This is a genomic window from Proteiniborus sp. (assembly GCF_040308045.1).
Classification (GTDB): domain Bacteria; phylum Bacillota; class Clostridia; order Tissierellales; family Proteiniboraceae; genus Proteiniborus.
The window spans coordinates 1-57671 of the sequence record NZ_JAWRHZ010000046.1 but is presented as its reverse complement, the minus strand read 5'-3'; the positions used below and the strand labels follow the sequence as shown (position 1 = coordinate 57671).

63 protein-coding genes (1 of these 63 running past the window's edge) are annotated in these 57671 nt (G+C 30.4%); 1 reads left to right on the top strand and 62 read right to left on the bottom strand.

Going from position 1 to position 57671, the window contains the following annotated elements:
* The 44 genes from rpsB to ABV008_RS09530 form a co-directional block, all read right to left on the bottom strand.
* Positions 1-672 carry the 5' portion of a 30S ribosomal protein S2 gene (rpsB, locus tag ABV008_RS09745; RefSeq protein WP_352419630.1) on the bottom strand. Its footprint begins 27 nt before the window's first position, so only the first 672 of its 699 coding nucleotides appear in the window; the start codon lies at positions 670-672; its stop codon lies beyond the left edge, outside the window.
* Between the two features lie 217 nt (positions 673-889).
* Entirely contained in the window at positions 890-1354 is a 465-nt protein-coding gene (locus ABV008_RS09740) for a DUF6115 domain-containing protein (protein ID WP_352419629.1), read from the bottom strand.
* An 11-nt stretch (positions 1355-1365) separates the two neighbouring features.
* On the bottom strand, positions 1366-1686 hold the full coding sequence (locus ABV008_RS09735) for a hypothetical protein (RefSeq protein ID WP_352419628.1): 321 nt from the start codon (positions 1684-1686) through the stop codon (positions 1366-1368).
* A gap of 16 nt (positions 1687-1702) precedes the next feature.
* Entirely contained in the window at positions 1703-3541 is a 1839-nt protein-coding gene (locus ABV008_RS09730) for a FapA family protein (protein WP_352419627.1), read from the bottom strand.
* Positions 3542-3559: 18 nt separating this feature from the next.
* Positions 3560-4297: a FliA/WhiG family RNA polymerase sigma factor gene (locus ABV008_RS09725; RefSeq protein ID WP_352419643.1), complete on the bottom strand. Its 738-nt coding sequence runs from the start codon at positions 4295-4297 to the stop codon at positions 3560-3562.
* Positions 4298-4340: 43 nt separating this feature from the next.
* Positions 4341-4826 carry a chemotaxis protein CheD gene (locus tag ABV008_RS09720; RefSeq protein ID WP_352419626.1) on the bottom strand — a complete coding sequence of 162 codons (486 nt, stop codon included), beginning with the start codon at positions 4824-4826 and terminating at the stop codon, positions 4341-4343.
* A complete protein-coding gene (locus ABV008_RS09715; protein WP_352419625.1) occupies positions 4823-5434 on the bottom strand; it encodes a chemotaxis protein CheC in 612 nt (203 codons plus the stop codon). The genes ABV008_RS09720 and ABV008_RS09715 overlap by 4 nt, the downstream gene beginning before the upstream one ends.
* Positions 5435-5446: 12 nt before the next feature.
* Positions 5447-5902, bottom strand: a complete 456-nt coding sequence (locus ABV008_RS09710; protein WP_352419624.1) for a chemotaxis protein CheW — start codon at positions 5900-5902, stop codon at positions 5447-5449.
* 16 nt (positions 5903-5918) lie between these two features.
* Entirely contained in the window at positions 5919-7943 is a 2025-nt protein-coding gene (locus ABV008_RS09705) for a chemotaxis protein CheW (protein WP_352419623.1), read from the bottom strand.
* Positions 7944-7946: 3 nt separating this feature from the next.
* A complete protein-coding gene (locus ABV008_RS09700) occupies positions 7947-8999 on the bottom strand; it encodes a protein-glutamate methylesterase/protein-glutamine glutaminase (RefSeq protein ID WP_352419622.1) in 1053 nt (350 codons plus the stop codon).
* Entirely contained in the window at positions 9000-9662 is a 663-nt protein-coding gene (locus tag ABV008_RS09695) for a flagellar brake protein (protein WP_352419621.1), read from the bottom strand.
* 49 nt (positions 9663-9711) lie between these two features.
* Positions 9712-10614, bottom strand: a complete 903-nt coding sequence (locus ABV008_RS09690; protein WP_352419620.1) for a MinD/ParA family protein — start codon at positions 10612-10614, stop codon at positions 9712-9714.
* On the bottom strand, positions 10607-11749 hold the full coding sequence (gene flhF, locus ABV008_RS09685) for a flagellar biosynthesis GTPase FlhF (RefSeq protein ID WP_352419619.1): 1143 nt from the start codon (positions 11747-11749) through the stop codon (positions 10607-10609). Before flhF ends, ABV008_RS09690 begins: the two co-directional genes overlap by 8 nt.
* A complete protein-coding gene (gene flhA / locus ABV008_RS09680; RefSeq protein ID WP_352419618.1) occupies positions 11749-13782 on the bottom strand; it encodes a flagellar biosynthesis protein FlhA in 2034 nt (677 codons plus the stop codon). The genes flhF and flhA overlap by 1 nt, the downstream gene beginning before the upstream one ends.
* 12 nt (positions 13783-13794) lie before the next feature.
* Positions 13795-14880, bottom strand: coding sequence for a flagellar biosynthesis protein FlhB (gene flhB, locus ABV008_RS09675; RefSeq protein ID WP_352419617.1), 1086 nt, complete (start codon positions 14878-14880; stop codon positions 13795-13797).
* A 5-nt stretch (positions 14881-14885) separates the two neighbouring features.
* On the bottom strand, positions 14886-15668 hold the full coding sequence (fliR, locus tag ABV008_RS09670; RefSeq protein WP_352419616.1) for a flagellar biosynthetic protein FliR: 783 nt from the start codon (positions 15666-15668) through the stop codon (positions 14886-14888).
* 14 nt (positions 15669-15682) lie between these two features.
* A complete protein-coding gene (fliQ, locus tag ABV008_RS09665) occupies positions 15683-15952 on the bottom strand; it encodes a flagellar biosynthesis protein FliQ (RefSeq protein ID WP_352419615.1) in 270 nt (89 codons plus the stop codon).
* 11 nt (positions 15953-15963) lie between these two features.
* Positions 15964-16725, bottom strand: a complete 762-nt coding sequence (gene fliP, locus ABV008_RS09660; protein ID WP_352419614.1) for a flagellar type III secretion system pore protein FliP — start codon at positions 16723-16725, stop codon at positions 15964-15966.
* Between the two features lie 63 nt (positions 16726-16788).
* The gene (locus ABV008_RS09655; protein WP_352419613.1) at positions 16789-17166 is read right to left on the bottom strand and encodes a flagellar biosynthetic protein FliO; all 378 of its coding nucleotides are present in this window, start codon (positions 17164-17166) and stop codon (positions 16789-16791) included.
* Between the two features lie 71 nt (positions 17167-17237).
* Positions 17238-17600 carry a response regulator gene (locus ABV008_RS09650; protein ID WP_352419612.1) on the bottom strand — a complete coding sequence of 121 codons (363 nt, stop codon included), beginning with the start codon at positions 17598-17600 and terminating at the stop codon, positions 17238-17240.
* Between the two features lie 12 nt (positions 17601-17612).
* Positions 17613-18755: a flagellar motor switch phosphatase FliY gene (fliY, locus tag ABV008_RS09645; protein WP_352419611.1), complete on the bottom strand. Its 1143-nt coding sequence runs from the start codon at positions 18753-18755 to the stop codon at positions 17613-17615.
* A complete protein-coding gene (gene fliM, locus ABV008_RS09640; RefSeq protein WP_352419610.1) occupies positions 18748-19743 on the bottom strand; it encodes a flagellar motor switch protein FliM in 996 nt (331 codons plus the stop codon). The genes fliY and fliM overlap by 8 nt, the downstream gene beginning before the upstream one ends.
* 13 nt (positions 19744-19756) lie before the next feature.
* Positions 19757-20173 (bottom strand): flagellar basal body-associated FliL family protein, encoded by a 417-nt coding sequence (locus ABV008_RS09635; RefSeq protein WP_352419609.1) that lies wholly within the window; start codon positions 20171-20173, stop codon positions 19757-19759.
* Positions 20174-20187: 14 nt separating this feature from the next.
* Entirely contained in the window at positions 20188-20934 is a 747-nt protein-coding gene (locus ABV008_RS09630) for a flagellar motor protein MotB (protein ID WP_352419608.1), read from the bottom strand.
* The gene (locus ABV008_RS09625) at positions 20934-21719 is read right to left on the bottom strand and encodes a flagellar motor protein (protein ID WP_352419607.1); all 786 of its coding nucleotides are present in this window, start codon (positions 21717-21719) and stop codon (positions 20934-20936) included. Before ABV008_RS09625 ends, ABV008_RS09630 begins: the two co-directional genes overlap by 1 nt.
* A 16-nt stretch (positions 21720-21735) precedes the next feature.
* Entirely contained in the window at positions 21736-21933 is a 198-nt protein-coding gene (locus ABV008_RS09620) for a flagellar FlbD family protein (RefSeq protein WP_352419606.1), read from the bottom strand.
* A 61-nt stretch (positions 21934-21994) separates the two neighbouring features.
* Positions 21995-23452, bottom strand: a complete 1458-nt coding sequence (locus ABV008_RS09615) for a flagellar hook protein FlgE (protein ID WP_352419605.1) — start codon at positions 23450-23452, stop codon at positions 21995-21997.
* Positions 23453-23533: 81 nt separating this feature from the next.
* Positions 23534-23920: a TIGR02530 family flagellar biosynthesis protein gene (locus ABV008_RS09610; protein ID WP_352419604.1), complete on the bottom strand. Its 387-nt coding sequence runs from the start codon at positions 23918-23920 to the stop codon at positions 23534-23536.
* Complete coding sequence (locus tag ABV008_RS09605) at positions 23907-24332, bottom strand: flagellar hook capping FlgD N-terminal domain-containing protein (protein ID WP_352419603.1); 426 nt, start codon at positions 24330-24332, stop codon at positions 23907-23909. Before ABV008_RS09605 ends, ABV008_RS09610 begins: the two co-directional genes overlap by 14 nt.
* An 11-nt stretch (positions 24333-24343) precedes the next feature.
* Entirely contained in the window at positions 24344-25777 is a 1434-nt protein-coding gene (locus ABV008_RS09600; protein WP_352419602.1) for a flagellar hook-length control protein FliK, read from the bottom strand.
* Positions 25778-25810: 33 nt separating this feature from the next.
* The gene (locus ABV008_RS09595) at positions 25811-27034 is read right to left on the bottom strand and encodes a MotE family protein (protein ID WP_352419601.1); all 1224 of its coding nucleotides are present in this window, start codon (positions 27032-27034) and stop codon (positions 25811-25813) included.
* Between the two features lie 12 nt (positions 27035-27046).
* The gene (gene fliJ, locus ABV008_RS09590; protein WP_352419600.1) at positions 27047-27484 is read right to left on the bottom strand and encodes a flagellar export protein FliJ; all 438 of its coding nucleotides are present in this window, start codon (positions 27482-27484) and stop codon (positions 27047-27049) included.
* Positions 27485-27509: 25 nt separating this feature from the next.
* Positions 27510-28838: a flagellar protein export ATPase FliI gene (fliI, locus tag ABV008_RS09585; RefSeq protein WP_352419599.1), complete on the bottom strand. Its 1329-nt coding sequence runs from the start codon at positions 28836-28838 to the stop codon at positions 27510-27512.
* Positions 28839-28843: 5 nt separating this feature from the next.
* A complete protein-coding gene (locus ABV008_RS09580; RefSeq protein WP_352419598.1) occupies positions 28844-29572 on the bottom strand; it encodes a FliH/SctL family protein in 729 nt (242 codons plus the stop codon).
* Positions 29565-30572 carry a flagellar motor switch protein FliG gene (gene fliG, locus ABV008_RS09575; protein ID WP_352419597.1) on the bottom strand — a complete coding sequence of 336 codons (1008 nt, stop codon included), beginning with the start codon at positions 30570-30572 and terminating at the stop codon, positions 29565-29567. The genes ABV008_RS09580 and fliG overlap by 8 nt, the downstream gene beginning before the upstream one ends.
* Before the next feature lie 10 nt (positions 30573-30582).
* The gene (gene fliF / locus ABV008_RS09570) at positions 30583-32127 is read right to left on the bottom strand and encodes a flagellar basal-body MS-ring/collar protein FliF (RefSeq protein ID WP_352419596.1); all 1545 of its coding nucleotides are present in this window, start codon (positions 32125-32127) and stop codon (positions 30583-30585) included.
* A 29-nt stretch (positions 32128-32156) separates the two neighbouring features.
* Entirely contained in the window at positions 32157-32450 is a 294-nt protein-coding gene (gene fliE / locus ABV008_RS09565; protein ID WP_352419595.1) for a flagellar hook-basal body complex protein FliE, read from the bottom strand.
* A 12-nt stretch (positions 32451-32462) separates the two neighbouring features.
* Positions 32463-32903 (bottom strand): flagellar basal body rod protein FlgC, encoded by a 441-nt coding sequence (gene flgC / locus ABV008_RS09560; RefSeq protein ID WP_352419594.1) that lies wholly within the window; start codon positions 32901-32903, stop codon positions 32463-32465.
* A 2-nt stretch (positions 32904-32905) separates the two neighbouring features.
* The gene (gene flgB / locus ABV008_RS09555) at positions 32906-33310 is read right to left on the bottom strand and encodes a flagellar basal body rod protein FlgB (RefSeq protein ID WP_352419593.1); all 405 of its coding nucleotides are present in this window, start codon (positions 33308-33310) and stop codon (positions 32906-32908) included.
* A gap of 274 nt (positions 33311-33584) precedes the next feature.
* The gene (codY, locus tag ABV008_RS09550) at positions 33585-34370 is read right to left on the bottom strand and encodes a GTP-sensing pleiotropic transcriptional regulator CodY (protein ID WP_352419592.1); all 786 of its coding nucleotides are present in this window, start codon (positions 34368-34370) and stop codon (positions 33585-33587) included.
* A 243-nt stretch (positions 34371-34613) separates the two neighbouring features.
* Positions 34614-36698, bottom strand: a complete 2085-nt coding sequence (gene topA / locus ABV008_RS09545; protein WP_352419591.1) for a type I DNA topoisomerase — start codon at positions 36696-36698, stop codon at positions 34614-34616.
* A 71-nt stretch (positions 36699-36769) separates the two neighbouring features.
* The gene (gene dprA / locus ABV008_RS09540) at positions 36770-37864 is read right to left on the bottom strand and encodes a DNA-processing protein DprA (RefSeq protein WP_352419590.1); all 1095 of its coding nucleotides are present in this window, start codon (positions 37862-37864) and stop codon (positions 36770-36772) included.
* Between the two features lie 21 nt (positions 37865-37885).
* Positions 37886-39412: a YifB family Mg chelatase-like AAA ATPase gene (locus ABV008_RS09535; RefSeq protein WP_352419589.1), complete on the bottom strand. Its 1527-nt coding sequence runs from the start codon at positions 39410-39412 to the stop codon at positions 37886-37888.
* A gap of 198 nt (positions 39413-39610) precedes the next feature.
* A complete protein-coding gene (locus ABV008_RS09530) occupies positions 39611-40132 on the bottom strand; it encodes a peptidylprolyl isomerase (protein WP_352419588.1) in 522 nt (173 codons plus the stop codon).
* 268 nt (positions 40133-40400) lie between these two features.
* On the opposite strand from ABV008_RS09530, the gene ABV008_RS09525 reads away from it, so the two are divergent.
* Entirely contained in the window at positions 40401-40814 is a 414-nt protein-coding gene (locus tag ABV008_RS09525) for a putative ABC transporter permease (protein WP_352419587.1), read from the top strand.
* Between the two features lie 13 nt (positions 40815-40827).
* On the opposite strand, the gene ABV008_RS09520 is transcribed toward ABV008_RS09525, so the two are convergent.
* From ABV008_RS09520 to acpP, 18 genes are all read right to left on the bottom strand, one after another.
* Positions 40828-41187 (bottom strand): YraN family protein, encoded by a 360-nt coding sequence (locus ABV008_RS09520; RefSeq protein WP_352419586.1) that lies wholly within the window; start codon positions 41185-41187, stop codon positions 40828-40830.
* On the bottom strand, positions 41180-41464 hold the full coding sequence (locus ABV008_RS09515) for an EscU/YscU/HrcU family type III secretion system export apparatus switch protein (RefSeq protein WP_352419585.1): 285 nt from the start codon (positions 41462-41464) through the stop codon (positions 41180-41182). The genes ABV008_RS09520 and ABV008_RS09515 overlap by 8 nt, the downstream gene beginning before the upstream one ends.
* A 5-nt stretch (positions 41465-41469) precedes the next feature.
* Positions 41470-42948: a hypothetical protein gene (locus ABV008_RS09510; protein ID WP_352419584.1), complete on the bottom strand. Its 1479-nt coding sequence runs from the start codon at positions 42946-42948 to the stop codon at positions 41470-41472.
* Positions 42941-43579 carry a ribonuclease HII gene (gene rnhB / locus ABV008_RS09505; RefSeq protein ID WP_352419583.1) on the bottom strand — a complete coding sequence of 213 codons (639 nt, stop codon included), beginning with the start codon at positions 43577-43579 and terminating at the stop codon, positions 42941-42943. Before rnhB ends, ABV008_RS09510 begins: the two co-directional genes overlap by 8 nt.
* A 94-nt stretch (positions 43580-43673) precedes the next feature.
* The gene (gene ylqF / locus ABV008_RS09500) at positions 43674-44537 is read right to left on the bottom strand and encodes a ribosome biogenesis GTPase YlqF (protein WP_352419582.1); all 864 of its coding nucleotides are present in this window, start codon (positions 44535-44537) and stop codon (positions 43674-43676) included.
* 89 nt (positions 44538-44626) lie between these two features.
* Positions 44627-44974 (bottom strand): 50S ribosomal protein L19, encoded by a 348-nt coding sequence (gene rplS, locus ABV008_RS09495; RefSeq protein ID WP_352419581.1) that lies wholly within the window; start codon positions 44972-44974, stop codon positions 44627-44629.
* A 144-nt stretch (positions 44975-45118) separates the two neighbouring features.
* Positions 45119-45844, bottom strand: a complete 726-nt coding sequence (gene trmD, locus ABV008_RS09490) for a tRNA (guanosine(37)-N1)-methyltransferase TrmD (RefSeq protein ID WP_352419580.1) — start codon at positions 45842-45844, stop codon at positions 45119-45121.
* Positions 45841-46362, bottom strand: a complete 522-nt coding sequence (gene rimM, locus ABV008_RS09485; protein WP_352419579.1) for a ribosome maturation factor RimM — start codon at positions 46360-46362, stop codon at positions 45841-45843. Before rimM ends, trmD begins: the two co-directional genes overlap by 4 nt.
* A 201-nt stretch (positions 46363-46563) precedes the next feature.
* Positions 46564-46794 carry a KH domain-containing protein gene (locus tag ABV008_RS09480; RefSeq protein ID WP_352419578.1) on the bottom strand — a complete coding sequence of 77 codons (231 nt, stop codon included), beginning with the start codon at positions 46792-46794 and terminating at the stop codon, positions 46564-46566.
* Between the two features lie 22 nt (positions 46795-46816).
* Complete coding sequence (gene rpsP, locus ABV008_RS09475; RefSeq protein ID WP_352419577.1) at positions 46817-47089, bottom strand: 30S ribosomal protein S16; 273 nt, start codon at positions 47087-47089, stop codon at positions 46817-46819.
* Positions 47090-47120: 31 nt separating this feature from the next.
* Positions 47121-48458, bottom strand: coding sequence for a signal recognition particle protein (gene ffh / locus ABV008_RS09470; RefSeq protein WP_352419576.1), 1338 nt, complete (start codon positions 48456-48458; stop codon positions 47121-47123).
* Complete coding sequence (ylxM, locus tag ABV008_RS09465) at positions 48458-48838, bottom strand: YlxM family DNA-binding protein (RefSeq protein WP_352419575.1); 381 nt, start codon at positions 48836-48838, stop codon at positions 48458-48460. The genes ffh and ylxM overlap by 1 nt, the downstream gene beginning before the upstream one ends.
* Positions 48839-48932: 94 nt before the next feature.
* The gene (gene ftsY / locus ABV008_RS09460; RefSeq protein ID WP_352419642.1) at positions 48933-49871 is read right to left on the bottom strand and encodes a signal recognition particle-docking protein FtsY; all 939 of its coding nucleotides are present in this window, start codon (positions 49869-49871) and stop codon (positions 48933-48935) included.
* Between the two features lie 317 nt (positions 49872-50188).
* On the bottom strand, positions 50189-53770 hold the full coding sequence (smc, locus tag ABV008_RS09455) for a chromosome segregation protein SMC (RefSeq protein ID WP_502929771.1): 3582 nt from the start codon (positions 53768-53770) through the stop codon (positions 50189-50191).
* 77 nt (positions 53771-53847) lie between these two features.
* Positions 53848-54942 carry an elongator complex protein 3 gene (locus tag ABV008_RS09450; RefSeq protein ID WP_352419573.1) on the bottom strand — a complete coding sequence of 365 codons (1095 nt, stop codon included), beginning with the start codon at positions 54940-54942 and terminating at the stop codon, positions 53848-53850.
* On the bottom strand, positions 54932-55663 hold the full coding sequence (gene rnc, locus ABV008_RS09445) for a ribonuclease III (RefSeq protein ID WP_352419572.1): 732 nt from the start codon (positions 55661-55663) through the stop codon (positions 54932-54934). The genes ABV008_RS09450 and rnc overlap by 11 nt, the downstream gene beginning before the upstream one ends.
* Before the next feature lie 177 nt (positions 55664-55840).
* A complete protein-coding gene (fabF, locus tag ABV008_RS09440) occupies positions 55841-57082 on the bottom strand; it encodes a beta-ketoacyl-ACP synthase II (RefSeq protein WP_352419571.1) in 1242 nt (413 codons plus the stop codon).
* Positions 57083-57277: 195 nt separating this feature from the next.
* Positions 57278-57508, bottom strand: coding sequence for an acyl carrier protein (acpP, locus tag ABV008_RS09435; protein WP_352419570.1), 231 nt, complete (start codon positions 57506-57508; stop codon positions 57278-57280).
* Positions 57509-57671 lie beyond the last annotated feature (163 nt).

The window sequence follows — 57671 nt, the reverse complement described above, 5'->3', positions numbered from 1 at the left end:
TCCCTCTAAGACAGCATTAGCAATTGTCTCAGTGAGTAGCTTAACAGCTCTTATTGCATCATCATTTCCTGGGATAACAAAGTCTACCTCTTCTGGGTCACAGTTTGTATCGACGATACCTACTACAGGTATTCCAAGTATTCTAGCTTCTTTAACAGCTATTTTTTCCTTTCGAGGATCAACAACAAACAATGCATCTGGTGTCCTTTGCATATTTTTGATTCCACCAAGGAATTTTTCTAGTCTTTCTGCTTCATGTCTCAACTTGATTACTTCTTTTTTAGGAAGAACGTCAAAAGTTCCATCCTCTTCCATTTTTTCTAGTTGTTGAAGTCTTTCAATTCTCTTTCTTATTGTCTTATAATTCGTTAGCATTCCTCCAAGCCATCTTTGGCTTACAAAATGCATGCCACATCTTTTTGATTCGCTTTCAATAGATTCCTGAGCTTGTTTTTTTGTACCAACAAAAAGAATTTCTCCACCATTTGCAGCAACATCTTTAATAAATTCATATGCTTCTTCTACTTTTACAACAGTCTTTTGTAAATCGATAATGTAAATTCCATTTCTCTCAGTAAAAATATATTCTGCCATCTTTGGATTCCATCTTCTTGTTTGATGACCAAAGTGTACTCCTGCTTCTAAAAGACTTTTCATAGTAATAACTGACATGCGATTCACCTCCTCTTGTTTTTCCTCCACTCCCATCAATTCAATAAGGCACCATAGTGGCACAACCTTAAAGATCAAAGAGTGTGTGTAGTTTCACCTTATGTAGTATAACATACTACATATGATTTGGCAATAAGTTTTTTCTCCACATAATCATACTCTAATATAATCTTCATTTTTTCCATTTTTATACCGTCTTTTATTAATATATTTGGTGTTAATTACTCTTTTTATGTTGGAACTTCAAAATAATTTCGATTTCCCTAATACCTTTTCCAAGAATTTTTGCAATTTGTTCAGCCCTTAACCCTGAATTACTTAATTCAACTATTCTTTTAGAAATACTATTTTGAGAATCTTCACTAATTTCTTCTTTGAAATTTGTGACATAGCTGTCTTTAGAGTAGTTTACACAAATTTTATCTAAATTTAAATTTTCTGAATCTAATCCTTTTTTTTCATCATTAATTGCATCATCATTTTTATTGCTATAAGTATTGATGTTATCTAATATTTCTTCAAACTCACTTCCGTTATTAGTAAACAAAGAATTATCTTTACTATGATCATAAGCTAGTTTATATTCACCTATATTATTATTTTTACTTTTATTATTTAACAATATGGTAATAACCGATATTACTACTAAAAACAAGCCAAAAATAAGAATAATTGTATTCATTCTGCACCTCATTAAATCTTAATATCAATTTTGGAACCAATAATTCCATCTGATATAATTTCATTATTTTTGTTTTTTTCTTTTTTATTTTGTTCTTGTTTTTCATCATTTCTATGATTACTATTATTTTTATTGTCTTTATGCTTACTATTTATCTTGGCATCATAGGCTTTATCTGTTGTATTAACTTTCTTCAATTCATTTTCAAATTTCTTATTATGTAATATTGCTTGATTATGCATAAAATCTTTATGCTTATTATTTTCAATTTGCTGTACCTTTGAAACTTGTTGTGCTTTAGGAATAAGATTATTTAGATCAATTGGTCGCATTGTCTATCACCTCTAATTATAATTCATATGGACCAATCTTTATTTCATTATTTTCTCGATATACAGTACAATGCTTTATTTCATCTCTTACAAACATAACATTATTTCCTATGATAATTTTAACACCAGGATAGATAACGTTTTCAACCTTAATTTTTCCTTTTGACAATAATTCAATTTGTAATTCCATTGAGCTTAACTCTTTTCTTAGATTATCTAGTTTTTCTATAAGAATGTTTCTAGTCTGTATAGTTTTCTTAAACATATCTTCTTTTTCTCCAGTTAGCTCTCCATTTTTTGATAGTCTGTTAAAAAGAACAATGCTTTTATTCAATTTATCAATATTACTTTCCGTTTCTTCAACTTTGTTTTTAATTGATTCTTGACTAGTTCTCAGGTTGGGATCTAGTCCAACTTCTAATATAGTTGCAGTGGCCATAGTTGAGCCAATAGTCTTAGCAGCAATTTCAGTAGTAGCTTTACATATTCCTCCAACTATTAATCCTTTTTTCCCAGATACTTTTATACTTCCCTTACTTATCACTTCACTATGCATTATTGCCTCAGATATTACATCGTTTTCTGCGTCTATATAGCTATTTTCTATATATCGTGCAGCAATAGCCCTTTTTGAAATTATTCTACCTTTATTATATCCTTGAATTCCTCTTTTTAAAACAACATTGCCATGGCTCTTTATTTTAGCACCCTCAACAACCCCTTCTATTTCTACATTTCCAACTGCATCAACTTCAAATCCAGTTAAAACATTCCCCTTTATTCTAATAGCTCCATTAAATTTAATATTGCCTGTAGAATTATCAACATTCCCTTTCACTTCAAAAATATCATTTATTACAACTTTGCTATCCAATAGGATTACCTGTCCATCTTTTTCAGCAATTAGCATACTTCCATCTTCAGAAAGTCCTACATTTTTACCATACTTAAAAAACACTTCTTTACCATTTTTACAATCTATAGACTCTCCCTTTACTGTAATGCCTTTTCTTCCCTCTACAGGAGGAATTAGCTCTGCTAATATATCTCCTTCACTAACATTTTGGATTAGATCAAGGTTCCTAAAATCTGCACTTCCGTCCTCTAAAATGTGGGGAGTTGAATCAGTTTTCTTAGAGAAAAAATATTTAATATATCCATCTTTACCATCTATAGCAGGTTGTCCCTTTGCTATCAAAACTCTCTTATTATAAATCCTTTCATTTACTACCCTTTCAACTTGATTACTATCAAGTCCATATTTAATTACTTCCTTAATCTTTTCTAAAGCAAAATCTGATTCCAATTCTTTCCCACCATCTGGAGGAATCAAAATAATAAAGCCACTTAATCCATCCTCAGAAATATCTATAATCAATTCAGAATCAATTAATACCTCTTCTTGTTGCGGTGCAATTCTAAAACAAGTTTTTTCTTTTGAATGTAACGCTTCTTCTATTGCTTTAGTGTCAATATTGCTTATTTTCTTTTTTCTTATTTTATTAAGTACTTGCTTAATATTCGAATAAAAAATCTCTTCATTTTTTATAGTAAGATATACACCATCCTCTAAAAAGCTAATCTTAAAGAAATCATTTCTATCCATCTCATTAATAATTGTGTCTAAAGTTTCTTCAGCTTTTACCAACCTTTTGTTATCTTGAACATCTTCGTTAACAGCTTGCTTTAATGACATTTTTATCTTGTAAGCTTTTATTAATACTCCCATTAATGATTTACCTTTTTCTAAAACTTCAATCTCTACTTGATTTCTATCTTTGTTTAATGATTTAAGCCCCTGTTCAATTAGAGTATTAAGATCTTTTCCTTCTAAAATTATAAATTCTTGAGACATATTATCACATCCTAATAATTAATATTTGCCAACACCTTTAAGCGTCAATAAATTTTTAAGTGATAAAATTGCCTTGCTATGTATTTGTGATATTCTTGATTCAGAAACCTCTAAAATCTTAGCTATCTCTTTATACGTTAACTCTTCAAAATAATACAATGAAACTACCAACTTTTCTTTTTCACTAAGTTTTTCTATGGCTTCTTTTAATATATACTTTAGTTCCTTAATCTCAAACATTTCTTCCGGGCTTTCCTTATCATTTAATTTTAAATAAATATCTCCTTTTGTAACTAATACTTCCTCTAAAGATAGCACATTAATAGCTGAAACTTCTGAAAGTGTATTTTCTAACTCTTTTTCATCTATCTTTAGTTCGGCTGCAATTTCTTTTATATTAGCACTTCTTCCAAGTTTGTTTTCTATTACATATATTGCGCTTTCAATTTCTTTTGCCTTTTTTCTCAGACCTCTAGGAACCCAATCTATCTTTCTTAGACTATCAATAATTGACCCCCTAATTCTAATTTGAGCATATGTTTCAAATTTTAAGTCCCTACTAATATCAAATTTATCTATTGCATCTATGAGTCCAAATACACCAAACCCTATTAAGTCGTCATACTCAACATTTCCACCATAAAAATTATACATTCTTCCAGCTACTATTTTTACCAACTGAAGATATTGTTCAATTAAACTCTGCTTATAACCTATATCTTTAGTCTCTTTATAAAGTTTCCATAATTCATCCATTGTCAAATCACCACCTCCAAAAAGGTGTGTAAAAATTTAATTTTCAAATTGTTTTAACTCCATGTCCAATTGTTTTTACTAAAAGTACACCATCAAGACTATTTAGTTCTATAGTTCTACCATAATTTCCTCCAGTATCTTCAGCAATAATAGGCACATTTAGCTCTTGAAGTTTTTTTCTTGAAGCTATTACATTTCTTTCCCCTATTCTTAAAATATCATTGTTAGAATCAAAAGAAAACATTTGTGAACCACCAGCAAGCTTAGCAACTAAGCTTTTTTTGTTTGCTCCTAGCAAGACCATCTCTTCAATTAGTTCTAGAATTGCAGTATCAGCAAACTTAGCCTTGTTACTATTATTCTTAATTTCCAAACTAGATGGCAGCATAATATGTGCTAATCCAGCTACTTTACTAATTCTATCGTATAAAGCTATACCAACACAGGAGCCAAGGCCTAATGTAGTCAATATACCCATAGATTTCGTAGCTTTATAATCTGCCATTCCAACCTTTATCATTTCCATCATCCAATTACTCCTAAGCTACTTAATATTTTTTCAAAAGAACCTACCTCTGGTATCAGAAACAAATCTCCAGTAATTAATCTATCTCCTTCTTCAAATTGGGTTTCAATAAAAATAACATGGTCACCAATATGACCAAACTGAACAGCTGGCACGCTAAGAATTGCAGCAGCCATGTCCACGCAAATAGAAGGTATGGAAATCTTTAGATTTAATCCTGTTAAGATACTTAGGGAGTTAACATATGATGCTGATAGTATATTTCCCACTTCAGATAAGGCAGACATTCCCATTTCGTCTAGCTCGCTTTTTGTATCGTTGCTACCATAAAGCATGTTTACCAAATTTATTGCTGAGTCAATGCTTAACACAAACATAATATTTCCATCAATTTCATCTAGCATTTTGAAATATATACCCACTACAGGCGTTTCACTATCTCCTAAAATCTCTCCTACCTCTTTAAATTCCAGTATTTTTACCTGAGGAACTCTCATATCAATTTTCTTATCTATCATAGTCGCAAGAGCAGTTGCTGCATTTCCTGATCCGATATTACCTAACTCTTTTAGAACATCTAATAAGACCGAATTTACATTATTTACATCCATGCCTGTTCACTCCTAACCAACCTGTTCAATCTCCTTAAGCCCAATAATTTTCTCAATATCAATTAAAATAATAAGTTTTCCATCTTGTTTCCCAATTCCTTTAATGAAATCTTCAGTAATATTATCTTTTACCATTGGTGGACTATCGACTTCTTCAGAATTAATTTCGATTACCTCTGAAGAAGAATCTACCAAAAGACCTATCTGTAATTCATTAACGAAGACAATAATTATCCTAGAATTAGAGTCAATTTCTTTATGATTTAAGTCAAATCTTAATCTTAAATCTATTACTGGTACAACTTCACCTCTAAGATTAATAACACCTTTTACATACATAGGAGCATTAGGGACCCTTGTGAAATGCTGAATTCTTTCTATAGACTTTACGTTATTAATATCAATTCCATAATACTCATTATCAATTTTAAAAACTACATACTTTGTTCTCATTACTATACTGCTCATAATAAACCTCCTTTCACTAGAATAGAGAATTAACGTCTAATATTAAAGATATTTGTCCATTACCTAAAATAGTTGCACCTGCTAAATATGGTACACCTTGCAAGTATTTCCCTAAGGATTTTATTACAATTTCTTGTTGACCTATTAGCTTGTCCACTATTAATCCAGCTTCTTTTTCACCTTTTCTCACTACAACCATTATAATTTCTTCATTATCGTCAGAATCATTGATTCCAAGAACTCTATTAAGTCTTATTATTGGAAGTGTTTTATTCCTAAATAACACAACCTCTTGGTTCTGGACCTTTCTAATTTCTTTACTTTCTACAGGAGTTATCTCTCTAATAGAACTTAATGGTATTGCATATATTTCTTCTCTTATATTTATTAGAAGTGCTTGAATAATAGCAAGCGTTAAAGGTAACCTAATACTAAACTTACTACCTTTATTATGGCTAGTCTCTACTTCAACAATACCATTTATTGACTCAATTTTACTCTTTACTACATCTAACCCTACTCCTCTACCTGAAACATCGGAAACCGTATCAGCAGTACTAAATCCAGGACTGAACAATAAATCAATTGCTTCATCATAGGGCAATTCTTTTGCTTCAGATTGGGTTAATAATCCCTTATCCACTGCTTTTCTTTTGACTTTTTCTATGTCTATTCCAGCTCCATCGTCTTCGAGTTCAATAACTACATTATTTCCGTCAGGGTATGCCTTAAGTTTTATCACACCTGTTGCAGTTTTTCCTCTTTCTTTTCTAATTTCAGGGCTTTCAATTCCATGGTCTAAAGAATTTCTTATTAGATGAATAAGAGGGTCACCTATCTCATCAATTATTGTTCTATCAACCTCAGTTTCTTCACCTGACATTTCTAATTCTATTTCTTTACCAAGTTCCTTAGCTAGATCTCTTACCATTCTCGGAAATCTATTGAAGACCCTTTCAATAGGAACCATTCTAACTTTCATGACTGCATCATGAAGGCTCGTAGTTATTCTCTCCAAATATTCAATTGCTTCATTCATATTATCTCTTTCAACAGCGCCACCATCTTCAAGTCTAGTTTTAATGATAATAAGCTCACTAACTAAGTTCATCAAATTATCTAGTCTATCAATATCTACTCTAACAGTCTTTCCAATTATATTAGTAGTTCTTTTTTTCTCATGAATTACTGAACCATTACTAAGTGCAGTATTAGAATTATTATCTTCATCGTTTTTCTTGGTTTTATTATTATCAATATGTATTGGAATGTCCTCTGAAGTGTTAATACTTTCGACTAATACTTCTCTAATTTCAACATTTTCAATTTCAGAAATCATCAAAATATCATTTTTTATTTCTTCCATACTCTTATCTGTAATCAAGGTTAGAGAAAATTCTTGGTCAAATTTTTCGTCTTCAATGTCTTCAGTGGATGGAGAAGAATGAATTATATCTGCATAAGATTCTAGTGTGTTAAAAACAATAAATGCCCTTGCAGATTTGAGCAAACAACTTTTGCTTAATCTAATTATTAGGTTATAAACATTTAAACCTTTACTCTTGGCATTTTTAATGGTACTAAGAACATATTGATCAAAATCATTATTCATAGAATTAATATTTTCAACGGGATGATTGTTATTTGCAGCTACTTCTCTACCATTTAATTTGCTATTTAATTGTCTAATCAATTCAGTGCTATCTTGTTCACCTTCACTACCTGTATTTATTATATTGTTTAAATATCCTTCAAGCATGTCAAAGCAAGAAAATAGCAAATCCACTAACTCTGAGCACACATCCATTTTGCTGCTTCTTACTGCATCAAGTATATTTTCCATTTCGTGAGTTAAATTTGCAATTTTGCTAAACCCCATAGTGCCTGACATTCCCTTTAAAGTATGCGCGATTCTAAAAATTTCATTAATTAGATTTCTGTCATCAGGATTTTTTTCAAGGTCTAATAAGTGCTCGTTCATAAATTGTAGATGTTCTCTTGATTCTTCAATAAACATATCAAGATATTGATTCATATCCATATTTTACACCCCCAGTAAATCTATCAGTTCATTGCTTATTTCATTTAATGGTAATATTTTATTTACAGAACCATTATTTATTGCAGCTCTTGGCATGCCATATACTACACTACTATCTTCATCCTGTGCAATTGTATATCCTCCAGTGTTAAAAATATTCTTCATTCCATTTGCTCCATCAGAACCCATGCCGGTCATTATAACAGCTATTTTCTTTAATGACTTTACTTCTGCAACAGAATTCATCATTACGTCAACAGAGGGTCTATGTCCAGATACAGTAGGATTTTGGTCTAACTTAAGGAAAATTTCTTCATTATTCTCCAAAACTGTTAAATGATAATTACCCGGAGCGATATAACAATAGCCTTTTTTTAGTGTCTCCCCATCTTCAGCCTCTTTTACTCTAATATTTGAAATAGAATCTAATCTAGCAGCTAAAGACTTAGTAAACCCTTCCGGCATGTGTTGTACAACTAAAATACTACCATTAATATTTGCTGGAATTTCAGGAATTATTGACTGCAATGCTTTAGGTCCCCCTGTTGATGTTCCTATAGCAATTAGATATCCTGTTTCTTTGTTTACTTTATTTAAAGGAAAGCTTTTTTTGTTTGCAATTGTTTGCAAATATGGTACATAAGGCTTAATATTTCCCTTGACTACAGAAGCCATCTTAACTTTTTCAATTAAACTATTCTTTTCTTCGCTCTTATTTAAGCTAAAAACATTAGTTGGCTTAGTTATGAAATCAACAGCACCAATTTCTAAAGCCTTTAAGGTAGAATCTGCTCCTTCTACAGTTAAGCTGCTTAGCATAATTACTGGAATATTATACTTTTTTATTATTTCTCTTAATGTGGTAATTCCATCCATAATGGGCATTTCTATATCTAGCGTTATCACATCTGGATTAGCATTAACTAATTTTTCAAGTGCATCTTGTCCATTTCTAGCTGTCCACAAAACTTCTATATCTTTATCTTCTTCTAAAATATCAGATAATATTTTTCTCATAAATACAGAATCATCAACTACCATTACCTTAATTGTCATCTAAATCAATCCCTTTTTCCTAAGTTCTCTTTGTTGTTCAAAAATATATCTTATGATTGTATCTCTTTCTGAATTATCAATATTTAAAAATTTAACACCAATTTCATAGCTATAATCATTTCTATTAGATTCAGAGACTCTTACAGCTTCTCCTAGTATATTGATTTCTCTATTATCTATATTAAAAGTAAGCATAAATTGATCATTTTCTTGATGCTTATAGTTAGAGAAGATTTTTACTCCTCCGCCACTAATATCACTAGTTCTACAAATTTCTTCTAGAACTATATCTTCTTTTTTATCTTTTACTTTAAACTTTTTTTCAACTTTCAAAGATTGAGATAATCTAAAAAAATCACGTTCTTGAATTTTAACTATATCGTCAAGTCTCTCTATTTTTAATTTATAAATTCCTTTTTCACTTTTTCCAGTTACTAATGCTTTAAAAGAAAATTTACCTTTTCCTTCTTTAAAGTAGCTAATTCCTAGGATAGTATTTAGGTTAACATGTATAATAGTGCTTCTTCGTATTGGTCCACTTATTATATATTCTTTTTCATTTAATATATCCAGTATTTGACTACTATGCTTGTTGTTTTTAGCATTTATTCTAAATATTTCAATTTTGTCGCCAATTTTCAGTTGAAATGATTCTTTAGTCACTTATGTTTACCCCTCCCCTCAAAACATATTTGACAATTATTAAATAGAATTAAATTTTTGTATTTGAAAAAAAGCTTTTAAACTTACCTAAAAAACTAGAAAAGCTATTATTATTTCCACTCTCTTTGAAAGTTCCGACGATTTTAACTGCAATGTTATTAATATTTTTTGCAATAGAGGAATTGGGATAGAGAGTAATAAATGGCTGTTGGTTTTTTACAGCATCTACCACTAATTTGCTATTTAATATATACCCTAAATTTTCTATCTTTGTATTTAAAAACTTATTTGATGCAATATTCAATTTCTCAAATACACTAAGTGCTTCCTTTTGATCTTCAACTCTGTTAATTACTAATTGTAGTTTGTTATTACAACCTTTTATTCTTAATGCTTTAATAAGAGCATATACATCTGTTAATGAAGTTGGTTCTGGAGTTGTGATTAAAATTACTTCTTCTGCTGAAATTATAAAACTCATAACAATTTCTGAAATACCTGCTCCAGTATCTATTAATACAAAATCAAAAAACTTTTCTAATTCTATTAATTGTTCTTTTAAATACTCTAGTTTTTCGTGATTTAGTTGAAAAATATCATATAGACCAGATCCTCCTGCAATTATCTTAATATTATTTGGACCATCAGTCATAACATCCATTATTTTTTTATCTTTATTTAGAACACTGCTTATTGTTTCCTTGGGTAGTACACCCAATAAAACATCTATGTTTGCAAGACCTAAATCTGCATCAATTACCACAACACTATACCCAAGATCACTAAGAGAAATAGCAAGGTTAATCGTAAAATTCGTTTTTCCTACTCCGCCCTTCCCACTTGTTACGGCTATTATTCTTGTTTTGTCAGTTCTTTTTCTGAAACAATTTACTTCATGTTTTTTATCTGTTTTTTTTAATAGCTGTCTTAGTCTTTCTGCTTGATCATACATCTTTGGATTCTCCAATCAGTATTGCGCTTATTTTTTCTATATCAGGTACTTCTATGTCATCAGGTACATTTTGGCCATTAGTTATGTAAGATATTTTGTTGTTAAAATAGAACTTAGTATTTAGTATATTTCCTAAATTATTTGCCTCATCGACTTTGCTAAATATTAATTTCAAATCTTTAATAAAACTGTATCTTTTTATGATGTCTTTTATAGTTTCGAAATCAGTAGTAGCATTTACAACTAAATGAGTTTCTTTATTATTTACTGATTCAATTAATTCTTTTATTTCATTGATTTGATCCTGATTTTTATGATTTCTACCAGCAGTATCTACAAAAATAATATCTTTATCTCTGAAATTCGACATAGCCTTGTAAATATCCTTTATTTCATATATTACTTTAATAGGAATATTCATAATCTCAGCATACACCTTTAGCTGCTCAATAGCTGCTATTCTATATGTATCGGCTGTTATCATTCCTACTGAATAATTGCTATCCAAAGAAAACTTCGCAGCAACTTTAGCTAATGTTGTGGTTTTCCCGACACCAGTTGGTCCAACAAAAAATATTACTTTTTGTTTCCCATTATAAGCAATTGGAGATGCTTCATCCAAATAATCTTTTATGTTATACAAAACAATTTCTTGAACCTGAACATTATCTTTATTAGCAAGGTTTATCTGTTGACTAATATTACTGATTATTTTAAATGCAACATTCTCTTTCACTCCATTAAGAGTAAGATATTCTATATATTTAGACAACTCCTTTGGTAATTCATATTTTTCTAAATCTAAAGTATTAACTACAGATTCTACCATAGTTCTAATTGCTTTGATTTCATGTTCAATCCGATCATCTGTTTTTAAATTATTGTTTTCCTGTCTATTATTATATTTTAAATCATTATTTAAAACATAATTTAGTTGTTTTGAATCTTGTTTATGTTGTTTGCTTGTTTCTTCAAGTGCTACAACAACTTCTACTAGATTTTTCTTAAAAAATCCAAACAAGCCTGGTTGCCTAATATTTCTAGTATGCAATATAATAGCATCTGAACCCAATTCTTTTTTTACTTTGCTCATTACATCTTGAGTTGTATTACCTATAAACCTTTTTATTTTCACTATATAGTCACCATCCCAATAGATTGAACTTCGACAGAAGGATCTATTTCATTATAAGATAACACTACAAGATCTTTAGTTATCTGTTCAGTCAATCTCTTTAAATATATTCTTACGATAGGAGCTGTTAAAATAATAGGTTGCAAACCTACAGAAGTCATTTTTTCGATGTTTACTATAATTTTATTCAATATATTCTGTGCTTTGTTTGGTTCAATAGACAAATATGAACCAGTTTCAGTTTGATTAATTGATTCCATAATTAATTGCTCTAGTTCGCTATCTAAAGTTATTACCTTTAATTTATTTTTCTCAACATACTTCTTTGTAATATATCTAGATAAGCTTTGCCTTACATATTCTGTAAGCATTTCAGTATCTCTAGTAACTGCTGCGTAATCAGCTAAAGTTTCAAGTATTGTAACCATATCTCTAATAGAAATCTGCTCTTTCAATAAATTAATAAGTACTTTTTGTATTTCTCCTATTGATAAAAGTTTTGGAACTAATTCTTCCACCAAAGCACTATTTTCTTCTCTTACATTGTCTATCAACACCTTAACATCTTGTCTGTTTAAAAGCTCGCTAGCATTTCTTCTTATGATTTCTGTCAAATGTGTTGCTATAATTGATGGCGGGTCTACTACAGTATATCCTAATATCTCAGCTTTTTCTCTCTCTTGATCTGTTACCCATTTAGCAGGTAATCCAAAAGCAGGCTCTACAGTATCTATACCCACTATATCACCCTGAGCAGTACCTGGATCCATAGCTAAAAAATGATCAAATAATACTTCGCCTTTTGCTATTTCAACTCCTTTAATTTTAATTACATATTCATTAGGATTAAGTTGAATATTATCACGCAACCGTACAATTGGTACAATCATTCCTAGCTCTAAGGCTACTTGTCTTCTTATCATTACAATTCTATCTAATAAATCCCCACCCTGATTTATATCTGCTAAGGGTATTATTCCATATCCAAATTCAAGTTCGATATCCTCTACTTTTAATAGAGTCATAACATTTTCTGGTTTTCTTATCTCTTCAATTTCAGCTGATTGTGAAGTCTCTATTTCTTTACTTTCATTCTTTTTCTTATTAGAGTTCATAGTGTAGGCAACAAATATAAAAATAGCTCCTAGAATTAGATATGGTCCTAGAGGCAAGGGAGTTACTATTCCAAGAAACAGCAAGACACCGCCTACTATATACATTAAAGTTGGATTGTTTCCAAAAAGCTGAGTTAAAATATCTTGTCCTAAGTTTGATTCAGAAGCCGCTCTTGTAACTACAATACCAGTAGCGGTAGATATTAAAAGTGCAGGGATTTGACTTACCAATCCATCACCAACGGTTAAGAGTGTATATCTAACTAGAGCATCTCCTATTGTCATTTTTTTTACTACAACTCCAATAATTAAACCTCCAGTTATATTAATTAGAGTAATAATGATTCCAGCAATTGCATCTCCTTTTACAAATTTACTCGCACCATCCATTGCACCATAAAAATCTGCCTGTTGTTGTATTTCCTTTCTTCTGGTTTTAGCAACCTGTTCGGTAATAAGTCCTGAGTTTAAATCTGCATCAATTGCCATTTGTTTTCCTGGCATAGCATCAAGAGTAAATCTGGCAGCTACCTCTGCGACTCTTTCAGCACCTTTAGTTATAACAATAAAATTGATTACGACAATAATAAGAAATATAATAAGACCTACAAACACATTTCCCTGTATAACAAAATTACCAAATGCTTCAATAACATCTCCCGCTTGACCTTCACCAAGTATATATCTAGTAGTAGATATATTTAAAGACAACCTAAATAGTGTTGTAATCAATAACAAGGAAGGAAATATCGAAAACTGAAGTGCATCCTTTATATACATTGAAATCAATAAAATAAGCAAGGCAAGAGAAATATTAAGACTAAGCAAAACATCTAAAACTCCAATATGGACTGGAATTATAATAAGCATTATTATTGCTATTACTGCAATTGCTATAAAAACATCTCCACGTTTCATAAAATCCTCCTTCTAATATCTAAGGCTATAAACATAAGCAAGTACTTCAGCTACTGCTTGAAAAAGCTCTTCTGGTATGACTTGACCTATTTCTACCGTATTATATAAAGTCTGGGCAAGATGTCTGTTTTCAACAGTTGGTACTCCATGCTTTTTTGCTATGTCTTTTATGTTTTTCGCTATTAGATCAGCACCTTTAGCAACTACATAGGGTGCATCATACATTTCCTTATCATATTTTAGTGCAATTGCAAAATGAGTAGGGTTTGTAATGATAACATCAGCTTTGGGAACATCTTGCATCATTCTTCGCATTGCCATTTGTCTCTGTTTTTCTTTAATCTTTGATTTTATCTGAGGGTTACCTTCTGTTTGCTTGTATTCCTCTTTAATTTCTTGCTTCGACATTTTTAAGTTTTTCTCATGTTCCCACCATTGATATCCATAATCAAACACAGCTAAGACTAATAAGGCAATACCAGACCTCAACCCGATATTTACAACCATATTTCCAATATACTTTACTATGCTCTCTACATTTAAATCTATTAGTTTGAAAATATTGTATGTTTCTTTTATTGCATAAAAATAGATCAAATAACCTATAATAATAATTTTTAATATTGATTTAATCAGCTCAACTAATGCTCGTTTTGATATTATTCTCTTAAATCCTTCTATTGGATTTAGTCTACTAAGCTTAATCTCTAAAGTCTTTGTTGTAAACAAAAATCCAACTTGCAAATAGCTTGAGGCTATGCCTAGTATCAATACTATTGCAGTCAAAGGTCCAACAACAATGGCTACTATGCTAATTATTCGCATCATCATAATATTTATATCTTTAATATTAAAAATATCCAGATTAGACAAATAATCTTTATAAAAATTATTCGAAAAAGACAATAGATTGTTAAACATAAAGCCTCCGAAAATTTTTAGACATAAAAATGAGACTATAATAATAATAGCAGAGTTAATTTCTTTACTTTGAAGTACCTGACCTTTTTCTCTAGCCTCTCTTCTTCTCTTAGGAGTTGCTTTTTCTGTTTTTTCCTCTGAAAACAATTGTAAGTTAATTACATGCTTATAATTCACATATATCATCCTTTTTGAATAACCTTTAAAAAGTTAAAAATCTCCTCATACATATTAGTAAATATGTGCTGAAGAGTAGCAATAAACAACGGTAAAGTAATAATAATAGTTGCTATTCCAACTAATATTTTAAAAGGCATTCCAACTATGAATACATTCATTTGTGGCATTGTCTTTGCTAATATGCCTAGTAAAACATCTGCAAGAAAAATCGAAGCTAAAACTGGTGCACTTATTTTAACTCCTATAATAAAAGTTGTACTGAGGATTTTAATTAATTGATTAATAGTGTCATTTGCAAACTTAAAATATCCAATTGGAATATATTCATAAGATTGAATTAATGCGTCTAATAAAATGTGATGACCATCTATAGTAAGAAAAATCAATATACTAATTATGTAATAGTAAGTTCCCATTATGGGTACCTGAATATTGTTTTGTGGGTCGAATACATTAACCATACCAAATCCAACTTGCATATCAATAATTTGACCAGCTAAATATAAGGAAGTAAAAAAAAGATAAGATATAAATCCAAGCATTAACCCCACTAATAATTCTTTTATTGAGAAAACAATTAACTCAAAAGGAACCAATTCTAATTTCTCAATATCTAATACAGCTATTAAAATAATTGAACAGAAAAATGAAAATCCAATCTTCAATACATTTGGAATATTATTCCTGCTAAATATTGGGGTTATTAGAAAAAGCCCTGTCATTCTAATTAAAATCATTAAAAAAATCTGATATTTACTTAAAATATCTGCAAATAAGTTTTCCATTTTAGTACCTCAAACTAATTAATGTATGTGTTTATATTTACAAACAAGTTTTGTGTAAAACCGATTAGTACATTTAATATCCATGGCCCAAATACCAGAATCGATATAAGTACTGCAACTATTTTTGGTACAAAGGCTAAAGTAGCCTCTTGTATTTGTGTCGTTGCTTGGAAAATACTAACCAATAATCCAACTAATAATCCAAAACCAAGCATTGGAGCTGAAACCATTAATATTGTCCTAAGAGCTTGTTGCGCAATACTTAAAACCTCACCTTGACTCATAATATCTCTCCTTATTTAAAGCTAGATATAAGCTGACCAATTATTAAGTTCCATCCATCTACCATAATAAAAAGTAGTAATTTAAAAGGCAATGATATCATAACAGGTGGAAGCATCATCATTCCCATTGACATCAATGTACTAGCTACTACCATATCAATTACTAGAAAAGGAATGAACAAAATAAATCCGATTTGAAAAGCTGTTTTTAGCTCGCTTATTATAAAAGAAGGTATTAACACCCTAGTCGGAATATCATCTATCCCGCTTACACTATCAATTTTTGCAATTCTTAAAAAAAGGGCCAAATCTTTTTCTTTGGTCTGCTTAAACATAAATTCTCTAATAGGTGTCATTGCAATGTTTAAAGCTTCTTCCTGCCCTACTTCACCTGACAAGTAGGGCTGAATCGCCTGTTGATTTATTTCAGTCGCAATAGGAGCCATTAAAAAAAATGTCAAAAATAAAGCTATTCCTATCAAAACCTGATTGGGAGGAGTCTGCTGCGTACCTATTGCATTTCTAAGAAAAGATAAAACTATAATTATTCTAGTAAAGCTAGTCATCATAATCAATATTGATGGAGCTAAAGATAAGATTGTAAATAATACCAATAAATGAATAGCAGAAACATAGCCTTCGCTATCAGTGTTATCGCTTATAATATCTAGAGCAGTACCAATTGATGGTACTTGGGGTTCTGCATAACTAATTCCGATAGAAAAAATAAAAAATATAATCAAAATAATTGTTACTCTAAAAGTTGTTTTCATATTCTCATTCCTATCTTTTCTCAAGTAATATAATTCTTAATAAATCTCATATAATTATGGCATCTATTTATCTTTTCTTTTATTACTAAGCATTTCATTAGTACTATCTTTGCTTTTTGTTAGTTTTTCAATAATATTTTTAAAATTATCTTTATCAATTTCTATGTCTCTGAATTGGACATCCACATCATCTCTATTAAGCTTATCTAGTAATAAGAGATGGGAGTTATTATCAAAAACAATGTATATAATTCCTAATACTTCAACAATAAAAATCCTTGTGTTATTGCCTAATGAAATCGCCTCTATTACTTTAATATTTTTACTTCTGCTCATTAAGTTCGATTTTTTAGCTATAAATTTTGTAAAATAAAAAGCTAGTATTATAACAATAACAAAAGATACCAAATATATTATCGTTTTAACTATTTCATCTAACACAAGAACATCACATCCAATTTTAAGCGTATTTATTCACTATCAAGAAAATGAGCAGTCCAAATTTATACAGTCTACCCAATGGCCTTTTTAACTGCTTCAATAACTCTATCTGCTTGAAAAGGTTTCACAATAAAATCCTTTGCACCGGCTTGTATTGCTTCAATAACCATAGCCTGCTGTCCCATTGCTGAACACATAACTATTTTAGCAGTACTATCAATCTTTTTTATTTCTTTTACTGCTTGTATACCATCTACTTCAGGCATTGTAATGTCCATAATTACTAAATCTGGAGAAAGCTCCTTATATCTCTCTATAGCTTTTGCTCCGTTCTCTGCTTCACCAGCTACGTTAAATCCATTTTTAGTAAGGATATCTTTAATCATCATTCTCATGAAAGCTGCATCATCTACAATCAATATTCCATTTGCCATAATAAATCCTCCTTAATTTTTGCTTATTCTTTTAGATGGGCTAACAATATCAGTAATTCTGACACCAAAATTATCATCAATTACTACAACTTCGCCTTTTGCTATAAACTTTCCATTTGCAAAGATTTCTAATGCTTCTCCTAAAAGCTTGTCCAATTCAATTATAGTTCCTGGACCATATTCAAGAATTTCACCAATTTTTCTGGTAGTCCTTCCCAGTTCAACAGTAATATCTATAGGAATTTCTTGAATTAGCTCTATACTTTCATTATAAGCTTTATTTTCATTTGTATCAAATTGCTGCAACTCATATTTTTTTACATTTACAGGATCATGTTTAATATTATTCTCTTTATCTAAGTTATTAATTTGAGAAAATGCTTGTTTAAAAGATTTGTTATTTTCATCTGTAGTTAATTCTTTTGGTTTATTATCATCTATATAAGTTAACATTTCGTTTTCAACACTAACATCAATATTTGTTTCTGTAGATTCATTATTTCCCATAAGCTGATTTACCATATCTTGTGCAAAATTTAGTGGTATTAGTTGCATAATTTCACTATCAATTAAATCCCCTACTACCATTTTAAAAGAAACTTTTACTATAGGTTCATCATATCCAAAAATATCAATATCAAAGTTTCCTTCTTTTAAATCAATCTGAAAAGCTTTTGGTGGATCAATATCTATAAGATTAGAAAATAGTTCTGATAAAGATGTACACGATGATCCAACCATCTGATTCATAGCTTCACTAATTGCACTTATATCCATTTCATTTATATCTCTGTCAACGTTTCTACCTGTCCCCCCCATCATTAAATCAGTAATTACTTTAACATCATGACTCTTTAATATTAATAAATTTGCTCCTTTTAATCCTTGCTTATACTTAACGTTAACAGCTATAAAAGGTATTGGATACTGTTCAGATATTTCTCTTATTGTGGTTATAGATACTTTAGGTGTGGTAATAACTACTTTCTGCCCTAAAAGCGTAAATAAAGTTGTTGCCGCAGTACCCATACTAATATTTCCTATTTCACCCAATGCATCCTTTTCAATTTCATTTATCATATCTTCTTCAACATTATCATAGTTTCCTTTTAATAACATATCAATTTCTTCTTGACTTAGCATGTTATCAGTCATCGATTACATCACCGTCCCTTTGAACTCTTGTTATTTGAACTGCAACTTTGTTTTTACTAGCACCAGGGTTCCCATAAAATTTTATTTGAGTTCCCAAATTTATACAAACCTCACCATCAACCATATCATCTAACATGACAACATCACCTTCTTGAAGGTTAATTAAATCACCTATTGTGATTCTAGTTGAACCTATGTTTACATTTAAATTAATATAGGTATTCTTTATTCTCTTACGAAGAATTTCTTTATCTATGTCAGTTGCCTCTTTTTTAGTTGTAGAAAACCACAATTTTGTACTTAATTTTTCTAAAATAGGTTCTAATACAATATGAGGAATACATATATTCATCAATCCTTCAATTTCCCCAATTGATAAATTCATAGTAATTAATGCTATTGTTTCATTCGGAGAAATAATTTGTGCAAACTGAGAGTTTGTTTCAATTTTATCTAGTGAAGGTGTTAATATAATGACAGTATCCCATGCCTGTGCTATAAGACCAATAATTCTCTTCATCATATTCTTAAGAAGAGTTATTTCAATCTCTGTGAAACTTCTTATATCTACTGGCTTTTCCCCATTACCACCTAATAAACGGTCAATAATTGTAAATGCAATATTAGTTGAAATATCAACAATAATCTGTCCGTCTAAAGGTTCAAAATCAATAAGTGAAAGAAAAGCAGGATTTGATATAGCATTTGTAAACTCACTATATGCATATTGATCTACTGTTAATACAGAAACTTTTACTGGAGCCCTTAAATATCCTGATAAAAAAGTCTGTAGAAGCCTACTAAAATTATCGTGTATGATCTCCAGAGTTCTCAACTGATCTTTAGCTATTTTTTGAGGATTTCTAAAATCATACTTTTTAACCTTCTTTTCAAAACTATTATCCTTGATTTCTTTAACATCGACTTCTCCAGTGCTTAAAGCATTAAGTAGGGCATCTATTTCGTTTTGTGATAAAACTTCAGCCAATATTGTTACCTCCCTACTGAACAATAATTTCTTCAAAGTAAACTTTTGTAATACCTTTAGTGCTAAATACTTCAGCTAATTTGTTAGTTATCTCACTTTGAAGTGCTAATAACCCTTCTTTTCCCTCTAAATCATCCTCAGTTTTATTTGCCATAATAGTATTGATCTCATGTTTAATAGAAAAATTTCTATTATTAAGCTCATCAATAATTTTTTCATCTGTTAATTCAATAGTCATTTTCATTTTAATGATTTTGTTACTATTTTTTAAATTACAGTACATTTCGTCAATCTCATAATAAAAATTTTCTACAGCTTTGTTTTGCGCTATATTATTTTTATATGAAACTAGCAAAAAAACCGCACCTATTAATAGCAAAAGCATAATAAATGATATTAAAGCTATTAGTAAAATCTTTTTTGTACTCATTTTTCTAACTCCTTTTAGTTAGGTTCTATTTGACTAACTGTTGATTTTAAAATAACAATGTCTACTCTCCTATTTTTAGCTTTGTTCTCAGGTGTATCATTTGGTGCTACAGGTCTATAATAGCTATATCCTCCAGCAGAAATTCTGTCGCCTGAAATATTTTGTTTTTCAACTAAAAATCTTAAAACATTAGCAGCTCTGATAACAGACAGCTCCCAGTTTGTAGGGAATGAATTAGAGACAATAATAGGGTCTGAATCAGTGTGTCCTTCAATTTTAATTTGCTTGTCTTTAAACTCATCTTTATTCAAAATCTCACTTAAAAAAATTAAGATTTCTTTTGCTTTGGGCTTAATATCAGCTTTACCTGAGTCAAAAAAAACATTGTCTAAAACTCTTATTACTAATCCTCTCTCATCAATATGAGCCACTATTTTATTGTCTAGATTTGCATTCTCACTATATTCTTCTATTAATGCCATAAGTTTTTTAAAGTCTTCTAATTCTTCTAATTCTTTTGTTGTCAACTCTTCAGGAAGATTACTAGTACTTATGTAAGGAGATGATTGAATAGTTTTACCACCAGGCATTACTCCTAAAGAACCTTGGAAAGACTGCATTATAGCTTTGAATTTTTGTGCGTCTATTTCAGAAAAAGAAAATAATAACACAAAGAAGCATAAAAGCAGAGTTACTAAATCGCTATATGTAAGCATCCATTCTGGTGTACCTTTATTTTCTTCTTGTTTTCTTTTTCTCACTACGCCTCACCACTTTCAAGCCCTTTTTTATAATCTTTTCTCATTTCTGGTGATAAGAAAGTCTTTAGTTTTTCTTCAATTATTCTTGGATTTTCACCTGCTTGAATAGAAAGAAGTCCTTCTACCATTAGCTCTTTAACTAAGATTTCCTCACTGCTTCTGCCTTTAAGTTTATTGGCTATAGGTATAAATACTAAGTTTGCTAAAAGAGAACCATAAAAAGTAGTTACTAGCGCCAGAGACATGCTAGGTCCAACGGTTGATGGGTCATCAAGGTCTTTAAGCATATTAATAAGTCCAATAAGTGTTCCTATCATGCCAAATGCAGGAGAATAGCTACCCATAGATTCAAATACACTTTGACCTTCTCTATGCCTTTCTTCTAAAAAAGCTAATTCAGTTTCTAGAATATTTCTCACTAATTCAGGATCAGTGCCATCTACTATTAGCATAATACCCTTTTTTAAAAATTCATCTTCTATTCTTTCGCCAGCCTCTTCTAATGCTAACAAACCTTCTCTTCTTGCAAGATTAGAAAGTTCAATTAGCTGGCTAATTACTCCGCTAGGATTTAAAGGCTGTACAGTGAAGGCATGTTTTACTACTTTAAGGGAGCCAATAACTTTTTTTAAAGGATAACTAATAAAAGTAGCGGCTGTAGCACCACCTAAAACTATAACAATTGACGAAAAGTCATAAAAGTTCATAAGGCTACCTGATAACGATATACCCCAAACAACAAAAGCAGTTCCAACTAGAAAACCAATGATTGTTGCTAAATCCATTAGTCACACCTCTTTTCTATTCCTTAAATCTGTAAATATAAATGCTATTTTTAAATTCAATTATTTTTTTAATTATTTCTTCTGCAGATTCCTTCACAACAACCTTCTTTCCTGTAGTTAATGTAATAACTGTATCAGGAGTTTCTTCTATGTATTCTATAAGTTCACAGTTAAGTACGAATTCTGTATTATTCAATCTGCTGACTCTAATCATAAAACCATCCTTTTTTCTTTACCTAGGCAGTAATTTCTGCCTAGGTAAAAATTATTATTTATTATCTTTTCATATTAACTAATTCTTGTAGCATCTCATCTGACGTCGTTATAATCCTTGAATTTGCTTGAAAACCTCTTTGAGTAGTAATCATTTCAGTAAATTCTAATGATAAATCTACATTTGACATTTCAAGTGAGCCTGGAGCCATATCTCCAAATCCGCTTGTACCAGCTTTACCAATTTGAGGTTCTCCAGAGTTTCTAGTGTCTATGAAGAAATTGTTTCCTATTTTTTGTAGCCCTGCTGGGTTATCAAATTTAGCAAGAAGAACTTGTCCCAATGCTTTTTTCTCACCATTAGTAAAGCTAGCTATAACTGTGCCTGTAGCATCTATAGCAAACCCATCTAGATTCCCTGCAGTATTACCGTTTAACGCATGTGGTTTTGCATCTGCTTCGTTTGCATATTGGGTAAGTTTAGAAAAGTCAAATTCAACTTTATTATCATAACTGCCAGCTCCATTTGGTTTACCAAAACCTACTTGCGGTTCTTTAATTTCTATACTAAGATTAGCTCCACTGGTAAGTTCTCCACTATTGCTAAATGTCAAATCATGAAAACTATCATCCACAGGCTTAATAGGTGGTTCTCCATTTAAAGGCTTAATAGATATTATTCGAGACTTCCACTTCCCTGTGACATGTTTTATAGCATTTTCAGCATCCTCTTTATTTGTAAAATCTGTTACTTCTTTTTTCCATTCTCCATTTTCAAAATAATTAGCATCAATAGTATCATCATTAATTGCTTCAATAACTTTAAATATCTCAAACTCTACTTTATAGCCATTTCCAAGACTATCTCTTATTATAGTATCTGTTTTGTGAAATCCATCTGGATCTAGTACAAGTTTATAAGTAGGAGCATCTCCTATTGTTTTACCAGGTACTTCAACTATCTTATATGGCAATGTCATCCTTGAATCTAGATTTCCCCTCATCTCAACATTCTGTGTAGTTGTAGGTGGCACTGTCTCTGTTTTATTAATAGTTATTGGACTTATTTCACTTGTCCAGTTGCCATTTCCATCAAACTTGTATCCCAAAACTTTATATCCATCTGCAGTTACTAAGTTTCCATCTCTATCTAATTCAAAATTACCTGCCCTTGTGTAGAACTTGTTTTCAAAATTAGCGTCATCAGAGACTACAAAGAAACCTTCACCATCTATCATTAAGTCTGTTGGATTTTCTGTTCTTTGAACTGCTCCTTTTGTATGTACTGTGTTTATTGAACCAATATTAACTCCTAAGCCTATTTGCTGTGGGTTAGTTCCTCCTTTTCCTCCTTGAGGTGCTGAAGCTCCTCTAACTACTTGGCTAAAAACTTCTTGAAAGGTAACTTGTCCTCTCTTAAAACCAACTGTATTTACGTTTGCTATATTGTTTCCAATAACATCCATCTTTGTTTGATGAACTCTGAGTCCAGAAACTCCAGAGTACATTGATCTCATCATAGTAAATTTTCCTCCTTTTTAGGCTATTTTTTATATGTCTTCTATCAGTCAGACATAAATAACTTCCTTAAAAAGGTCCAGTTATATAATGATAGCCCCATCAATATTAGTGAATATATTATTTTTAAGCTGTTCCTTACTTACAGTAGTAACAATAGTTTTATTTTTGACACTTGCTATAAATGCTTTATCATCCATCAATATCAAAGCTTCTTTAACACCTTTTTTTGTAGCTTTATCAATTGCTTCTTCTATCTTTGTTAGTTCCATATTGTCTAAACTAATATTTCTAATCCGCATTCTTTCTACTGCATGTCTAGAAAACTTAATATTCTGCCTTTGCTCTTCTATTTTTAGTAATTCTTCAAAATTGTTTTTTGGAACATTGTGATGAACTTGTTGCCCCTGCTTTAGATTGTTATTATGCAAAATTTTATAACTAATACTTTGAATATCAACCTTGTTCAACACTATCATCTCCTAGTGTTTCTCCTAGTAATTCATCTGGGTTATCTACCGACTCTCCCGTATAAGCCTCTATAGCTTTTCTTATATTCATCAGCTCTTTAATAATTTGAACACTACCCATAACTTGATTTTCATTTAGCTTATCTAAAACACCTAACATTTCATCTTGTGAAGCTCGTACATTCTTGTTTAGCTCTTGCATTTGCTCCAATGTACTAAACTGAGCCATTTGTGCTATAAATTCTTTATCTTCCATGGGATTTAAAGGATCTTGGTTTCTAAGCTGCGTAATTAATAGTTTTAAGAAAGCATCTTTCCCTAACATCCCATTAGAATTGGTATTTGCAACTTCTTCTTTCTTATCTCCAAATTTATACCAAAGATTAGTATCGTCTACTTTATTTACACTCATGGTTTCACCACCTATACAATTAAATCAATATTTCCATTGCTTGAATACAAACCTCCAACCATAGAATTCATATCTTCTACATAAGTAGACATTACTGGTATCCCTTCAAGCTTTTGTTTTTTGACACGAACTCTCTGTTCTTGTTTCCAAGCTTGAGAATTGTTTTTTTCAAAGCTTGAGTCTTTACCAACCGAAACATCTAATGCTTCAAAATTAATTCCAAGCTCTTTCATGCTATCTCTTAGATTGCTTAAATTAGATTCGATAAGTTGCTTGATGTTAAAATTTTCAACGTAGGCTTTAGCAGTTACTATTCCTTTTTCAGTAGAAATTTTAAGAGATACTTCCCCAAGGAAATCAGGTTTTAGTTTTATTCTTATTTCATCTGTTTTGTCAATGTCAACCTTTACTTTCTCTACTATTTGTTCAAAGATGTTTTCTTTATTGAGAAAAACAGGCTCTTCTTTAATAACTATAGACTCAAATGTATTATTTATATTTTTTTGAATATTGCTCTGTGTATTATTACTAAAGCGCGTAAAAATATTTTGTAATTTGAAATTATCAGTATTTTCTGAGTCAAATTCTTCTTCAAATGTAACATCACTTATAATATCTATTTTATTATCTATTTTATTATCTATTTTATTTTTTTCTTCATCCTCAATAACATCATTAAAATAAAACTTTACCAAAGAACTAGTATTTAAATCTTCATTTTGAACTTTTTCAATATTGCTTTGATTTAAAGATACTAATTTGTGATCTCGTGTTTCATCTAATAGGATATTTTCTAGTTCTACATCTTCTTTCTTAGTTACTTCTATTTCTTGCTGTAGTTCTATAATGCTTTGTCTTGGCTGAGTTTGGAAGTTTTGAGTAAAATCAGAATTTGATTCATAGTCGTTTAAGGCAAAATCAAACCCCTGTTCAGTGTCTATATCAGTAATTAATTCGGTTAATGTTAATTCAGGAATACTAGCTTTAGCATTTCTAGTAACTGATTCTTTTATTAACAACTCTTCATTAGAGTTTACTACTTCTGGTATTGAAGGAGTAAAACAGCAATTTAAAATTACTTCTCTACCATCTTTATTAAGATTATCTAGAGAATTGCCATTTTCTTCAGTAGTTTGTTCTATGCTTTCTGCTTTTTTATTAATTTCAAATTTACTATTATTAGTATCTTCGCTTTTCAGCTTATACTGTTCTCTTATGTTTCTTTCTTTATCTCTAGTTTCTTTTGCCTTAACTACTTGATTTTTTACATTACAAGAATTCAAGTTATCATTCTTACTTGAATCTAATTGATTAGCTCCTTGTCTTTTATGACTAAAAATATCGTCGAAAGATGTATTCTTAGGCTTTTCATACTTTCTTCCTTTTTCAATTGTCTCTTTTGAATTATAATTACTTGATATAAACTGCAATAAATCTGTTTTCATATTTTTTCACCTCCTTTCAATACCATGTTTATATTATTGAACAGCAAACTGTCTAGTAATTTCAGCTGCTTTATTTGTATCCATAATACTTAAAACCTGTGATACTTTTTGCTTCTTCATATTTTTTAATACGTCCATAATTATGGATGAATCAGATATAGAATAAATTGGGTTATCATCAATTTCAAATATAGTAACACTGTTCTTGTTCACCATCATTTTCTCTACTATTTCAACAATATCAGTTGATTCCATTTTTTCATATAAAGTTACTAGCTCAGATATTTTTTTATCATATTGCTTCTTAAAGCTTATTGCTTCAATAATTTTTACAGCTCTTGACTCGTCTTGGTCAGTAAGCTCTTCTAGCTTTTCAATCCCAGTTATCAACTGATTCGCAAACTCATCATCTGAATTAATTAAAATATCAGAAGCCTTCTTGATACTAAGCCCCATATAAATACTAGATAATTCATCTATTTTGAATTTTTCACTATTTCCTATTTCAGTAAAAGCCTTTTCCGTGTCCATTACTTCATATACCTTTGAACATTGTTCCAATTCATATTCTCTTTTTTCTTTTTGAAGCAAAAACAAATTAAATTTTTTCCTTCTATTTGTTTCAATATGAGAGATTATTTTATTTTTGGCATTAGGATTCATATAGTAAAGAATATCAATAGCTCTACTTTCTTTCATATTAGTAAAGATTTTACCCAACTCTTTGCCATCCCTGCCTTCTTCAACCATCAGTTCTACTTCTTCTATTGCTAGGTTTAGTTCTAGTTCTTCTAGATTTTTCAGTTCTTCGTTTAGAGCAATTTCATGCTCAGATTTTATTTCTTCGTATATAGTATGGAGTAAATCTTTTCTAAGTTCAATATTCCTAACTAATTTGATTATATCCTTAGTCTTAGTTGAGGATTTTTGGTTCATTCTCTTAATAACATTATTAAATAAGCCTTCATCTGACTTTTTTATGATGTATAGCTTGTCAGCAGAACTCTCTTCATTTATTGAAAGATAGTAGTTGGCAAGATAAGTCTCCTTTTCTGCCTTTTCACTCTCAGTAGGATATTTACTAAAATACTCTCCCACTACTCCTGGTCTATCCCTAAGGAATTCGTTGGTGGATTCTCTAAAATTGTTATTTGAAAAATATACTAACGCAAAAACTGTAATAGGTATTAGAGTAAAAACTAAAACAAATATTAATATAATCTTGAATATTTCTTTGCTCTTTTTCTCTTTAAGCATCTTTGTCCCTCACTATTTCATACTGCTTTTATAACAAACAATTTGATCAACAATTTTTTCTTCTTCTTTTTTCATTTTGTATAAATAATTATCTAAATCCCTAGACTTTAAATTTTCAAGTGTTTTTTTGTCAATAGATGAACTTATTAGCTTGTATCTGGCAGATTCAACATCTTTTTGTGCTTTTTCAACTAATGTTTTTTGCTCGATTAATTTATCTTTTACATTCTCTAAATATCTATTATAATTCCTTAAATCATTTATTGTGGTATTTAAAGTTATTTTATCTCTTTCATAATTTACACTCTCTTTATGTGATAAAATTCCCTCAAGTAATACAACCTCATCATCTAGTATTTTTTTTGCTCTACCATACTCGTTTTTATTAATCTCTTCTATTTTTTCCCTATATTCTAATACCTTGTTTAATCTAAAATTAAACTTTGCCAAAATATCAGCTCCTTATCAATCAAATCTAGTTAGTATTAGAATTAACAGTAATGTTTTCTAGCATTTCGATTACCTGATCAAAAGAAAAATTGGAGTCACTATCTTGTTTCAAAAAATCGTTAATTAAGCTAATTACCTTTATTGCTCTATCAATCTTAGGATTAGAGCCTAGTTTATAAGCTCCTATGTTTATTAAATCTTCTGATTCTCTATAGGTTGCTAGAATATCTTTAATTGCGTTTGACATAAGAATATGTTCTTTCGAACATACGCTAGGCATTACTCTACTCACGCTTTGTAGTACATCTATTGCAGGGTAATGATTTTGATTTGCTAGCTTCCTATTTAAAACAATGTGTCCATCAAGTATTCCCCTAGCTGTATCAGTAATTGGTTCATTTAAATCATCTCCATCAACTAATACTGTATATAGTCCAGTTATACTGCCAGAAGATGAAGTGCCTGCTCTTTCTAGAAGTTTAGGTAATATTGAGAATACTGATGGGGTAAATCCACGGGTGACTGGAGGTTCTCCAATAGCAAGTCCTATTTCCCTTTGAGCCATAGCAAATCTTGTTAAAGAGTCCATCATAAGCATTACATTCTTCCCCTTATCCCTAAAATACTCTGCAATTGCAGTAGTCAACAAAGCTCCTTTCATTCTAACAAGTGCAGGTTGATCTGATGTAGCTACTACTACAACTGAATTTTTTAATCCATCTTCTGCTAAATCGTTTTCAATAAATTCCCTTACTTCTCGGCCTCTTTCCCCAATTAATCCAATAACATTTATATCAGATTTTGCATTTCTAGCAATCATGCCCATTAAAGTACTCTTACCTACACCACTTCCTGCAAATATGCCAATTCTTTGCCCCATTCCACATGTCAATAAACCATCTATCGATTTTATACCTAGTGGCATAATCTTAGTTATTTTAGTTCTTTCTAGCGGATTAGGAGGTATATTTGAAACAGGATACTGCTTGATTGTTGCTATAGGGTCTTTTCCATCCATCGGATTTCCTAATCCATCTAAAACTCTTCCTATTAGCTCATCGCCTACATTTACTTGCAGTGAATGTCCACTCGCAACAACTCTACTTCCTGGACCAATACCTTCCATATCACCAAATGGCATCAATAAAATTTTATCATCTCTAAATCCTACTACCTCCGCCATAATAGGCTCACTTGAATTAAAAGGTATTATATAACATAACTCTCCTATTTTGGATTGTGGTCCTTTTGATTCAATAGTTAGACCTGTTACCTTTGTAATCTCACCATTGTATTTCATAAATTCTACAGTGTCTAGAATATCTAAGTATTTCTTAATGTTAATATTACACATGATTATCACTCGCTATTAAGTAAAGTAGTCAATAACTTTTTCATTTCTTCTATCTGCAAGTCCAAGCTCACGTCAACTATTCCCCTAGAGCCTTCAATGATGCAGCCTCCTTTTGATAGGTTTGAATCCACACGTATTTGAATATCCTCAATCAAATTTGCCATTGCCAATATTCTTTGCTTGGACATCTCTACAATGTCATAATCTTCTTTAGAAACTTTAATTATTAAATTTTCTTTTACATTAAGACTATCGATTCCCTTTAAAATTATTGAAATTATTGCTTCTTTATCATTTTCAAGTTTTTGATTTAATATTTTTTCACACAAGGACATTACTAAGCATATGACATCTTTTTCAATATTCGAAAGAATTTCTTCTCTTTCTTTTAGATAATTTCCCTTAATTTTATTTGCTTCTACAATTAAGGCATCGGATTTTTCTTTTCCATCATCATAACCTTCTTGAAACCCTTTTTTGTATCCATCTTCATTGGCAGAATCAAAAATACTTTTTACATGAGAATGGGTATCCTCAAGTACTTTTTCTGCTTCTTTGCTAGCATCTAGTATAATATTTTCTGCTTCTCTTTTTGCTTTCTCTATTATTTCGTTTGCTAATACTTTTGCTTCTGCAATTTTATCATTTAAACTTATTTCTTTTTCTTCTTCAGTATTTATCATGAGAGGTGTATCAATAATTCTGATCTGAGAGGATTTAATAATATTAGACAACTACCTCATCTCCTCCTCTCGGTGTAACTATTTCTCCTTCTTCCTCTAATTTTCTAATTATATTAACAATGTTCTGTTGAGCTTCTTCGATATCCTTAAGTCTCACAGGTCCCATGAATTCCATGTCTTCCTTAATCATTTCCACTAAACGTTTAGACATGTTATTAAATATAACATCTTTAACTTCTTCACTTGCTCCCTTAAGAGCAACAGACCATCTGCTATTATCTATTTCTCTAACAAATCTCTGAATAGACCTACTGTCAAGGGTAACTATATCTTCAAATACAAACATTCTCTTTCTGATTTCTTCGGACAATTCTGCATCCTTAACTTCAAGCTCTTCCATTATATATTTTTCAGTACCCCTATCAACAGAATTAAGTATAGATACAATTGTAGATATTCCTCCAGCAGTAGTAAAATCTTGAGAAACCAAAGTAGAAAACTTACTTTCAATTACACGCTCAATTTCTTTTATTACCTCAGGTGAAGTTCTATCCATAACAGCTATTCTTCTAGCTACATCTGCCTGCTTATCTGTAGGCAGCTTTGCTAGTATTTGTGCAGATTGACTAGGCCTTAGATATGCTAAGATTAATGCAATAGTCTGAGGATGTTCATTTTGGATATAATTAAGTATTTGATTAGGATCAGCCTTCCTAACAAATTCAAAAGGTCTAACCTGTAAAGAAGCCGTTAGTTTATTTATTACATCTACAGCTTTTTGGGATCCTAGTGCTCTTTCTAAAACATCTTTTGCATAATTAATACCGCCTTCAGATATGTATTCCTGTGCTAAACATAGTTGATAAAAACTATCTAATACACTCTCTTTTTCTTCAGGTGAAACAACTCTCATGTTTGCTATTTCAAGGGTTAATTCTTCAATTTCTTCGTCATTTAAATGTTTGAAAATTTCAGCAGATTTCTGTGGTCCTAGAGTTATTAAAAGAATCGCTGCTTTTTCTTTACCCTTCATAGATTGTTTTATAGACATAATTTCACCTCTATTCTTCATTTAACCAAGTTCTTAAAAGCTGTGCTACTGCATCAGGCTTTTTATCAACAAAATTATTTATCTGTTCTTTAACTTTAGATTTTTCAGAATCGAAATCAATGTCTTCGATAATAGCCATTTCATTGGCCTTCTGCTCAATCATTTCATTTATATCAATTTCTTCTTGTTTTCTCCTTCTGTATATTATTATTGTTATTATTGCTGAAGCACCTGCTACTGCAAGTCCAAATATTAGATATTTAAGCCAAGATGGAGCTCCATTCTTTACGTCTTCATTAATGCTATTTTGAGCTGAAAATCCATCATTAAATGATATTGCACTTACTTCGACTTGCTTTGTATCAAGACCAGTTGCAGCAAATATAAGATCAGAAAGTTCTTCCTTAAGATCGTCTGTAAGTTCTCCCTCTGGCAATGAACCTTTATTTAGTATTATTGCCACAGTCAAAGATTCAACTTGACCAGGAGTTTTTCTAATTTGCTTATTTATCTCATTTAACTCAAAATTTATAGTTTCGCTTGCTTTATCATATTTTGAGTTTTCTCCTTCTTGCTGGACATAATTAGTAACATCTTCTACATTTGAATCTACTCCTGGTACACCACCTTCAAGAGTGTTTGTCATATGTTCTTCAATTTTTTCCATACTACGTACTAATCCTTCTTCCATACCTTCAACAGGTGGACTAAACTCTAGAATGTTTGTCATTTCACTATCAAAATTAACTTTTACTCCCGACCTTACTACAACATTACCATATCCAAAAACACTTTCAAGAAAGCTTTTTATACTTTTATTAATTCTCTCTTGAAGACTTTGTTGAAAATTTAACTGCTCTGTTAAATTAAAATCTTCTTGGTTTTCATTTGTAACTGTTAAAACCCTTCCTGTATCGTCTACAACAGAAACATTTTCTGCATCCATACCTATTGCCTTTGCTACATGATCTTGAACTCCTTTTACTTGTTCTGTAGAAAGTGTTCTATTACCCGCGAGAGTAATAAATACAGATGCTGAAGGTTTCTCATTATCGTTCAATACATAACTCGTATTCTCAGGTATATTCAAAAAAACAGACGCTTCTTCAACTCCATCGATTTTTTCGATATCCATAGCTAAATCATTTGCTAATCCATAGTTCGCCCTCTGCTTTTTATCATATTCAGTCATAGTCCAACTTAAATCATTTAATGCGTCTTCCTGACTATATCTACCTTTAGGTATTCCTTCTGTAGCTAATTCCATTTTTGCTCTGCTTTTCATGTTTTGTGGTACTAAAATGGTGGTTCCGTTTTGTTCATCTTTCCACTTGATATTCATTTCATCAAGAACTTTCGTCACTGCCCCTGCATCTCTAGGATTTAAACCGTTAAATAGAACTTCATATTTAGTTCTTGTAGCAAAAAGAATTAGTGCTGTAATTCCAAATACTAAAACTATACTCCCCACTATAAGTTTTACCTTTTTCTTCTTTTCCAAATTACTCCAAAGGTCAGTCAATTGCCTTTTCATTTGCTGTATAGATTCTCCCACCAAATCACCTCATTTCTTACCGGTTGATATTAAACTTGCATTCTCATGATTTCTTTATATGCATCAACTACTTTATTTCTAATGGCAAGAGTCATTTGAAGTGCAATCTTGGCTTTTTCTGATGCTATTGTAACATCATGGATGTTTTCAACTTGACCCAAAGCTAATAGCTTTGTATAACTTTCGGATTCGGTTTGTAATTGATTTACTTCATCTAGTGCATTCTTTAAAAAATCATTGAATGCAGTTTTATTTTCAAGCTGCTTTCCTAATATTTTTTTATTATTTTCGGTAAATGTATTGCTTAATTTTTCTATTTTCATAATTATCCTCCATTAACGTCCTATTTCTAAAGCTTTCATAGCCATATTTTTTGCTGAACTAATGGCACTCATGTTAGCTTCATAGGCCCTGGTAGCAGAAATCATATCTACCATCTCTGTTGTTATATCAACATTTGGCATTTGTACATACCCATTACTATCTGAATCAGGATGCCCAGGTTCATAAATTTGTTTGAAAGGTGTCTTATCTTCTATTATTGCAGAAATTTTCACACCTTTAGCATTTAAAAGTTTATTAGAATACTTTGATAAGCAATTTGAAAATGGTGTTGCCTCATTTTGTTTAAATACCACCATCTGTCTTCTATAGGGCGTTCCACCACTAGTTCTTGTGACACTAGCATTAGCAATGTTCTTTGAAATTATCTCCATTCTAGTCCTTTCAGCAGTCATGCCTGTAGCACTAATATCAATAGTGTTAAATATTTTCAAAACTATCTACCTCCTTCATTTATGACTGAATTTATTGCATCAAATTGTCTAGATATTTGCCTACTAATAGCATTGTAATAGATTTCATTCTTAGCTCTTTCTGCTATTTCCACATCAATATTTACACTATTACCATCTCTTCTTACTGCTATATTATTATGAGTTCTAATTGTTGAATACGGTGTATTTCCTAAGTTTCCTCCAATATGTTTAGCATTAGTAGTATTGAGTCTAAGCTTGTTCTTTTCTAATTCATCTTTAAGTAAATTTTCAAACTCAACTGTCACTCTTTTATAGCCAGGCGTATTAACATTAGCTATATTATTAGATATAGCAGCATGTCTTAGCGAAGAACCATCAAGTGCTTTTTTTAGAAAATCTGATGTGTCAAACATTTTGTTTATCATAAAAATACCACCTTTTAAAGAAACTATACCACATAGTTCGCATTCTGTAACATAATGTCGATTATATAGCATTCATTCTTGTGTTTAACCTAATATTATTGTTTTTTTAACATAATATTTATTAATTCTACTTAGTTTTCGTTTTTCCTTCTATTTGGTAAAATTTTTCTTTAGATTTACTGATTTAGTCCCTAAGACCCATGATTGTTGTCGTATTTAACTTTCCCTGGTATTAATCTAATAATAGATAATAAAAAAAGCCGATAGAAAACTATCAACTTTGATTTAATATTTTAAGCTCTTCTAAAAGCTTATCGTTTAGAATTTTAATATGCGTTCCCTTCATGCCTAATGATCTAGATTCGATTACACCTGCGCTTTCAAATTTCCTTAAAGCATTTACTATTACTGACCTAGTTATACCTACCCTGTCTGCAATTTTACTAGCTACTAATAAGCCTTCAGTACCGTCTAATTCATTAAATATATGCTCTATTGCTTCTAACTCAGAATAGGAGAGCGTACCAATAGCCATTTGAACTACAGCTTTTTTTCTAGCTTCTTCTTCTATTTCTTCGTTTTTAGATCTAAGGATTTCCATTCCTACAATAGTAGCACTATATTCAGCCAAAACTAAATCATCCTCTGAAAACTCTCTCCCGAATCTTGCCAACACTAGTGTTCCTAACCTTGTCCCCCCGCTTACTAAGGGTATTATTGTAGTAATCTTATCTTGATAATCACAACTAGAAACCTGGTCAAACACACATTCAGAAATTTCTTTTATGTTCTCATTTGTTTCTGTTATTTTTAATAGCTCGTTATTATAGTCTTCAGGAAATCTTCTTTCTTCTACGACCTCATTGTGAAGTATGCCACATTCAAAGCCTTCGTGTAATGCAAATCCTAAAACCCTTCCTTTTCTACTAGAAATATAGATATTTGCATCTAGAATATCCGATAAAACCTTGCTTAATTCTGTAAAAGATACTGGTTGAGATCCAGTATTTTGCAGTATTTTATTCAATCTTCTAGTCTTCATTAATAAACTTTCACTCATTTAAATCCTCCTTTAAAATATAATCTTAAGTTTCTCTATACGCAGTAAACACTCTTTTTCTATTTGTATCCTTGTAATAATATTAAAGTAATAATTAACATCAAAATGTATTTTTTATAGTTTAGTTTTTTTGAGAATTTTATCACTACTTTTTAGACCGTCAGAGCAATTAAAATGTTATCACACTTTTCGTAATATTTCAACATATTTAGCGTTTAAAAGATAGCTTACTTTAATTAATTATTATTTGTCCTTAATCGTTTCGACAAAACCACATTTCTGGTTAATACATTTTTTTTCATTAGCTTTTTTAGTTCTTTTTTCCACTAAAATACCTTTACATTTTGGGCACTGTTCATTAATTGGTTTATCCCAAGAAACAAAAGTGCATTCAGGATAATTGCTACATCCATAAAATTTTCTACCTCTTTTAGATGTCCTCTCAACAATGTCGCCATCACACTCAGGACATTTTACACCTATCTCTTGGTTTATTGGTTTTGTATTCTTGCAATCAGGATATCCGGGACAAGCTAGGAATTTACCATATCTGCCCATTTTTATCACCATATTCCTACCACATTTTTCACATATCACATCTGTCTCTTCATCTTGTATTTCTATTTTGCTTATATCCTTTTCAGCTATTTCTAATTCCTTTGCAAAATCTTTGTAAAAATATTCAATAACCTTTTTCCAATCTATATTTTCCTCTTCAATATTATCAAGCTGTTTTTCCATCTCTGCTGTGAACTCTTCATTAACTATACCTTTAAAATATTCTTTTAGTAAATCTGTAACTACAACTCCTAACTCAGTAGGTCTAAAAACCTTTTTTTCAAGTATTACATATCCTCTGCTTAGTATTGTACTTATTGTGGGTGCATAAGTACTTGGTCTACCAATTCCTAATTCTTCTAAGGTCTTAACTAGTGAGGCCTCGGTATATCTTGGAGGAGGTTGCGTAAAATGCTGTTGAGGAACTATATCTTTAAGAACAAGTTCCTCTCCCATTTCTAATTCTGGTAGCAATACGTCTTTTTCATCTTCTGAAGAATTATAGACCTTTAGAAAGCCCTCAAAAACAATTTTAGATCCTGTTGCCTTAAAAATATAGTCCTTAACACTTATCTTAATAGTAAGGGTTTCGTATAAAGCTGGAGACATCTGGCTTGCCACATAACGCTCCCAAATTAATTTATAAAGTTTGTATTGATCATTTTTTAGTGAATTTTTTACTATTGTTGGTGTCCTAAACACCGAGGTTGGCCTTATAGCTTCATGGGCATCTTGAATTTCTTTCTTCTTCTTTACCTTGTTATTGTTGAATGCTCCTAAATATTTTTCTCCAAATTCATTTTTAATAAACTCATTAGCATTATTTTTAGCTTCTTCAGAAATCCTTGTGGAATCAGTTCTAATATATGAAATAAGACCTATAGTTCCCTCTCCAGCAATATCAACACCTTCGTACAATTGTTGAGCTATCATCATAGTTTTTTTTGTTGAAAAACCAATGCGTCTTGAAGCTTCTTGTTGTAGGCTACTAGTTGTAAATGGAAGACTCGGGTTTCTTTTTTTCTTTCCTTTTTTTACATCTTGAACAATAAATTTTTCATTCTTAATAATAGAAATTACTTCATCTACCTGTTCTTTTGTATTTAATTCTATCTTTTGTTCCTTATCATCTTTTTTCTCTCCATAAAAAGAAGCTTTAAACTTAGCTTTGTTTTTCATTAATACAGCATCCAATGACCAATACTCTTTTGGTACGAATTTTTCTATTTCTTTTTCTCTATCACATATTAATTTAGTAGCAACTGACTGAACTCTCCCTGCACTAAGTCCTTTTTTTACCTTTTTCCAAAGTAAAGGGCTAATTTTATACCCTACTAGCCTATCTAGTACTCTTCTTGCTTGTTGCGCATCTACTAATGATTTATTTATAGGTCTTGGATTCTTAATAGCATTTTGTATAGCATTTTTTGTAATCTCATGAAATTCTATTCTATTTTTTTCTGTTTCTTCTAAGTCTAGAATAGTTGATAGATGCCAAGAAATAGCTTCTCCTTCTCTATCGGGGTCTGTAGCTAAAAATATTTTTCTTGCTTTTTTTGCTTCATTTTTCAGCTCCTTAATTATGGGTCCTTTTCCTCTAATTGTAATATACTCTGGTTCAAAGTTATTATCTATATCTATCCCAAGTTTACTTTTAGGTAAATCTCTAATATGCCCAACAGAGGCCTTAACCTCATATTTTTTTCCTAAAAACTTCGATATAGTTTTAGCTTTTGCAGGTGATTCAACTATAACTAAATCCTTTGCCAAAACTTCCACCTCCGAATATCATAATGCATGTTATTATATCAAAAATAATAATTAAAATCTATTAAACTATATTATCTAATAGTATAAATCCTCCCTGGTAGTTGCTTTATAACACCTTTCATTTCTAGAATTGTAAGAATGCTATTTAATTCAATAATATTAATACCTGTCCTATAAGTTATTAAATCACAATGTATAGGTTTTTCCGATATACATTTTAATATCTTTACTTCATCGTCACTAAATTGATTATAATCTATTTCTGCTTTAACATTAAGATTTGAATATCTTTCAAGTAGACATGGTATTTCCTCAATAATGTCTTCAACTGACATAACTAATTTTGCACCATCTTTAATAAGAAGATTGGTTCCTCTACTAAAAATACTATTTATATTACCTGGAACTGCAAATACATCTTTACCTTGTTCCATAGCATGATGGGCTGTTATCAATGAGCCACTTTTTTCTGTTGCTTCTACTACCACTACTCCTAAAGAAAGTCCGCTAATAATTCTATTTCTCTGCGGGAAATTATAAGGCAAAGGTTGAGTTCCTAAAGGAAATTCTGAAATGATACAACCATTGTCCTGGATTCTATTATATAATTCCCTGTTTGATCTTGGATAAACCACATCTACCCCACATCCTAAAACAGCAATTGTCCTTGCTTTACTAATTAATGAGCTAACATGCACTTGTGTATCTATTCCTTTAGCCATTCCACTTACCAAAGTAATTCCTAACTTTGCAAGTTCACAAGTTATTTTTTCTGCTACCCATCTTCCATAAACTGTTGATTTTCTTGCACCGACAATGGCAATAGCAGTTGCATCTTCGTGAAGCAATTTACCTTTGACATATAGAACTTTTGGACAATCATTAATAAATCTAAGCCCACTTGGATAGTCTTCATCATAATATGTTATCACACTTGCTTTACAATCACTTATCTTTTTTAATAAGTTTTCGTAATATAAGTCATTTCTATTCCTAATAATATTATATTTTGTTTTATCGTTAATTTCTTTTATAGACATAATTTCCTTAGAATCTATGCTCCAGAGAAATGATAGCTCTCCAAAGTGCTTTTCCAATATGTCTATTGTTTTAATGCTTACTCCTTCAATACTTGTAAGCCATATTAATGTATCTCTATTATCCATAATAGACCACCCTTAAAGATTTTACCAATATTTTCTATCTAAACTTCTATATTGAATAGCTTCCGCTAAGTGCTGGTATTCAATACTTTCCTTTCCATCTAGGTCAGCAATTGTTCTTGCAACCTTTAGCACTTTATTATACGCTCTAGCACTAAGCCCAAGCCTCTCAAAGGCTTCTTTTACAAGCTTTTTGCTTTTACTGTCTAGCTTGCAATACTTATTAATATCTTTTGTAGATAACTGAGAATTAGAAAAAATATTATCATTTTTATATCTATTTAGTTGTAATAGCCTTGCTTTATTGACCCTTGCTCTAATCTCTTTTGATGATTCTGATTTACAGCTATTTTCCTCTAAGTCACTATAAGCTACAGGCGTTACCTCAATATGAATATCTATTCTGTCTAACAAAGGTCCACTAATTTTACTTAGATATCTTTCAATATTTTTTTGACTACAACTGCATTGATGAACCGGATCGCCGTAATAACCACATGGACAGGGATTCATACTAGCAACTAACATAAACTTCGTAGGATAAGTTAGTGTTGCATTTACTCTAGAGATCGTAACTATTCCATCCTCCATAGGCTGTCTAAGAACTTCAATTACATTCTTAGAAAACTCAGGTAATTCATCTAAAAATAAGATGCCGTGGTGTGCTAGAGATATTTCCCCTGGCTTTGGAATTCTTCCTCCTCCTATTAATGAAATAGAAGAAGTTGTATGGTGTGGTGCCCTAAAGGGTCTATTACTAATAAAAGGCTTATTATTTAATAGTCCAGCAATACTATATATTTTAGTGATTTCTAAAGATTCTTCAAAAGTGAGCTTTGGTAAAATAGATGGTAGCCTTCTTGCAGCCATAGTTTTCCCAGAACCAGGCGGACCAAGAATCAGCACATTATGATGGCCAGCAGCAGCTACTTCCATGGCCCTCTTCAAAGCTTGCTGGCCTTTTATATCAGCAAAATCATCGTAGCTATAATCTTCTTCAACTATTGGAGCATTTGAAGATGTATATGATTCTATTACTAATTCACCATTTAAAAACAGAACTAATTCTTTTATGTTTTTTACAGGAATAATATCAATGTTTTTAACTACGCTACACTCATCTCTATTGTCAAAAGGTATAATTATTCTTTTTATTCCTTGTTCCATTAAGGAAATAGTAATTGGCAATGCGCCATCGACTCTGCTTATATTACCATCTAAAGATAGCTCACCTATAAAACAAGTATCTTCAAAGACTCTATGCTTAACAACTTCCATAGCAGCTAATATTCCGATAGCTATAGATAAATCTAGCTGAGAACCCTCTTTTCTAGTATTAGCAGGCGCAAGATTTACAGTTATTCTACTTAAAGGAAAATCAAATCCACTATTTTTTATAGCCGTTCTTACTCTATCTTTTGACTCTTTTATAGAGATATCTGGTAGACCTACTATGCTAAACATAGGAAGCCCACGAGAAATGTCGGTCTCTACTTCTACAATAGAACCATCTAATCCTTGTAGGGAACAGGTTTTAACTTTAGATAGCATATGGTTTTCTCCTCTTTATTTAGTAATAAAAAAATATATCAGAATAATTGTCATATTTTAGTTTATTCTATATTTATGTATAATTCAATACTAAGTTTATTATTCCTTCAAATATTCTGATAATTTAATTGATAAATATAATTATTGACTTTCTTATTAAAAATAAAAAAGCTGCCACTTCTAAGGGCAGTCTGACTCCTATATCTTTTCAACATCACCATAATCATTACCAAAAGTATTAACTGTAGCTTTTTTTATAGTTTGATTTTCAAAAGGTTTATCGCTATAGTCTCTTTTAACATTTACAATTCTATCTACTTCTTCTTGGCCTTCAATAACCTTTCCGAAAGCTGCATACTCACCGTCTAAGTGAGGTGCTTTCTCTACCATAATAAAAAATTGAGAACCAGCTGAATCTGGCATCATAGCTCTAGCCATAGAAATAATTCCTCTTTCATGCTTTAAATTGTTTTCAAATCCATTGCTTTTAAATTCACCTCTTATAGAATAGCCTGGTCCGCCAGTTCCAGCTCCATGAGGACAACCTCCCTGTATCATAAAACCAGGAATTACTCTATGAAATATTAGCCCATCATAGTAGCCTTCTTTTACTAGTGAAATAAAGTTTCTTACAGTATTTGGTGCTATTTCCGGATATAATTCTACCTTAATAATATTTCCGCTCTCCATTTCTATGGTTACTATAGGTTTATTACTCATCTTAATCCTCCCATTATTATAAAATATGTATATACAGCATATATTATTATATATTGTTTTCATGGATTTTGAAACAAATAAATAAACAAAAAATTTTAATTATGATAAATATAATTATATAAAATACATTATCCCTACTTTCAATATTATTATTCCTTGGGCAATAGTCAAATAGCGACATTGTCTTTTTTTATTATTAATAATTTGTAACTTTATACAACTATATGTCCATAAGAATAAAAAAACAATAATAGAACATAATATTATTATGTTAACTCATTTCGCTATATACGGACTCTTAGGAATGTTAATGGAAGTATTTTGGACTGGATTTCATTCTCTATTATCAGGAAATTTAAATTTAATAAGCAACACTAGCATTTGGATGTTTTTTATTTATGGCTCAGCGGTATTCTTAGAACCGATACATGACAAAATAAGGAGGAAAAATATAATAATTAGAGGTTTATTATGGGCAACTTTGATATATTCTATTGAATTCTTTTGTGGTTTTCTTTTAGAACAACTAATTGGTTCCTGCCCATGGGATTATAGGAGTTCAACCAAATACACAATTAGAGGATATATAAGATTTGATTACTTACCAGCATGGTTTATAGTAGGTTTATTTTTTGAAAAAGTGCATGACTTTTTACGCGAAAATATAACAAATAAAATATAAGATACCTATGGAATCATGTCCAAAAAGCATTTTGAATATGATTAATTTTATTGCCATTCTCTTTCAAAAAAACCTCAATAATATCAAATCTATATTGACAATTGGTTAATCCCTTAAAATTTATATAATTCTGTGCTGTACGTATTATTTTTTGTTGCTTCTTATAGTTTACTGATTCATATGGAAAACCATAATTAGTATTACTTCTTGCTTTAACTTCTACAAAGACAATAATATTACTTTTTTTAACAATAATATCTATTTCTCCTATCTTAGTTCTAAAATTTCTTTCTAGTATTGAATATCCTTTTTCTAATAAATAATTACTAGCTAAATTTTCTCCAATAATACCATTATTTCTATTATTATTCATAGTAATTATCCCTTTCTTTATCTAAATTATATATAAAAGATAGGATTTCTGCAACTGCGGTGTATAGTTCTTCTGGTATTTCCTCTAAAATTTCCAGATTCACTAAACTATCAGCCAGTAGCTGATCTTCAACTATATGTACTCCTTCTTCAAAACCTTTTTCAATTATCTTTTCTGCAACTATACCCTTGCCTTTCGCAATTACAAAAGGTGCTTCTTTCTTATCTATATTATATTGTATGGCTACAGCAATTTTATTGCCATTCTTCTTGTTCAAAAGTATCACACCCTAACATTAAGGTTATAGTTAAATAATTCATCATCAAAGAAAATATCAATTATGTCCTTTTCTTTTCTTTCCTTAAAGTCTATGAAGACATTTTGATACCCTAAATTTTTCAAAGATTTTCTTAAATAATCAAACTTACTACTAAAATAAGTAATAAATGTTTTGTCAACTATAAAATCTAGGTTAATTGACTTATGATCAATATTACAGAATATATCTACTTTTTTAAGATTTTGAGTATTTAGTGATATATATATACTATAGCTATGTTTTTTTAATTTGTTTTTCTTTTTTAATATAAAGACATTGCTATTATTGTCTTCACCACTAAATTTAATAGGTATATGAACGAAGTTATAAAATGAATTTATTTTATTATGAAATTCCACACTATCAAATAAATCATCTAACTTGATCCTTAGTTCTTCAGATATGTTTTTCTTAGTTGTAACAGAAGAGAGTACTTTATCTGTTAAATGACTAAATTCATTTACAAATATTTTTATCTTTTTCTGAATAATATTATCGTCAACTCTGATAAGATTTAAATTTGCCTTATCAAATATGTCATTATTTTTTTTTAGAAAATCATTATTATTCTCTACATTATTCTTTAGATAGCCAATCAAATCAAATAAAGGCTTTATAATCCCTTCGCCATTATCAAGTAAATTTGTTAATCTTTCAATATTTTTTAAAGATACATCATAGCCTAACTGCATTAGAAAAACAACTTTATTTATGATGTTAATAGATTTTACATCTTCTGGATAAATAGCTTTCAATTTTGAATATATAATATCAGTAACTTCAGTGAAATCAAGATAGCCTCTATTTCTAATTTGATTATCATTTTCCATATTATTATTCTTAATTTTACTATATATAGTCTCATTCTCATAAGTATCTGTAACTATTTTACTATGGGAACTTACTTTGATTAATTTCATAATACTTTCATCTAATGTAGAAGCTTCAGAATTGACTTTATAAACCTTCTCTCCTTGCTGTATATCTAAAAGACTTTTGAGCTTGTCTACGTTTTTTATTACATTAGTGACATTTTCTTGTGTCACAGGCATCTTAAAATTAAGAATTGTTTTAACAATAAGCTCATTTTCGTCACTTTTTGGTAATTTGTAAGCATCTAATACCTTTGCGATAAAAATCTTTACTTCATCTTTAGAGATATCATTATTAAATTTAATCAAATCTTCTTGATTTATAGGTGTTAAAAATAGTTTACCATCCTCATTGTTTTTTACCAGAAAAGTTATTAACTGATTTTTCATAGTTTCTAAATTTAAAATAGTTTTTGCTTCTAATATTTCACCACTATCAAGAATTATATTAACACTTTCTCCATTGATTTCTGAAACTTTAGCTCTTATAAATACCCCATCTTTTAATGCTTTATTATCAGATATAAGATTTTTATTTAGATAAGTATCAACTATTTTCACCTTAATCACCAAACATTCCTATTTGTTTTGGAACTCCAATAATTTTTGTTAAAAAACTTTTTCTGTGTATTAGACAAGGTCCATATTTTTTTATCGCTTCTATGTGAACTTTAGTTCCATATCCCTTATGCTTTTCAAAGCCATACTCCGGATACTCGAGGGCCCATTCAAAACATTTTCTATCCCTATATACCTTTGCAATTATAGATGCTGCTGCTATTCCGTGACACTTTTCATCTCCTTTTATAATACTTCTCTGTGGAATTTTAATATCTAGCTTTTCTGCATCGATTAATACATAGTCTGGAATTATTTTATGACCACTTTTGTCCTTTAACTTTTCTATTGCCTTCTTCATAGCTATCAGCGTGCATTCTTTTATGTTAAACTTATCAATTGCTTTAGCTTCCATACTGCCTATACCTATAGCTATAGCCTTATCCTTTATGACTTCACTAAGATATTCTCTTTTCTTTGGAGTTAGTTTTTTTGAATCTTTTACACCTTCTATTAATAATTCTGCAGGAAGAACAATAGCACATGCTACAACATCTCCCGCTAGACAACCTCTTCCAACTTCATCTATGCATGCAATGTATTTATAACCCTTGTTCCATAACTCTCGTTCTAATTCAAGCATTTTATTTTCCCCCATTTAGTTCTCAGATAAAATCATATATATTAATTATTTTATTTGCATATATAATATTAGCCCTCCTAATAATATCGGAAGGCTAAACATAATTCTTAATATCTTCTGGGTATTCTAATGAAATTCTACCAATCAATCCTCTTCTAAACTCGTCTAGTATTAGATGACTAACTCTTGTATAATCTATTTCTTCTTTTTTTAATAAGCAGCCTCTCTTAATCGCAATTTCTTCAATAATATTGATAGGCCCACTGTTGTCTACTAATATATCATATCTGCTTTCCAAAAGGTCTTTATTTCTCTCCTTAAGTCTCTCAATTAGCTTTAGAGCAAGAGTTTCTACATCCATTATTTCATCTTTAATTGCACCAGTAAAAGCTAGATTTAAGGCTACATTCACGTCTTCAAATTTTGGCCAAAGTATTCCTGGTGTATCTAGTAATTCTATATTGCCTTTTAGCTTTATCCACTGTTTTCCCTTTGTTACACCAGGTCTATTTCCTGTTTGTGCACCTTTTCTTCCTGCTAAAGTATTAATTAGCGTTGACTTTCCTACATTGGGAATACCAACAATCATAGCTCTTATTGAAGTGTTTTTAATTCCTTTTTGCTCCCTTAATTGTAGTTTTTCTCCAACAACCTTGTTCGCTTCATTTATTATATTTCCTATACCTGTATTACTTATTGAATTAACTAATAGAACAGGTATATTTTCCGAGCGATAATAATCAACCCATTTGTAGTTTGCAATTTCATTAGCTAAATCACTCTTACTCATGATAACTATTCTAGGTTTATTATTGATTATTTTGTCAATATCAGGATTTTTGCTACTATAAGGAATTCTAGAGTCTAATAATTCTATTACTAAATCAACTAATTTTAAGTTATTACAAATTAAATCTTTAGTTTTCTTCATATGCCCAGGATACCAGTTAATGTTCATATAATCACCGACCCTTAATTTACTTACTCATAGTTTGGTTATTCTATATCCTAAAAACAAACATTGGGACTGTAGCCAGTCCCAAAATATTAGTAGTTTGTTTTTTCTTTTACTTTCGCTGATTTTCCTTGTCTATCTCTTAGATAGTTAAGTTTAGCTCTTCTTACCTTACCTTTTCTTACTACAACTAGTTTTTCAATCTTTGGTGAATGTAGAGAAAATGTTCTTTCTACACCAACACCATAAGAAATTCTTCTTACAGTAAAAGTTTCTCCTACTCCTCCACCTTGTCTTTTAAGTACAGTTCCTTCAAAGACTTGAATTCTTTCTCTGTTACCTTCTTTAATTCTATAGTGTACTTGCACAGTATCTCCTACATTAAAGTCAATAACTTCATTATTGATTTGTTCTTGTTCAAGCATCTTAATAATGTTCATTAAATTACCTCCCTTCCTCCTAGACGTTCTTGCCTATTTGCAGAGGACCGCCCGTTTTCCACAAATGTCATTATAGCATATAGAAGAAAATATTACAACTTATTTTTCTCTTAATTAAATATCTTTACATTGGCTAGCATCACACTATTTTTTAGATTTAATGTCTTTTAGCATTTCCAGTTCTTTTCTACTGAAATCTTTATTGTTAATTAAATCTGGTCTTCTTTCATAAGTTGTTTTTAGTGATTGATATTTTCTCCATTCTTCAATTTTTAGGTGATTACCAGATAATAGAACTTCGGGGACCTCAATTCCATTAAATATTCTAGGTCTAGTATACTGTGGGTATTCTAAAAGACCATTATAATGAGACTCATCTTTATATGATTCTTGATTATTTAATACTCCAGGTAATAGTCTTACAACAGAATCAATAATAGCCATTGCTGCAATTTCTCCACCAGTTAGAACATAATCACCAATAGAAATTTCATCATCTACATAATTTTCTATTATCCTATTATCTACACCTTCATAGTGCCCACATAATAGAATAATATGTTTTTCTGATGATAAATCATTAGCGATTTCTTGATTGTAAGTCCTTCCCTTTGGGCTGAGATATATTATCCTACTATTTTCGCTTTTTGTTGCTTCAATTGCACTATATATTGGTTCAGGACTCATAACCATTCCAGGTCCACCACCAAAAGGATAGTCATCTACTCTTTTATGCTTATCTTTTGAGAAATCTCTAATATTTATACAGTTTATTTGTGCTACATTACAATTTACTGCTCTTCCAATTATGCTAACATTTAAAAAGCTATGGAACATTTCAGGAAATAGAGTAAGAATATCTATTTTCATTCTATCAATCCCTCAATCGGCTCAATAATCATTTTTTTATTTTCTATATCAATATATTTTACAACTTCTTTTATAGCAGGTATTAAATATTCCTTTTCAATATTTCTGTTTAAAGCTTTTCCTTGTACTACATAAACGTCATTGCCTCCTGGCTGTAAAACGTCTATTATCTCTCCAAGTGCTCTTCCATCAGAGCAAAAAACCTTCACTCCTATTATTTGATAAATAAAATATGAGTCTTCAGGAAGTTCTATTGCATCTTTTTCATTAATGGTAATATATTTGTCCTTATACTTTAAAACATCATTAATATCATCATGGTTTTCAAATTTTAACATAACATAGCCTTTTCTATACCAAATCTTTTCAATTTTAATAGGGCATTTTTCATATTCACTTTCTATATAGACTGAGTGTAATTTTTCAAATCTTTCTATACTATCAGTCAAAGGTAATACTTTTACATCTCCTTTTAAGCCATGTGTATTGATTATTTTACCTACACGAATATATTTCATATATACACCTACCATTTTAATAACGTATATTCTATGCTATAAAATGCTAATTAGCTAAAAATATTAAGCAGAAAACATAAATAAAAATCAAGATCTTTTAAGTTTGAATTTTATTTATATTTTCTAAATACTATACTATTTGTTTGCATTTTGCAATATTTTAATACAAATAAATAAAAAGGGGTTAGCTAACCTAATCCCCTATTGAATAATTTCTACTACTACTCTTTTGTTTTCTTTTATTGCTGCTGCTTTTACTAAGGTTCTTATAGCTTTAGCAATTCTGCCTTGTTTTCCTATAACCTTTCCCATATCTTCTGGGGCTACCTTTAACTCAATGATAATTGATTGAGTACCTTCTATTTCATTTACCATAACCTCATCTGGATTATCAACAAGTGCTTTTGCAAGTATTTCAACTAGCTCTCTCATTTATTTCACCCCCCGAAAGCAATTATTCGGCTTTCTTTGTAGCTTCATATTTTTCTAAAACTCCATTATTTTTAAATAAATAATTAACTGTATCAGTTGGTTTAGCACCGTTATTTAACCATTTTATTGCTTTTTCATCATCAATAACAATTTCTTTTGGTTCTGACACAGGATTATAGTATCCAATCTCTTCAATAAATCTACCATCTCTTGGTGAACGAGAATCTGCTACTACAATTCTGTAAAAAGGTTTTTTCTTAGCACCCATTCTAGTTAGTCTGATTTTTACTGCCATTTTTTCACCTCCTTTAAATACTTGAATTATTTTAAAAAGGCAAGCCAAATCTTCCTTTTTTCTTCATGGATTTCTCCATACCTGAAAATTTCTTGAGCATTTTTTTAGTTTCAGTAAACTGTTTAAGAAGTTTGTTTACCTCTTGAATGCTAGTTCCACTTCCATTTGCAATTCTTTTCCTTCTGCTACCATCTATTAATGCTGGATTCAATCTTTCTTCTTTTGTCATTGACTGAATAATAGCCTCTATATGAACTAATTCTTTTTCATCCACATTAAGGTTTTTCAATTGTTTTGAATTTACACCTGGAATCATCTCTAGTATTTGACTCATAGGCCCCATGTTTTTCATTTGCTGCAATTGGTCCAAAAAGTCCTCAAAAGTGAATTGCTGACTACGCAATTTCTTTTCAAGCTCCAAGGCCTTTTTTTCGTCAAAACTTGCTTGAGCTTTTTCAATTAAGCTTAAGATATCTCCCATACCTAATATCCTAGAAGCCATTCTATCAGGATAAAAAGTTTCTAACTGATCTAATTTTTCTCCCATACCAACAAATTTAATTGGTTTATCAGTAACTGCTCTTATTGAAAGAGCCGCACCTCCTCTTGCATCACCATCAAGTTTAGTTAATACAACTCCAGTAATTCCTAATTTTTCATTAAAAGATTCGGCAACTGTTACTGCATCTTGTCCAGTCATTGCATCAACAACTAATAGAATTTCATTAGGATTAATTTGTTCCTTAATATTCTGAAGCTCTTCCATTAGTCCTTCATCTATATGAAGCCTTCCTGCAGTATCTATAATAATAAGATCATTTCCATTTTTCTTTCCATGCTCTATTGAAGCTTTTGCTATGTTAACTGGATTTTGTTTATCACCCATATTAAAAACAGGTATATTTACTTTTTCTCCTACTACCTCCAACTGCTTAATTGCAGCAGGTCTATAAATATCACAAGCAACTAATAAAGGTCGCCTTCCCTTTTTCTTTAATAATGCAGCTAATTTCCCAGAAGTAGTAGTTTTACCTGCGCCTTGAAGACCGCACATCATAATAACAGTAGGTCGATTATTGGAAAATTCTATTTTACTTTCTTTTTCACCCATTAACTTGGTTAATTCTTCATTCACTATTTTAATCACTTGCTGTCCAGGTGTTAAACTTTCCATAACTTCATGTCCAATAGCTCTCTCTTTAACCGTGTTTACAAAGTTTTTAACTACTCTAAAGTTAACATCAGCCTCTAGAAGAGCTAGTTTTACTTCCCTCATAGCATTGTCTACGTCTTTTTCAGAAAGCTTTCCTTTCCCTTTTAGCTTACCTAAAGCATTTTGTAGCTTTTCAGCTAAACCTTCAAAAACCATCACTTAACCTCCTGGCCAATTTCTAATATCTCTAGAGCAATGTCGCTAATTTTATTGATGTCTTCTTTAATAAGATTGAAATCATAATAATCAAGTAATTTCATTATTTCATCTGTATATTCTAAAATAAGCTTTATTTTTTTTCGATTCTCCGAAAACTTCTTTACTAAACCTAGTTTTTCTTCATAATCAAAAAGTTTGCTTTCGGACCTTTTAAGTAAATCATGAACACCTTGTCTACTTATGCCAAGATGTTCACCAATTTCACTTAATGATAAATCATGTATATAATAAAGTTCAATAGCTGTATATTGTTTATCATTTAATAGCTTACCGTAAAAGTCAAAAAGAATACCAACTTCAACAATCTTCTCAAACATATAACCACCATCATATTATTAGTGTAAAGATATTTGCTTGACAGTGATATTTTATACTAGAAAACAATCTTTGTCAACACTTAATCTTAAAATCTTAATCTTCAAAAATTGCCTCAACGAAGTTTACAGGTTCAAAATCTTGTAAATCATTAATTTTTTCACCTACACCAACTAGTTTAACTGGTACATCTAGCTCTGATTGTACCGCTAAAACCACTCCGCCTTTAGCAGTACCATCAAGTTTTGTTAATACAATTCCAGTTATATCACATGCTTCTTTAAATACTTTTGCTTGAGAAACAGCATTTTGTCCAGTAGTAGCATCTACTACAAGTAATACCTCTTTTTTTGCACCAGGATACTCTCTTTCTACGACCCTAAATATTTTAGTAAGCTCATTCATTAAGTTCTTTTTATTGTGTAATCTTCCAGCAGTATCACAAATTAATACATCTATTTTTCTAGCCTTTGCTGCTTGAATTCCATCATAAATAACTGCAGCAGGATCTGAGCCTTCTTGATGAGAAATAATATCTACGCCTGCTCTATTACCCCATTCTTGTAACTGTTCTATTGCAGCAGCTCTAAAGGTATCACCAGCAGCAATAAGAACCTTCTTGCCTTGTGATTTTAGTCGTGAAGATAACTTCCCTATGGTCGTAGTTTTACCTACTCCATTTACACCAACCACTAAAATGATTGCAGGAGAAGGCTCTATATTAAGTCCCTCGGTTTTATTCTTAGTCAAAACATCTCTAAGTACTTCTTTAAGTAATTCTCGTACTTCAGAAACTTCATTAACTTTTCTTTCTTTTACTTTCTGTCTTAACTCTTCAATAATAGCTAATGAAGTATTTACACCAACATCAGCGGTAATTAATACCTCCTCTAAATCTTCAAAAAGTTCTTCTTCGACCTTTTTATAAGAGTTAAGTATTAAATCAACTTTTTCGGTGATACCTTTTCTGGTTTTTGAAAGTCCACTTTTTAATCTACTAAAGAAACCTACTTTCTCACTATCTTCATTATCTATTATGTTATTATCTTCAATAACTTTATTTTCTTGGATTTCAGAATCAGAATTCCTATATTTTTTACTTTTATCATCATGATATTCCAAATCATATTCAATAGCCTTTTTATCTTCAGAAACATTGTCTAGAAGAATTTTTTCGATTTCATCTTTCTCATCTTCGGTTAAATCAAAATATTCTGCGATGCTTTCTTCACTTAATTGTTTCTCATCAAAATTATCTTCATGTAATCTTTCTTCAGTTTCATTGTCTCTATCCTCTTCTCTACTTCTTTTGCCCCATTTAAATAAATCCTTAAACATAATAATACCTCCTTCTAACTAGCTCTTTCATGGTTTTTTTCTGTAAGCTTTACTGAAATTAGTTTACTTATTCCATCTTCCTCCATAGTTATTCCATATAAGGAATCGGCGCATTCCATAGTTCCTTTTCTATGGGTAATAATAATGAATTGTGTTTCATTGGAAAATTCCCTCAAATACTCTGCATACCTATAAACATTTGCTTCGTCGAGTGCGGCTTCTATTTCATCTAGTATACAAAAAGGTGTTGGTTTAGTTTTCAAAATCGCAAATAAAAGAGCAATTGCTGTCAGTGCTCTTTCTCCACCAGATAGAAGTGACAGATTTTGTAACTTCTTACCTGGTGGCTGAGCAATAATTTCAATCCCACTCGTAAGAATATTCTCCTCATCTTCTAGAAAAACATCAGCTTTACCACCATCAAATAATTTTATAAAAACCTCATTAAAATTTGCTCTTATTATATCAAAGCTTTCTCTAAATTGTTGTTTCATTTTTGTATTCATATCTTTAATAACGACATCAAGTGATTCTTTAGCCTCGATTAAGTCCCTCTTCTGAGTTTTTAAGAACTCAAATCTTTCACTAGTTCTAGTAAATTCTTTGATGGAGTCTAAATTAATATTTCCTAAAGATTTAATCTTATTTTTTATTTCACGTATTTCATTTTGAACTCTTGTTACATTCTCAATTTCTTTTCTATATTCAAGTGCCATTTGATATGTCATTTCATATTCTTCCCACAGTTTAGTATTAATGTTTTCAAGCTGCATGCTATATTTTTCCTTTTTTACTTCTAAGGAAGAAATGCTCTTTTGAAGATCATTTATTTTTCTATTCATTTCATTTAATTTTTCTTGATCTGTATAATACGCTTGCAAAAAACTATTTCTTTCACTTTTTACTTCTTCAAGCTTAATATCGTATTCTAGAAGCTCTTCTGAAAGCCTTTTCTTTTCTTTAAGCCAAGTATCTATTTTAGATCTTTCATCGAGAACTTCTAGCTTATTTTTCTCTTTCTCTTTATTTTTTCTTTCTATTTCTTCTTCTAATCTGTAACGAATCTCTATATTACTTTTAATTGATTCTATAATATTCTTTAACTCCTGCTTTTTTGTAGCTAGCTTTATCTGCAATTCAGTATTTACTTTAATAATTTCATCTTTAAAAGCTTTTTGTTTCTCTAATTTTTTAGCTAGATCATCAATATTAGCTTGTGTAAAACTTGTTTTTTCGTTTAGCTCTATTAACTCTTTTTCTAAATCACTAATATTAACTCCAGAATTATTATTTTCATTTAAGAGCTGATTTTTTTCTACTAAATATTTTTTAATTAAAGCATCATTTTTAATATTATCTGATTTAAATTGATTGTATTTATTGTCAAGTCTAATTAATGATACATTAATCTCATTAGTTTGTTCTTCTATTTTTAAGACTCTAGTTTCGAGATCTGTTTTCTCATTTTGAAACTCCTGAAGCTTACTTATAAAACATGAATGTTTATTGTTTAATTCTCTTAAATCAACCTCTAGTTCTTTGATTTGCCTATCTCTTCCCAAAATGTTAGTTGTGCTAGAGCTAAAGCTTCCACCTGTCATTGAACCACCAGGACTTAATACATCTCCATCAAGTGAAATAATTTTATATATATGATTACTTTGTTTTGACAATCTAATTCCATCTTCCAATGTCTCAACTACTAATACTCTCCCAAGCAAATATTCAAAAATACCATTGAACTCATTTTGAAAACTAATTAGTTCAGATGCTACTCCTATTAAACCTTTAGACTGCAATTTCTTTTTTTCGTCTATGGTTATACTTCTAGGTTTTATTGTAGAAATTGGCAAAAACGTTACTCTCCCCAATTTGTTCTTTTTAAGGAAATCAATAATAATTTTAGCATCTTCTTGTGTTTCCGTAACAATGTTTTGCATAGATGAACCCAAAGCTATTTCAATGGCCTTCTCATATCTCTTGTCTACGCTTAATAGTTCAGCGACAACTCCTTTAACACCTTTTCCTAAGTCCTTGTTTTTCTTAAAAGCTAATAGTGTGTTTTTTACGCTTTTGTAATATCCTTCATATTCATCTTTCATTTCCTTTAACAGCTTTAAATTTGAAATCTTTCCATGAATTTGACCTTTGATATCATCAATTTCAGTTTTTAATTTTTCTTGATTATTTAGAATTTGATTTTTACTTGTTATTTTGTCTTTTCTTTCTGAGTCTAGTTTATTAATTTTATTTTGAAAGTGTAATATTTCCTCAGAAGTAATATTGAGCTGTTTGTTGTTTTCTTCAATCTGCATATTTATAGAGCTAATATCAAATTCTATCTGCTCTATTCTTTTATCAATATTTTTACTAAATGTAGCTATACTATTTAGTTTGCTTTTTTTATCTGAAATCAGATTTAAGTATTGTATTAAATCGCTCTTTTTATTTTCTATAGTTTCTTCAGTTTTCTTAATATCATTTATTAAGTCTTCTAGCTCTTTGTTTTTGTCGTCAAGTTCACTAATAAATGTTTCAACTTTTTTTTCAAGTTCAAGCTTATAGCTTATTTCTTCTTTTTCTTTATCATCAATTTCATGGATTTGATTTTCTAATGATTTAACTTCACCTAAATGTCTTTCTGTCTCTTTCTCTAAGTAAAAAATCCTTTCCTTACTTAACTTCAATTCTCCTTCGTTTTTTTCAATAATGCTTTGAGTTGTATACTTGTATTTTTGTATTTCTTCTATTTTTGAATCCATTTTTTCAATTTCTGTTTTAACTTTATTATATTTACTTTCAAAAGCATTTCTTCTTTCCTCATTATACTTTAGCTGTCCTACAACTATTTCTCTTTGCGCCTCTAAGTGAGACACTTCTTCTTTAAGTCTGTCAATTTCTCTTAAAAAAAGGTTAACCTCTAAATCCTTAAGGTTATCTGATAGCAAAAGAAATTCTTTTGCTTTTTCCGATTGAATCTGTAGCGGTTCGACTTGATTTTCTAGCTCATTAATTATATCATCGATTCTTACTAAATTTTCTTTTGTCTTTTCTAATTTTTTTTCTGCTTCCTCTTTTCTAGTCCTATACTTAACTATGCCAGCAGCTTCTTCAAAAATCATTCTTCTATCTTCTGATTTTGTACTTAAAATCTCATCTATTCTACCTTGTCCAATAATTGAATATCCATCTTTTCCAACTCCAGTATCCATAAAGAGCTCTCTTACGTCTTTTAATCTACATGAATTTTTATTAATATAATATTCACTTTCACCAGATCTAAATACCCTACGGGTGACGCTTACTTCTGAATATTCTATAGGAAGCTTTGCTTCTTTATTATCAAGAACTAATGTAACTTCTGCATATCCAGTAGGTCTTCTATTATTAGTCCCAGAAAAAATAATGTCCTCCATCTTACTTCCTCTTAGTGTTTTAGCGCTTTGTTCACCTAAAACCCAACGTAAAGCATCTGAAATATTGCTTTTCCCGCTACCATTAGGCCCAACAACTGCAGTAATTCCACCTTTAAAATCTACTTCGGTTTTATCCGCAAAAGACTTAAACCCTTGAATTTCTATTCTTTTTAGAAACAATTCCATACACCTCAATCCTAAGGAATACAATATAAAAGTAGGTATTAAAGGTTTCCATTTAGGAAACCTATGAGAATCTAGTTAACAAAAACTAGACCTTTACTGACCAAGTATTTTTCAATTAACTCTTTTATTTTCAACTCATAACGTATCTCTTCGCTTATTATAAAAAAAGATTCCTTATCTATGTCTTTTCCGATTATCTTCGCTCTTTTTATTCCATATGATTCCCTTAAAAATTTCAAATTAGATGAACATTGTCCAGCAAAATTCGATATTTCTCTATTATTTAAATATACCTGTATACTACTATTAATTTCTGTATGAATATCAAAAAACATTTTCAAATATTCCCTATAGGCTTTCCCTTCAACCAACTGCCTAAAAGCAGGATGAAAAGGTCCTGCTATAACGTCCTTATTTGCAGCAATATTGTCTGTTGGTTGAAGCCCAATTCTAATAACATTTATATCATTATAATTAAACATCATCAACAAATCCATACATGTATCTAGAGCTTTATCTAAAGGTAAAGGATTATATTCGCCACAATAATATTTTTTCTCTAAGTATGTGTCTTTGATAACTAAAGTAGGGTATATTCTAACAATACTTGGTTTCATTTTAATCAGTTGTTTAGCAGTAAATAACTCCTTTTCATAATTGCTCCCAGGAAGTCCTACCATCATTTGTAAACCAAGAATAAAGTCATAATCATTTATAAGCTTAGTTGCATTAATGACATCAACATCACTATGACCTCTATAACTATTTTGAAGAACATCAGGACACATTGACTGGACACCTAATTCTATAATATCAACATCATATTGTTTTAATATATCTAGTCTCTTTTTATCTATATAATCAGGCCTTGTTGACAAACGAATTCTATCAATGAAACCATTTTTCTTATAATAATATGCTATTTTTAGAAGGTTTCTTTGAATACTCATATCTATACCTGTAAAACTACCACCAAAGAATGCTAATTCTAACTTTTCATTAGTATCTGGAATTGTATTTATATAGCTATCTATAGTAAGCTTAATACTATCTTCATCTATATTAGCTTTTTCTAGTGCAATTTTTCTTTGATTACAAAATATACAGTCGTGGGGACATCCAACATGAGGGACAAATATTGGTATTATATGATGCTTAGTACTCATTTTCAACTTCCATTCTTTCCAAAGCTTTTTTGGCTGCATTCTGCTCTGCTTCTTTTTTACTTCTGCCAAAGCCTTTCCCTAAAATATTCCCTTTAACTACAACTTCAGTAAAAAAAACTTTATTATGATCTGGCCCCTCTTCAGACACTACCTTGTACTCAATTTTAGATTTAGTTTTTTTCTGTAGTAGTTCTTGTAGCTGTGTCTTATAATCTATAAATAGTTCTCTTCCATTGACAGCATTTTCTATTATACCTGTCATATATTTTAATACAAATTTCTTAGCATTATTAAATTTACCATCAATATAAATAGACCCTATCAAAGCTTCAAAAGCATCTGCTAATATTGAAACTCTTTCTCTTCCTCCTGTGACTTCTTCACCTTTTCCTAAAAGCATATATTTACCTAAATCAATTTGCTTTGCAACATAAGAAAGAGAAGGTTCGCAAACGACTGTAGCTCTTAGTTTAGTTAAATCTCCCTCTGGATAGTTTGAATACTTAGTAAAAATGTAGTCACTAACAATGAGTCCCAAAACAGAATCCCCTAAAAATTCAAGTCTTTCATTGTAGGTAATTTTAAATCTTTTATGCTCGTTTGCATAGGAACTATGTGTCAAAGCCCAATTTAATAGCTCTATGTTTCTAAATTTATATCCAATTTTAGTCTGAATCTCACTCAGAATATTAATTCTTTCAGCATTAATTACATATCTCATACAATATTCCTCCATATAGCATTAGTATACAGAGGTATTATTGTAGATGTTTTAAACTATTTAAAACATCTACGATAATACCCACTTACATTAGTTTACTATATAACATGTGAATTATGCAAACAATTTTGTGCTGAGAATAACAATATATAAAAGAATCAGGGACTAGAAAAAATTCTAATCCCTAATTCTTTTAATTACAATCGAAGCATTGTGTCCTCCAAAACCTAAAGAGTTAGACATAACAATATTAACCCTCTCAAAGACACCTTTATTCGGAACATAGTTTAAGTCACAAAATTCATCAAATGTTTCATAATTAACTGTCGGAGGTATATAGCCATTAGTTATAGCTAATGAACAAGCACATGCTTCTATTCCGCCAGCTGCTCCTAATAAATGTCCTGTCATAGATTTAGTAGAACTTACCTTTAATTTATATGCATGCTCTTTAAATACTTCTTTAATTGCAGCAGTTTCTAGCATATCATTATAGGTTGTAGATGTTCCATGTGCATTAATATAATCTACATCTTCAGGGCTAATATTTGCATCATCTAAAGCCATCCTCATAGCTCTAGCAGCTCCCTCTCCACCATCAGAAGGTGTTGTAATATGATATGCATCGGCAGTAGAACCATAGCCTATTATTTCTCCATATATTCTTGCTCCTCGTTCTAAAGCATGCCCAAATTCTTCTAAAATCAAAATTCCAGCTCCTTCACCCATAACAAAGCCATCTCTATTCTTATCAAATGGTCTACTAGCCCTAAAGGGTTCTGAATTATTTGTTGATAGTGCTTTCATAGAAGAAAACCCTGCCAAAGCCATAGGAGTAATTGAAGCCTCTGTACCTCCTGTGACAACAATATCATTATCTCCTCTTTGAATTACTTTAAATGCATCTCCTATTGCGTTTGTAGATGATGCACAGGCAGTAACAATAGTTTCATTAACTCCTTTTGCACCTAACATAATAGATATTTGACCAGCTGCCATATTTCCTATCATCATAGGAATAAAAAACGGGCTAACACGTCTTGGTCCCTTTTCTAGTAATTTATTATGTTGCTCTTCAAATGTCTCAAGTCCACCAATGCCTGAACCAATAATTACTCCAAACTTTTCCTTGTTTATTTTTTCTAAGTTTATTTCTGCATCTTCTAATGCAAGTTTTGAGGCGGCAACAGCATATTGAGTAAACTTGTCCATCTTTTTAGCTTCTTTTTTATCTATATAGTCTTCTGCATTGAAATTTTTAACTTCTCCTGCTATTGTCGTACTATAACCTTCAGTATCAAATCTAGTTATATGTGATATGCCACTTTTCCCTTCAAGAAGAGAATTCCAAAACTCTATTTTTCCAATACCTATGGGGCTTATAATTCCTAGACCAGTAATAACTACTCTTTTCTTCATATTATCCCTACCTATCTAATATAGAATATGATTAAGTCCAGATATATAAATTAATCACTAAATATTCAATAAGATTTTCTCACTAGTATTATTATTAGATATAGTGTAAAATAATTTTATACATATATACTTATATACTTTTATCTATTTATTTTTAAGGTCCCGGCATAAACGGGACCCATTCTTTTATTTGCATTACTTAGTATGATTTTGAATATAATCAACTGCATCTTTTACAGTAGATATTTTTTCTGCTTCCTCATCTGATATTTCTATATCAAATTCATCTTCAATAGCCATTATTAACTCAACAACATCTAATGAGTCAGCATCTAAATCTTCCTGAAAAGAAGACTCAAGAGTTATCTCTGATTCTTCAACATCAAGTTGCTCTGAAATTAATTTTTTAACTTTCTCAAATACCATAAGTACACCCCCTTTCAGTAAATGGTATTGTCAAAAATCTTAATAGAGATTTCTAACAACCCTTGATTTTTGAATATTTGTATTGCTTAAAAATCCTTACCCCTTGCAAGGGATAATTATTTTAATATCTTTATAAACAAAAATGGATGACAAATCCCCATTT

Excerpts from the sequence above, each read along its gene's own strand:
- ABV008_RS09740 (WP_352419629.1), bottom strand. The coding sequence starts at position 1,354 with ATGAATACAATTATTCTTATTTTTGGCTTGTTTTTAGTAGTAATATCG.
- ABV008_RS09735 (WP_352419628.1), bottom strand. The coding sequence starts at position 1,686 with ATGCGACCAATTGATCTAAATAATCTTATTCCTAAAGCACAACAAGTT.
- ABV008_RS09730 (WP_352419627.1), bottom strand. The coding sequence starts at position 3,541 with ATGTCTCAAGAATTTATAATTTTAGAAGGAAAAGATCTTAATACTCTA.
- ABV008_RS09725 (WP_352419643.1), bottom strand. The coding sequence starts at position 4,297 with ATGGATGAATTATGGAAACTTTATAAAGAGACTAAAGATATAGGTTAT.
- ABV008_RS09720 (WP_352419626.1), bottom strand. The coding sequence starts at position 4,826 with ATGATGGAAATGATAAAGGTTGGAATGGCAGATTATAAAGCTACGAAA.
- ABV008_RS09715 (WP_352419625.1), bottom strand. The coding sequence starts at position 5,434 with ATGGATGTAAATAATGTAAATTCGGTCTTATTAGATGTTCTAAAAGAG.
- ABV008_RS09710 (WP_352419624.1), bottom strand. The coding sequence starts at position 5,902 with ATGAGCAGTATAGTAATGAGAACAAAGTATGTAGTTTTTAAAATTGAT.
- ABV008_RS09705 (WP_352419623.1), bottom strand. The coding sequence starts at position 7,943 with ATGGATATGAATCAATATCTTGATATGTTTATTGAAGAATCAAGAGAA.
- ABV008_RS09700 (WP_352419622.1), bottom strand. The coding sequence starts at position 8,999 with ATGACAATTAAGGTAATGGTAGTTGATGATTCTGTATTTATGAGAAAA.
- ABV008_RS09690 (WP_352419620.1), bottom strand. The coding sequence starts at position 10,614 with ATGTATGATCAAGCAGAAAGACTAAGACAGCTATTAAAAAAAACAGAT.
- flhA (WP_352419618.1), bottom strand. The coding sequence starts at position 13,782 with ATGAAACGTGGAGATGTTTTTATAGCAATTGCAGTAATAGCAATAATA.
- fliR (WP_352419616.1), bottom strand. The coding sequence starts at position 15,668 with ATGGAAAACTTATTTGCAGATATTTTAAGTAAATATCAGATTTTTTTA.
- fliQ (WP_352419615.1), bottom strand. The coding sequence starts at position 15,952 with ATGAGTCAAGGTGAGGTTTTAAGTATTGCGCAACAAGCTCTTAGGACA.
- fliP (WP_352419614.1), bottom strand. The coding sequence starts at position 16,725 with ATGAAAACAACTTTTAGAGTAACAATTATTTTGATTATATTTTTTATT.
- ABV008_RS09650 (WP_352419612.1), bottom strand. The coding sequence starts at position 17,600 with ATGGCAAATGGAATATTGATTGTAGATGATGCAGCTTTCATGAGAATG.
- fliY (WP_352419611.1), bottom strand. The coding sequence starts at position 18,755 with ATGACTGATAACATGCTAAGTCAAGAAGAAATTGATATGTTATTAAAA.
- ABV008_RS09635 (WP_352419609.1), bottom strand. The coding sequence starts at position 20,173 with ATGAGTACAAAAAAGATTTTACTAATAGCTTTAATATCATTTATTATG.
- ABV008_RS09625 (WP_352419607.1), bottom strand. The coding sequence starts at position 21,719 with ATGGATTTAGCAACAATCATTGGTTTTCTAGTTGGAACTGCTTTTGTT.
- ABV008_RS09620 (WP_352419606.1), bottom strand. The coding sequence starts at position 21,933 with ATGATTAGAGTCAGCAGATTGAATAATACAGAATTCGTACTTAACTGT.
- ABV008_RS09615 (WP_352419605.1), bottom strand. The coding sequence starts at position 23,452 with ATGATGAGATCAATGTACTCTGGAGTTTCTGGACTCAGAGTTCATCAA.
- ABV008_RS09605 (WP_352419603.1), bottom strand. The coding sequence starts at position 24,332 with ATGAGTGTAAATAAAGTAGACGATACTAATCTTTGGTATAAATTTGGA.
- ABV008_RS09600 (WP_352419602.1), bottom strand. The coding sequence starts at position 25,777 with ATGAAAACAGATTTATTGCAGTTTATATCAAGTAATTATAATTCAAAA.
- ABV008_RS09595 (WP_352419601.1), bottom strand. The coding sequence starts at position 27,034 with ATGCTTAAAGAGAAAAAGAGCAAAGAAATATTCAAGATTATATTAATA.
- fliI (WP_352419599.1), bottom strand. The coding sequence starts at position 28,838 with ATGTGTAATATTAACATTAAGAAATACTTAGATATTCTAGACACTGTA.
- fliG (WP_352419597.1), bottom strand. The coding sequence starts at position 30,572 with ATGTCTATAAAACAATCTATGAAGGGTAAAGAAAAAGCAGCGATTCTT.
- fliE (WP_352419595.1), bottom strand. The coding sequence starts at position 32,450 with ATGAAAATAGAAAAATTAAGCAATACATTTACCGAAAATAATAAAAAA.
- flgB (WP_352419593.1), bottom strand. The coding sequence starts at position 33,310 with ATGATAAACAAAATGTTTGACACATCAGATTTTCTAAAAAAAGCACTT.
- codY (WP_352419592.1), bottom strand. The coding sequence starts at position 34,370 with ATGAGTGAAAGTTTATTAATGAAGACTAGAAGATTGAATAAAATACTG.
- dprA (WP_352419590.1), bottom strand. The coding sequence starts at position 37,864 with ATGGATAATAGAGATACATTAATATGGCTTACAAGTATTGAAGGAGTA.
- ABV008_RS09535 (WP_352419589.1), bottom strand. The coding sequence starts at position 39,412 with ATGCTATCTAAAGTTAAAACCTGTTCCCTACAAGGATTAGATGGTTCT.
- ABV008_RS09530 (WP_352419588.1), bottom strand. The coding sequence starts at position 40,132 with ATGAGTAATAAACCTATAGTAACCATAGAAATGGAGAGCGGAAATATT.
- ABV008_RS09525 (WP_352419587.1), top strand. The coding sequence starts at position 40,401 with ATGTTAACTCATTTCGCTATATACGGACTCTTAGGAATGTTAATGGAA.
- ABV008_RS09520 (WP_352419586.1), bottom strand. The coding sequence starts at position 41,187 with ATGAATAATAATAGAAATAATGGTATTATTGGAGAAAATTTAGCTAGT.
- rnhB (WP_352419583.1), bottom strand. The coding sequence starts at position 43,579 with ATGCTTGAATTAGAACGAGAGTTATGGAACAAGGGTTATAAATACATT.
- ylqF (WP_352419582.1), bottom strand. The coding sequence starts at position 44,537 with ATGAACATTAACTGGTATCCTGGGCATATGAAGAAAACTAAAGATTTA.
- rplS (WP_352419581.1), bottom strand. The coding sequence starts at position 44,974 with ATGAACATTATTAAGATGCTTGAACAAGAACAAATCAATAATGAAGTT.
- trmD (WP_352419580.1), bottom strand. The coding sequence starts at position 45,844 with ATGAAAATAGATATTCTTACTCTATTTCCTGAAATGTTCCATAGCTTT.
- rimM (WP_352419579.1), bottom strand. The coding sequence starts at position 46,362 with ATGAAATATATTCGTGTAGGTAAAATAATCAATACACATGGCTTAAAA.
- ABV008_RS09480 (WP_352419578.1), bottom strand. The coding sequence starts at position 46,794 with ATGAGAGAGCTAGTTGAAATACTTGCAAAAGCACTTGTTGATAATCCA.
- rpsP (WP_352419577.1), bottom strand. The coding sequence starts at position 47,089 with ATGGCAGTAAAAATCAGACTAACTAGAATGGGTGCTAAGAAAAAACCT.
- ffh (WP_352419576.1), bottom strand. The coding sequence starts at position 48,458 with ATGGTTTTTGAAGGTTTAGCTGAAAAGCTACAAAATGCTTTAGGTAAG.
- ylxM (WP_352419575.1), bottom strand. The coding sequence starts at position 48,838 with ATGTTTGAGAAGATTGTTGAAGTTGGTATTCTTTTTGACTTTTACGGT.
- ABV008_RS09450 (WP_352419573.1), bottom strand. The coding sequence starts at position 54,942 with ATGAGTACTAAGCATCATATAATACCAATATTTGTCCCTCATGTTGGA.
- rnc (WP_352419572.1), bottom strand. The coding sequence starts at position 55,663 with ATGAGATATGTAATTAATGCTGAAAGAATTAATATTCTGAGTGAGATT.
- fabF (WP_352419571.1), bottom strand. The coding sequence starts at position 57,082 with ATGAAGAAAAGAGTAGTTATTACTGGTCTAGGAATTATAAGCCCCATA.
- acpP (WP_352419570.1), bottom strand. The coding sequence starts at position 57,508 with ATGGTATTTGAGAAAGTTAAAAAATTAATTTCAGAGCAACTTGATGTT.